The sequence below is a fragment of the Blautia sp. AF14-40 genome (assembly GCF_003479665.1).
In the GTDB taxonomy this organism is placed as follows: domain Bacteria; phylum Bacillota; class Clostridia; order Lachnospirales; family Lachnospiraceae; genus Fusicatenibacter; species Fusicatenibacter saccharivorans.
On sequence record NZ_QUHK01000008.1, the window covers coordinates 77824 to 135494 of the forward strand.

A 57671-nucleotide genomic window follows, 5' to 3' on the forward strand; every position below is an offset into this window, starting at 1 on the left:
GACGGTCGGCGGATGTTCCGGTGCGGGGACAGCAGCGCAGCCGGAGAGCAGTGAAAGTCAGACACAGCTGGCGTCTGTTTCGGAGTCTTCGAGCAGTTCTGACGCTTCGGAAGAGAATTCCACGCAGAAATCCGCATCATCCACAGCTTCTTCCGATGCCGCAGATGCATCGAGCAGCCGAGATATTTTTGCGATGGATACGTACATGACGGTCACTGCCTATGGTCCGAATGCAGAAACGGCGGTGGATCAGGCGCAGCAGGAGATTGAGCGGCTGGATGCACTTCTGTCGACCGGAGAGGAGACGAGTGAAGTAGCGCAGATCAATGCAAACGGCGGCGGAACCTTATCGGAGGATACCACCTATCTGCTGGAACGCTCGCTGGATCTGTATGACAGCACAAACGGCGTTTTCGACATCGCAATTTATCCGATCATGGACGCCTGGGGTTTTACAACCGGAAATTATACGATTCCTTCGGATGAGACGATCGAAAGCCTCCTTCCGCTGACCGATGCCAATGACATTCTTTACGACAAGGACAGCGCATCGATCAGCTTTGCCAAGGACGGCATGAAAATCGACTTCGGCGGAATCGCAAAGGGTTATACATCCGGCAGAATTGCGGATATTTACCGGGAATGCGGTGTGACGAGCGGGCTCATCAACCTCGGTGGAAACGTTCAGGTTGTCGGCACGAAAACGGATGGCAGCAAATGGCGTGTTGCTGTGCAGAGTCCGGAAGCGGAGGATGATTATCTCGGCATTCTCTCGACGGCCGACCGGGCAGTTATTACTTCTGGCGGCTATGAGCGGTATTTCGAACAGGACGGCATGAAATATCATCACATCATCGACCCATCGACCGGTCATCCGGCAAATAACGGTCTGGTGTCGGTGACGATCGTAAGTGCTGACGGAACACTGGCGGATGGCCTTTCGACTTCTCTTTTCATCATGGGAAAGGACAAGGCGGCCGAATACTGGCGTGCACACAGCGATGAATTTGACACCATTCTGGAGGATGAGGACGGCGTTCTGTATGTAACCGAAGGAATTGCTGACGATTTCACATCCGATCACGAGACAAACATTATCAGGAAAGACGGTGATACATAACCATGGGAAAATGGAAAAAACTGACAGCATTTGCACCGGCTCTCGCGGCAGTTATCGTAGCAGCCTGCGCCGGTATTTCGCTGAACGGCTACACTGCACCGGTTTACGCCGTAGAGCAGCCGGAGGCACTGGTGACACCGGAGCCGGAACAGGATACCGATGCAGCGGAAAAGAAAGATGATACCAAAAAGAAGGACGATACAAAAAAGACAACCGATACCGAAGCAGAACTTGTCGCAGCAGTCGGTTCCGGCAGCTTTGAGCTGGCGGACGGAACGTATGAAGGAAGCGGAACAGGTTTTGGCGGTACGATTACAGTCTCTGTCGTATTGAAAGACAAAACGATTCAGTCGATCTCGATTGTAAGCGCTCCCGGCGAGGACGCAACTTTCCTGAACCGTGCGAAGGGAGTTATCGACCGTATCATCGCATCCCAGAGTGTGGATGTGGACACGGTTTCCGGTGCAACTTTCAGTTCAAAAGGTATCCTTGCAGCCGTGAAAAATGCACTGACCGGTCAGGAGGACACTTCAGAACCGGCATCCGCATCAGGAGCGGCAGGCGGCGGAGCCTCTGCTGGCGGAACCGTTACAGTATCTAAAATCGAAGAACCGGCTGCCTACCGGGATGGAACGTATTACGGAACCGGAACAGGATTTGGCGGCACAATGAAAGTCTGCGTTGTTGTCAGCGGCGGAAAAATTGCTTCGATTGATATTGTGGAAAACAGCGATACGCCAAGCTACCTTTCCAGTGCTTCCTCTCTGATTTCGACGATTATCTCAACACAGAGTACGAATGTGGATACGGTCTCCGGCGCGACATACAGCTCCCGCGGTATTATTGAAGCTGTGCGGAGTGCCTTAAGTCAGGCGGCAGTGAACGGGTCTTCCAGTACAAACGGAGGAATCCAGAGCAATACAAACAACGGAAACAACAGCCAGAATAATAATCAGAACAATAACAATTCGTCTGCATCCAAGGGAAGTTTCCCTTATCAGGACGGAATTTATTACGGCACGGCCGCCGGTTTCCAGGGAGACATCAAAGTGGCGGTAGCCCTGCAGGATCAGACGATCAAAGCGGTACTGATTCTGGGAAACGAAGATGACGAGACATTCTTCAACCGTGCCAAAGTCGTAGCGGACCGCATCGTAGACGGACAGAAAACCGATGTGGATCTCGTATCCGGCGCAACGTACAGCTCCCGCGGCATCCAGAACGCAGTAAAACAGGCGCTGGAAAATGCGAAGAAGGCAACAAACGGCGAGACCGTTCCGGATAACGGAACGAGCAGCGGCGGAACCACAACGATTCCGGAAGGAAAATTCCCATACGAGGAAGGCATTTACTACGGAACCGGCGAGGGCTATCTGGGAGACATTACAACGGCAGTTGTCATTCAGGATGAGACGATCAAGGCAATTCTCGTGACCGAGAGTGAAGATGACGAAGCATTCTTAAAACGCGCAAAACAGACAGCAAAGGACGTTGTGAAAAACCAGACACTGGAAGTTGACACCGTTTCCGGCGCAACCTACAGCTCCAGGGGAATTCTTGCGGCAATCGAGGAAGCTTTAAAAGAGGCAGAACGCGTAACTGAGGAAAAGAAAAATCCAACCCCGACGCCAACGGTAACTCCGACACCGACCGAAACACCAACTCCGACCGAAACTCCGGAGCCAACTGAGACGCCAACACCAACCCCGACGGAAACTCCGGAACAAAAGATCTATCAGGACGGCGAATACACAGCGATTGCCGTCTGCGAGCCGGATGAAGATGAAGATTTTACCGCTTATCAGCTTTCCGTGACGGTAACAATTGAAAACGATAAAATCGTAGCGTTAAGCAACATCACCGGTGACGGAGACAGTCAGAATGCCTCCTACATCCGCCGCGCATCCGAAGGAACCTCCAAAATCAAAGGCGTTTCCGCTCAGATTCTGGAAACCGGAACGCTTGAAAACATCGACACCGTTTCCCGTGCAACCTGCTCCTCAAAAGCCATTCTTGAGGCATGCCGGAATGCGCTGGATGCTGCGAAAGTAACGCAATAAAGGGGAAAACAGATGAGACAATTGATTGTTCGTTTTTTGAATGTCGCTGTCATTGCTGCTGTTCTGATCGGCTACAATACCGTACTCGATAAAAGAGACAAAGAGGATCAGATCGCGCGGCTCTCGGCAGAGCTTGAGACGACCCAGCTTCAGAAGGAAAATCTGCAGGCCGCAGCAGCTGCATCCAACACGGCGGATACGGCCGCAAGTGAAGCAGCAGAAGCAGAAGGGCAGTACGTGGACGGTACGTATGACGGTGAAGCTGACGGCTTCGGTGGCACCATTGCAGTTGAAGTAACCGTAGAGGGCGGCCAGATTACCGATCTTGCCATCACATCCGCCGACGGCGAGGACAGTGCGTATCTGTCAAACGCGGAGGCGATCATTCCAAAGATTATTGAGGCACAGTCCGCCGATGTTGATACGATCAGCGGAGCAACATTCAGCTCCACCGGTATCAGAAATGCGGCGCAGGAAGCAATAGAAAAGGCGGAGAAATAACATGAAAAATTTAGATCTATCCACATTACCGGCAAAGAAGAGAAAACAGATCGTTTCCTGCCTGCGTGCCGGAATCCAGCTTTTATATTTCCTGTTTCTTCCGTCAGTATTTACCGCTGCATTTAACGGAGTGAAATACATTTTTACGCAGCTTGGACAGGGTGAAAAAATTGAGATGACCGCGTTTGTGTCGGCTCTGCTCCTTGTCTGTGCATTTACGATTGTTTTCGGCAGATTTTTCTGCGGTTTTGCATGCGCTTTTGGAAGTCTGGGGGATGCAATGCACGCAATTTATGGTATAATCTGTAAGAAACGTAAAAAGAAGCCCAGATGCATCAAACCGGAACTGGCAAAAAAACTGGCGCTGGTCAAATACGGCATTCTGCTTCTGATTGCTCTTTGCTGCTTTGCAGGAGTTTATCAGAAAGCAAGAGGAACAAGCCCGTGGGATGTCTTTTCCATGCTGCATGCGGGAAATTTCCGACTTTCCTCTTATATTCCAGGCATTGTTCTTCTGGTGCTGATCCTGGTCGGCATGTTCTTTGAGGAGCGCTTTTTCTGCCGTTTCCTGTGCCCAATGGGAGCTGTCTTTTCTCTGCTTCCGATCCTGCCGTTCTTTACTCTGCACCGGAAACGCGAAAACTGCATCCGCGGCTGCAGCGCCTGCACGAGACAGTGCCCGTCAGCGGTGGAACTGCCATCCGATGGATACGTGGAGATCTCCGGCGACTGTTTCCAGTGCCAGAAATGTATTGATACGTGTCCGAAAGGTAATATCCGCTGCGGGGTAAAGGAATTTCACGGAAATGAAATCCTCTTTACGCTGTTCCGTGCTGTATTCCTGCTGACACTGCTGTTATGGGCTGGCATCTGATTCAGAATAAGGAAAACTATATGAAGAAAAAAGATCTGATTCTGGCAGGCGCCGTTCTGCTCCTGGCTGGAATCCTTGCCCTGGCGCTTCGGCTGCCGAAAACGGAAAATGGAAATACCATGAAAGTCACGGTGGACGGCGAAGTCTACGGAACGTATTCACTCGCAGAAAATCAGACCGTGAAAATTCAGACGGGTCACGGAACGAATGTCCTGGTGATCGAAAACGGAAGTGTCCATATGGAAGAAGCTGACTGCCCGGACGGCTACTGCAAAAGACAGGGTACGATTTCCCGGGTAAATGAGACGATCGTGTGCCTGCCGCATAAGCTGGTTGCGGAGGTAGAAAGTGACGGATCCACAACGGACGACGCCGACGATGCGCCGGATGTGATTGTAAAATAATACCAGCTTAGAAGAAAGGAATTGGAATTTATGAGAGACAGCCGCACTGCAAGCAGAAAAATTGCCTTATGCGCCATGCTGATGGCACTTGCCATGATCTTCAGTTATGTGGAGGTACTGATCCCGATCAACCTCGGTGTTCCTGGAATCAAACTCGGCATTGCCAATCTGGTTGTAGTCGTCGGCCTCTTTTTCCTTCCGGCAGGGGAAGTCCTGATGATTTCCGTCGCCCGCATTCTTCTGATGGGGTATCTGTTCGGAAATGGAATGTCCATCCTTTACAGCCTTGCCGGCGGGCTTTTGAGCTTTCTTGTGATGCTTCTGCTGAAACACATCAAGGGCTTTAGTATCACCGGCGTAAGTATTGCAGGAGGCGTGACGCACAATGTCGCGCAGATCTGCGTGGCGGCTCTCGTGGTGCAGAACCGCAAACTGTTCTATTATCTGCCGGCGCTTCTCGTGGCCGGAGTCATCACCGGAATGCTGATCGGAATCCTTTCGGACCGCATTCTTTCTGCGGTAAAACGCGAGGGACGAAAGAGTTCTTCGCGGTGAAAACTCCATATCTACGGAATTTTTTCTGTGTGGGAACGAAAATCATCCCACAAACTTCACAGTATCGGATCATTAAATAGTAAAAATACTCAATAAGCAGAATCTGTGCCTCTTTTGAGAAAAAATAATCAGTTAAGAGTTAGACAAAACGATTAAAAATTAGTAGAATAATCTACGGTTAGTTAAAACAATTATTGATTAGTGAAAACTAATATAATAATGAAGGACAGTTTTGCCCCTGTTTTTCCTGCAAAACTGTGGAAAAGGAAAAAGGAGGAAGTTATGATCAAAAGAAAAGAACTTCAGAAAAAATCATTAGCAGCCGTAATGGCAGCTTCCATGACCATGAGCCTGCTCCCGGGAACCGCACTGGCGGATGCTACAAGTGGCGTGCTGGCAGATGGCACTTATGAGTCTACGGCTCATGTTACCAGAACTGCAGAAGACGATGAGGATGAGAATGCATGGGATGAATATGACGTTAATGTCAAAATCACAGTTGCAGACGGTAAGTTTTCTGATATTGCAGTAACACCTGGTTCTGGATACAATACAGAAAATGCTACATATTTTAAAAAAGCAGCTACAAACAGCAAAGGATTCAAAACGAAACTTCTTGGAAAAGATGCAACGATTGAAAACATTGAAGGATGGGATATTGTATCGGGTGCAACCAGAACTTCGAATGCAGTAAAAACCGCGGCTCTTGCAGCAACCCAAAAAGCAACCCCGACTCCAGAAGCAGTAGACACCACAGCACTTGAAAAAGCAATCGCAGATGCCGAAGCATTAAAGGAAGCTGACTACACCGCAGACTCCTGGAAAGCTGTCCAGACTGCTCTTACCGCAGCAAAATCTGCTCTTTCTGCAAAAGAATCCCAGAGCGCTGTTGATACCGCGAAAGATGCGCTGAATACTGCAGTAAAAGGCCTTGTTAAAGCACCGACTCCGACGGCGACCCCGACAGCAACGCCAACCGCAACCCCAACGGCGACCCCGACCGAGACTCCAACTGAGCAGGTGGCTTACGTTCTGATGAACATTCCGTATGATGAATTTTATGCTGCAGATGTAAACAACTCTGTTCCAGTGGATGTATTTTCTTCCGCAACGAAGAGCAAAACAAGAACAGCCACTCTTGCCGGTGGTTCTTATCATACCAATGCAGATGGAAGTGCAATCAATGGAATTACCTTCCCGGTTAAAGTAACAGGAGTGGATCTTTCCAAATTTAAGAAAGTAACAGATTCTGACTCTGTAAGTATTACAGTAACAAACCGTGGTCAGACATCTACACAGACATACACTGGAAAAGACGCCTTATTTGAAAACTCAGACTATGCATATTATGTATTAAGCGAAGTACCTTCTTACTACAAAGAAGCAACGGTAAATGCAGATGGCTCTCTTTCTTTTGGAAAAACAGTTGGAACTGCAATTGAACTGACCAATGTATCTCCGGAATTTATGACTGAATCAAAATATGGAGATTATCAGCTGGATCTCGACGGACTGGAGAACACGATTGATGTTGGAACCGATCAGATCTATGGTGTTATTGTCAGCACGAAAGAAGGCAATGACTATGGTATGCGTCATGTGGAAAATATCTGGCGCGGAACAGAGCTGGCATGGTCAACTGGATTTACAACACAGGTACATGGATGCCTGACTTCTTCTGCACATTACAAGAGCATGATGGGACAGCATATCAATAAGGTTACTTATTATACCAGCAAAGGAATCTACACGATTCCAGTGAATGATATTTTTGTTCCAACAAAATTTGAGGCAAGTGTATCCGTAGAAGACGCTTCTCTTTCCGCTGGAAAGACAACGATGACCGTAACCGGACTTCCGGCTGATTATGATGCAGAATATTCCGTAGATGGTCTGGATGGATTTGCAGTAGACGGAAATACCATTTCTTATTCCGCAAATGCGAAAAAAGGAATGTATACTCTGACGATTCATGATAAAAAAGGTGTTTATGCAGATCTGACACAGAGCTTTACTCTGTATACAGATGCAATGCCGGCTGCTTACAACGAAAAAGGAAGTGCTCCGGCGCTTGTAAAAGCAGAGAATGCATCAGAAGATGACTTTGCTGATTATATCAAGAACATCACTTCGGTAAAAGTAAATGGAAAAGAATATGCAGCAACTGGAAAACGGAAAACAATTCTGATCAAAGAAGACGGTACGCTTGATCTGACAGCTGCCGCTTTTGCAGAAGGAAATAAATTTGAAATCGAAGTAACTGCAACAGGTTACAAGACGCTTTCCTTTACTTATGAGAAGAAAGAAACAACATATAAATATGTATATGCAGGTCTTACCTGGGCTGAATATTGGGCAGCAGAAGGAGTTCAGGCGGCAGGAAGCGACGCTGGTTCGGATGAAACTGACAGTCGCGAAGAAAGTGATAAAGGCGCTTTTGATGTTGTAACCCGTGCGACTACAAACCATGGACTGCACAGAGGAAGCTTCCAGTGCGCAGCGACTATCTACATGAAAGATGGCACAACCTATGATGTAGCATATTATACCGCAGCAACCACGGCAGTTCTGACGAACGGCGAGACCGTAACTTACGATAAGAGCCAGATTGATCATTATGAAGTAAAAGGTCTGAAATATGTGCCTGTAAAAGTTTCGGAAGATGATTACGAAGATTTCTGCAAAAAGTATGTTGTGGTAGAAAACGGCGGAACACTTTCCGGTGGATTTTCTGAAAATAAACTGCAGAGCTATACAGGCCTGGTTGCAGATGTAACAGAAAACACAAACGGTCTGAAGATAGCAGTGAAAAATGCAGATGGAAGCTTCTCCTTCTCTGCAAGAACAACAGGAAGTGAATCCGGAATCAAAGATCAGGCGCTGAAGACAGCTCCGGATGCTGAGACCGTAGGACTGACCGTGAAAGAAGCCAATGGTTCTTATGGAGAATTCCTTCGCGTAGATTTAACGGGAGATTACGGCGATCTGGCTGCTAATCTGCAGACCGTAACCTGGACTTATTACGGTGATGATTCCACTTATACGAATGCAAAAGCAACGTATGGAACAAAATTCGCAGCAGATAACTGGATGCATAAAGTAATGGGAATCCAGCTTGGCCTTACCGATTCCCTGCGCTGCACTTTACCGGAGGGAACGGATGGAACCGGTTATTGGAAGATTACGATTCATGCACTTGGCTATGCAGATGCTTCCTACACTTTTGAAGCAACCAAAGCGAATATTGTAGGAGCTGATCCGGTAGAGAGCACAGCAGCACTGGAAGAGGCAATTGCAAAGGCAGATGCACTGAATAAAGATCTTTACACGGAAACTTCCTGGAATAATATGCAGACAGAACTGGCAGAAGCAAAAGAAGCATTGGAGAAAAAACAGAGCCAGGGAACCGTAGACGAAGCAACAGAGCATCTGAATGCAGCAATCGAAGCACTTCAGTCCCAGTATGTATTAATGAACATTCCGTATGCTGAGTTCTATCAGGCAGAGGTTCATAACGATATTCCAGTAGATGCATTTACTTCCGCAACCAAGAACAAAACAAGAACAGCCTCCCTTTCTGGCGGATCTTACCATGTGAATGCAGACGGAAGCGATATTACAGGTATCACCTTCCCAGTAAAAGTAACAGAGGGTATGGATCTGAGCAAATACACGAAAGTGACAGATGAGGATTCTGTAGAAATCACCGTTACCAACCGTGGACAGACATCCACCACAACGTATACCGGAAAAGATGCACTGTATGAGAATGCAAGCTATGCATATTACACTTTACATGAGGTTCCGTCTTATTACAAAGAAGCATCTGTAGATGCAGACGGCAATGTAACCTTTGGTGCTGTTCAGGGAACCGAGACAGCAAAGCTGGAAAATGTAACGGCAGAGCTCTCCACTAACAGCAAATACGGTGATTATCAGCTGGATCTGGATGGTCTTACTGATACCATCAAAGCAGGCGAAGATACCGTATATGGTGTTGTTGTCAGCACAAAAGAGGGCAACGATTACGGAATGCGTCATCTGGAGAATATCTGGAGAGTGTCTAAGCTGGCATGGAGCACTGGATTTACCACAAGCGTTCATAATTGCCCGACTTCTTCTGAACATTACAAGAGTATGATGGGACAGACCATCAACAAAATTACCTATTACACCAGCAAGGGAATTTACGAAGTCGACGCAGATGTATATGTACCGGTTAAGTTTGCATATGAATTTTCTGTAGAGAATGCGTCTGTCACATCTGGAAATGCTTCTGTTAAACTGGAAGGCCTGCCGGATGATTACGATGCTGTCTATACAGTAGAAGGTCTGACGGGAACCGTGTCCGGTGATACTCTGTACTTCAAGAATGCAGAGAAAGGTTCTTATACATTGACTGTCAGCGATAAGAATGGTAAATATGCAGATCTTTCCGCAGACTTTATCCTTTACACGGAAGAGATGCCGGCAGCATTTAACGAAGATACGACAACACCGGGTCTGCTTAAGAAAGGGGATGCAACAGATGAAGAGTTTGCAGATTATCTGAAGAACATTACCTCTGTTACTGTAAATGGAAAAGCATATGCAGCAAGCGGAAGAGGAGCTGTTGTACTGTTCAATGAGGATGGTTCCTTAAAGACAGATGCAGCACCGTTCGCAGAGGGCGATTCCTTTGAAATTACAGTTTCTTCACTGGGATATCAGGATCTTAGCTTCACCTGGAAGAAATCAGCAGAAGAGCCGACTCCTACTCCTACAGAGACCCCAACCGTAACCCCGACCGAGACTCCGACGGTTACCCCAACTGAGACTCCGACGGTTACACCTACAACAGCACCAACCACAACCCCGACGACTGCTCCTACCACAATACCTACGACGCAGCCGACGAAGACCCCGACAAGCACCCCGAAAGCAACATCTACTCCGCTTGCAAGTAATAAAGTATCCAATACCTCTACTTCCAAGAAGAGCGATAATGCAAAGACCGGTGATGCTACCAACATCTGGGGATGGGTAAGCATGGCAGTTGCATCTCTTGGCGCTGGCGGACTTGGATTCAAACTCCGCGGCAGAAAGAAAAAAGACGACGAAGAGTAATTCAGAACAAAATGACTGAGAAATTCTTCTGACATAAGAAATCACAGAAACCTCTGTTCCAGCTTTTCTGGCGGAGGTTTCTGCCGTTTCGAGGAGTAAAAAAGTGATTCTTTTCTTTTTGTAAAAAACAAAAAATTAAGTGTTCACACAATGCCCAATTCGTGCGATAATAATACTGTGTTTTTTGCACATGCAGCACAATGGAGGTGACTTAGAAAACATGACAGCAAAACTGTTGGAAAAACATATTACCGATACAATTCGGGAATGGCAGGTGAAGATCGGCTATGAGGGCGGTACGATGAAGCTCTACTACCCGGCGGAGTCCCTGCGCCGTTCCCTCTCTTTAGACGAAACAGAAGACCTGGCTAAAGCGCTTTCCGCGTTCTGTAAGAACGTACAGCCGCGCCTTGGAATGCTCGCTATTTCGGCAGTCAAAGACCGCTACTGTGTGGAAATCCCGGAGGAGGGATGCTCTTATATTGAGCGGGAAATCCCTGTTCCGGAGCTCCTGCAGAACCTTCTGCAGGTGATCACAACGCCTGGAAACACAATGGAACAGGTTCGAAACTGCTTTTCTTCCTATGCAGAGAAAATGCATACTACCGTGGAAGAAAACGCATCCGAGGAGCATGAGATGGGCCATGTATTTTCTTTTTCAGACCCGTCTGTAGATGAATACTGTTACTGTGTCGAAGAAAATGAATTCGGCCTGACGTATCACCGTTTTTCACGGGAAGATTACGAGGCTTTATAAATAAAAGGAGGATATACACCATGGAATTTACAAAACTGCTGGAAGAAAGAAGAAGCATCCGCGCGTTTGATCCGGAGAAACACGTAACCGCAGAGCAGATCCAGGAGATCGTACAGGCAGCGATTCAGGCACCATCCTGGAAAAACTCACAGACAACACGGTACTATGCCCTTGTAACACCGGAGAAAGTCGAAGAATTTTCCGCAAAATGCCTTCCAGAATTCAATCAGAAGAGTTCAAAGGGAGCCGCACTTGTCGTAACAGCATTCGTAAAAGACCGCTCCGGCTTCACGCAGGACGGAACACCGGACAATGAAGTCGGAAACGGCTGGGGCTATTACGATCTTGGCCTGCATGACGAAAACCTGATCCTGCGCGCAATAGAACTCGGCCTTGATACTCTGATTATGGGAATCCGTGATGAGAAAGCTATCCGTGAAGCCCTCTCCATTCCGGAGAATGAGCTCCTTGGTGCTGTCATTGCTGTCGGCTACCGTGCCATCAACCCGGACAAGCCGAAACGTAAAACCGTGGACGATATCTTAAAACTGTTCTAAATCCGGCGCATCCGTGTGAAGACGTGCGCGGTACTTTCCAGGTGGGAATCCAAAGAACCGGGAAAACTGCTTGCTGAACGCATAGACATCGCCATATCCGACAAGACCGGCAATTTCCTTCATCGGTACGCCGCCCTCGAGAAGAATACAGGCCTGCTCCATTTTCTTCCTAGTGCGGTACCGTGCAGGAGAGACGCCGGTCTGTTTTTTAAATACTTTTCGAAACGTCTCATAACCGATCTGGAGTGACCGGGCAAGCTCTTCGAGAGAAATTTCTTCATCAAGATTCTGCGAGAGCATATCGCAGGCGGCCTCGATCGGATCCCGCTGCAGATTCACCCGGTGCGCATGGTAGCCGTACATTCGCAGAATCTCTTTTTCCATCTCCGGAATCCGCAAAGGCAGCAGACTGTCCGGTGTGGCCTTTAACGACTGCAGAAGCTTCTGATACCGCTCGAGATCGCCGGGAAGCAGCTCTGCCTTTAGCACCGGCTCCCGGTTCAGAACCGAAAGCGAGCAGAAAGAATCAAAAAACGGTTTCCCAATCGAGATAAAAAATTCCAGCCATTTCCCATCGGGGTCTACGCGTGTGGAATGCGGCACACCCGGCAGACGCTGGACCAGGCTTCCCGCCTGCAGCGGATAGGAGGTGCCGTCCTCGGCAATATATTCCCCGCTCCCGCGCAGCAGCACGAAACAGCTGTAATACTCGTTCGAAAAATGATACTGCGAGCGGTCCGCCGTCTCTTTCCGCATAAAACCGCACGCCAGAATCCCGTTCTTCATTTCATTTCCAATACAGCGATAGATAACATCGCTCTTTTCTATTTTTGCAAGCAGATATTCCGGTATCATACGACTTCTCCTTTGCTTTCCCATTTTGGATAAAAGAAACACCAGATCAACTATTTCTCATCCACGTGCAGTGTTTTATACTGAATCATAAGATAACTGCATGAATCTTCTGAAAATCCACAGATGTATTATATCACAGGAAAGCAAAAAAGGAACACCAATCTGGATAAAAAGAAGAGAGACAGTCGGAAAATGCGAAAGCAAAGGCAAGGAGGGTTTCAAGAACATGAGACAGACAAGAGACTGGGAAAATCAGTATATAACGCAGAAAAATCGTTATCCGATGCATACGCCATACGGTGCGTATGAGACGGTAGAGCAGGCGCTCGCCGGAAATCGGAACGCGTCCCGCTTTGTAATGGATCTGAACGGAGACTGGAAATTCAAAATGTATCCGTCACCGGAAGCGGTGGAAGCATTTTATGAAGAGAATTTCGATCACGCAGCATGGGATGCGATTCCGGTGCCGTCCAACTGGGAACTGCAGGGATATGGAAAGCCGGTTTACACCAATATGCTGTATCCGTTCAAACGGGAGGCAAACGGCGAAGCATTTGAGATCGAGATTACCGAAGGCACCTACGAGCTGAATGCGCCGTACGTACCGGAGAAAAATCTGACTGGCTGCTATTTCAGAACCTTTGAGGTTCCAACAGACTATATCGGCCGACAGCTTCTCATCGATTTCGGCGGTGTGGAGTCCTGCTTCTATCTCTGGGTCAACGGAAAACAGGTGGGGTATTCCCAGGACAGCAAAGTGAACGCGGAATTTGACATCACTGAATATGTGCAGGAGGGAACGAACACCCTCGCCGTACAGGTAATGCGCTACTGTGACGGTACTTACCTGGAAGATCAGGATTACTGGCATCTGTCCGGTATCTACCGCGATGTCCGCCTCGTATCGAAACCGGTGCAGCACATCCTGGACTATAAGGCAGAGACACTGTTCACACACCCGGATTACACGAAAGCTACCCTCTCTGTCACGATCTGGCCGGACAACTCCAAACCGCTGTACGGCGAGTATCATGCCAAAGTGACGCTGTATGATGCAGAACAGAACAAAGTAACCGAGATGGATTCGAGACCGTTTGCTGAGTGCGGCTTCTATCTGATGCCGAAATTCATCGCAACCGTTACTGCTCCGGTAGAGAACCCGGCACTCTGGACTGCAGAGACTCCGACACTTTACACCCTCGTTGTCGAGCTACAGAACAAAGAGAATGAGACGGTTGATATCGAGAGCTGCAAGGTCGGCTTCCGTCAGGTGGAAATCAACAGCCGCGGTGTTCTGACCCTGAATGGCAAACGCCTTGTGATCCGAGGTGTTGACCGCCACGATTTTTGCGCCGAGACGGGACGTACCGTTTCTGAGGAGCAGATGCGAAAAGAAATTGCTGTGATGAAACGCCTGAATTTCAACGCTGTTCGTACCAGCCATTATCCGAATTCCGTGAAATGGTATGATCTGTGTGACGAGCTTGGCATTTACCTTGTCGATGAGACAAATCTTGAGACGCACGGTTACGGCGGACAGCTCAGTGCATCCGCTGAGTGGACAGCCGCTTATCTGGAGCGTGCAACCCGTATGGTACTGCGTGATAAAAACCATCCTTCCATCGTCTTGTGGTCCCTTGGAAATGAATCCGGTGCCGGGGCGAATCATGCTGCGATGCACGGCTGGATCCGCGAATACGACAAGACAAGATACGTTCAGTATGAGTCCGGCAACCCAAAGAGTAATATTTCCGACGTCATCTGCCCGATGTATCCGACGATGAGCTGGCTTACGGATGTGATGGCAGACGATTCTGATCTCCGCCCGTTCATCATGTGCGAATATGCGTATGCAAAGAGCAACAGCAACGGAAACTTCAAGGAGTTCTGGGACTATGTCAATAAATACCCGCGTTTCCAGGGCGGCTTTATCTGGGATTTCGCGGACAAGGCGATTGCGATCCACGAGGAGGACGGAAATATCAAATACGGCTACGGCGGAGCGTTCGGAGAGGATGTGACCGATCCGGTTCCGGATATGTGTCTGAATGGTGTTGTCTTTGCCGATCTTTCCTATAAACCGGGCGCCTATGAGGTGAGAAACGGCCAGTCCCCGGTTACGATTGAGCAGGTGAAAAATCCATATACCGGCGAAACTATATGGGTGCTGGCAAACCGCTACCATACCCTCGATCTTTCTCATCTGCAGGTGCGCTATGAAATTGTGCAGAACGGCGAAACGCTTGCAAAAGGCAGCTATCCGGCATTTTACACGGCAGCCGGAACAACAGAGACGCTTCCGCTTCCGGAGCTTCCGGAACAACTGCATGGCGAGGCGTATGTAAATTATTACGTTGAGCTTGCCCAAGATACCTTCTATGCCCCGGCGGGAACAGAACTATACCGCCGTCAGATTCCGGTTACTACAGGTGTTTATCTGGCAGACGAGAAAACGATTGTGGAGAAACCACTGACCGTAGCGGAGGATGAAAATCAGGTTCGCATCACCGGCGAAGAGACCGAAATTATCTTTGATAAAAAGACAGGTGAATTTACCAGATATCAGGCAAAGAGCGTTTCTTTTATGAACGGCGGAAAAGATGAATTTTATCGTGCCCCAACCGGTATTGATGAGGGAACCCATGAAAGTGATTACGATGATATCTGGCGCGCGGAAGGTCTGGATCGTCTGAAAAAGGAAGTACAGTCAGTATCGGCTGTCAGTGCCGGAAATCAGGTGCTTCTTGAAGTGCAGGCTTCCTATACCGCGGAGCCGGACAACGCAGTACTCTTTACCGCTCATACTCTGTATCGCATCGGCAGTGAGGGAATGGAGCTGAAAAACGAAGTAACAAACAACAGCGGCCTTGAGACCATCGCAAGAGTCGGACAGTCGTTCTGCCTTCCTGCAGCGTTTGATACGCTCAGCTGGTATGGAAAAGGTCCCTGGGAGACGTATGCAGACCGAAAAGACGCAGCACTGATTGGACTTTATACATCTTCTGTAGCAGAACAGCACGTTCCGTTTGTAGTACCTTGCGAATGCGGTGGCCATGAGGATACGCGGTTTGCCGTTCTTTCAGATGGAACACATACCGTTCAGATTGTAGGCAGTGATGATTTCCATTTCAGTGCGCTTCCATATTCTATGGCAGAATATCGAAAAGCCGCATATAAGGAAGAACTTCCGGAGCAGACGACAGGAACCTGGCTGATCCTGGATGCAGCACACGCAGGCCTTGGCGGAGATACCGGCTGGACGAAAAACATCCATCCGGAATATCGCGTATGCAAGGGAAGATATAGCTATACGTTCCGTTTCCATTTCGCATAAAAGAAAAAATCGGCCAACTGCCTATTGGATTCTTACGGAACAAATTACAGATTTCTCGTGAATGCTGCATATGATGAAAGGAAGAAAGCTATGAGGAAGCAGGATATTTGCCTGCTTTTTCATAGTTTTTTAAGTTAATCTTAAATTTAGCAAAAAATAACTTAAATTGAGTTGACAGTTATTTGCTATCATATTAACGTAATCTTAGATGTTAATAACGTCATAGAGGAACTAATAGATAAGTGACAGAAAGTAGGAAAGAACGTGGGACGAAGAAAGAAGGTCCGTCTGGAACAGATTGCAGTGCAGTGGAGAAAAGAAAATTCATACGGTAGATATAACAATTCTTCCGGAAGAGGTAACGGATACAACTCCATTTTATCTGATGTCATTAATTATTGCATAAGATTTTTGAAGGAGAGGCTTCCGGAGATTGAGACAGCAGCACTTGGAAATGAAGCTGGAATGATCGGTGCAGCAAGTTTACTGTAAAATATGGAGGAGATAAGATGAGAATTAATCCTGATAATAAAAAAATACGTTATAGCGGAAGGATTGACTGGGCGAATCCAAAAGAACCAATCTGGGTTTATCCATGTACATCTGTGGAATTTAAATTTACAGGAAAATATTTGAAAATTTTCCTGAGAAACAAAAATGAATACTGGCAGAATTATCTTGGATGTATTTTAGATGGAGTGCAGTCGTGTTATTATCTGGATAACGAGAAAGAGAATGAAATAGAGATTCGTGTTCCTGAGAATGAAAACGGAGAACATCATGTTCTTTTCTTTAAACGTCAGGATTCCTGCCATGAGATGCACATCCTTGGATTTGAAATTGAAGACGGAGCAAAATTATTGGAACTTCCGGATGCACAGACAAGAAAAATTGAAGTTTACGGAGATTCTGTATCAGCAGGAGAAGTGACAGAAGCAGTGGATTATACAGGAAAGACGGACCCTGAACATCAGGGAGGTTATTCTAACAGCTGGTATTCCTATGCATGGATGACAGCACGTATGCTGAATGCACAGATCCATGATATCGCACAGGGCGGAATTGCATTGCTGGATGGACAAGGCTGGTTCCATGAGCCGAATCAGATTGGAATGGAAAGTGCCTGGAATAAAATCCGCTTCAATAAAACATTTGGTGAACTGACAGAATGGGATTTTAATCAGTATACACCGCAGGTTGTTGTCGTGGCAATTGGCCAGAATGATAATCATCCGTTTGATTACATGTCAGAAGTCTATATGTGTGAGAAAGCAATTCTTTGGAGAGAACACTATACAGAATTTTTAAAAAAACTGCGTCAGGTATATCCGAAGGCATCGGTCATCTGCTGTACGACATTGCTTGAGCATGACAGTTCTTGGGACAAAGCAATTGACGATGTAGTGGTTTCTATGGGAGACAGTAAGATTTCCCATTGTATCTTTAAAAGAAACGGAGCAGCGACTCCAGGACATCTCAGAATTCCAGAAACCTATGAGATGGCGAGAGAACTTGCTGATTATATAGAGAATCTGGGAATCGAGGAATGGAAATAATTAGAATAGTAGAGTAATAAGAGGAAGATATCCTGGTGGTCTGATCCGGTTTTATTAGGACATTATCCGGATGAGGGATTGGTGCGTTATGAAAAATATCTTCCGAAAATCACAGAAGAAGATATGCGTCTGATCTCAGAACCGATCGATATCTATGGACAGAATATTTATAATGGAAGATGCGTCCGTATGGGGGAAGACGGAAAGCCACAGGAGGTTTGCCGATATGAAGGATTTCCTAAAACTGCGATCCAATGGCCGGTAACACCGGAATGTCTGCAGTGGGGACCGAAGTTTTTATATGAAAGATATCATAAGCCAATTTACATCACAGAGAACGGATTATCCTGCCATGATGTGATCTCATTAGATGGAAAAGTGCATGATCCAAACAGAATTGATTTTCTTGCAAGATATTTGCGAGAACTGAGAAAAGTAGCAGAGGAAGCGGATATCAGAGGATATTTCCAGTGGTCTTTGATGGATAATTTTGAATGGGCCAAAGGTTACTCATATCGATTTGGACTCGTATATGTGGACTACAGAAATCAGGAGAGAATTATGAAAGATTCCGCATTCCGGTATAAACACGTGATAGAAACAAACGGAGCAGAATTATAAATGGAAATAAAAGATCCCTTTTGGGGTTTATTTAGTAGCGTTAATAATAAATACTTGACAATTTATAAGGAGTGGTGTAGGGTAAAGGTGTCAAAGGAATTTCACCGGATCGGGTGTAATTCCGTTCACTATCCTATACGAAAAGAAGAGGTATTCATGATGAAAGAATTAAAGCCAATCAAAGAGGGTAAGGTACGCGAGATTTATGATAACGGCGACAGCCTGATCATGGTAGCAACCGACCGTATTAGCTGTTTTGATGTCATTCTGAACAATGTGGTAACAAAAAAAGGTACCGTTCTGACCCAGATGTCCAAATTCTGGTTCGATCTGACAGAAGACATCCTTCCGAATCATATGATCTCTGTAGACGTAAAAGACATGCCGGAATTTTTCCAGCAGGAGAAATTTGACGGAAACAGCATGATGTGCCGTAAGCTGGAAATGCTTCCTATCGAGTGCATTGTCCGCGGCTACATTACCGGAAGCGGCTGGGCAAGCTATCAGAAAACAGGAAAAGTATGTGGCATCGAGCTTCCGGAAGGATTAAAAGAATCTGACAAGCTTCCTGAGCCAATCTACACTCCGTCCACAAAGGCTGAAATCGGAGATCATGACGAAAATATCTCTTATGAGCAGAGCATCGCCCATCTGGAAAAATACTTCCCGGGAAAAGGAGCCGAGTATGCAGAGAAGCTTCGCGACTACACCATCGCTCTGTATAAAAAATGTGCCGATTATGCTTTAAGCAAAGGCATTATCATTGCAGACACAAAATTTGAGTTTGGTCTTGATGAAAACGGAAATATCGTAATCGGCGACGAGATGCTGACTCCGGACAGCTCCCGCTTCTGGCCTGCAGATGGTTATGAACCAGGCCATGGTCAGCCATCTTTTGACAAACAGTTCGCGCGCGACTGGCTCAAAGCCAACGATGGAAACCACGACTGGACTCTGCCGCAGGAAATCGTAGACAAGACGATCGAGAAATATCTTCAGGCATATGAGATGCTGACAGGAAAACCGCTGGCATAAAGAACATCATAGTGTTAAAAAGCTACAGGAGGCAGGTTCTGCCTCCTGTTTTTGCATATTTTGTGATAAGATCAGATGATAATCTGATACTCAAATGCGTGAAACATGTGATATAATGGGAAGAAAGACAGGATGCGAAGGAGGAAACACGATATGAAAATTGCTGCTGCAATTGAAAAAATGACAGATTTTTATAAGGGAAATATTCATGATATTTATCATTTTCTGAAGGTATGGGCCTTTGCAAAGAACATCGGCGAGGCGGAAGGACTGGATCCAAAAACACAGGAAACGCTGGAGATGGCAGCTGTTGTCCATGATATTGCCTGCCCGCTGTGTCGGGAAAAATACGGAAATACCAGCGGAAAGCATCAGGAAGAGGAAAGTGCGCCGCTCGTTGCAGAATTTTTCAAAGATGTACCGGCAGGAGAACTGGATGTCGAACGCATCACATGGCTGGTTACGCATCATCATACCTATACAAATGTAGAGGGAATGGATTACCAGATCCTGCTGGAAGCCGATTTTCTGGTCAATGCCGGCGAGAGCGAATATTCAAAACAGGCGATTGAAAATTTCTGCAGAAAAGTATTTCGGACGGAAGCGGGAACGCATCTGTTGAAGAGTATGTTTCCGGAGAAGGAATAAGGTCATGAAGTGTGACATCCTCCACCACCTCTACAGGTGGTGGAGGATGTCACTTTTACAGCAGGACAGCCGGGGGCATTTAACCTTTATGGCGGTCAACCGGGAGATCCCGAAGTATCTGGATGCTACCTTATGGAACAGGGGATTTGTGGATACAAACGGCAAATACTATGAGCTTTGGAATGCGCAGGCACAGTATTATACGGAGTAAAATTTTGGCAATCTGTCGGCAGAAGCCATTCACAGAGAGATTGACGGTACACTGAAACGGCTGGGAACAGATTATCTGGATCTGTATATCATTCACCGTTTTGACTACGAAACTCCGATTGAGGAAACAATGGAAGCCCTGAATGTATGACCGCACTGGCATGGCAATGGGCGAAGGGAGTCAGCTCCCCGATTATCGGTGCGACCAAGGCGGCAATTGTTTCGTAAAAAACTATGGCATGTAAAACGCCGTCAGACTTGTTGTAGTCTGACGGCGTTTTACGTTAGGAAGCTCTTTGAAGAAACATCTATATTATTTCGTTTCCTGTCCCGCTTTCTTCCGGAACAGTTCTTTTCCACAGCTGATGACAATGATGACACCAAGAACCATCAGCAGAATGGCGATGATGAGCTGCAGTCCCTCAACGAGGAAGACAGCGGTTCCTGCTCCATACGCTTTTACAAGTGCAATGACACGCTCTACCAGTGCGGTAAAGGTGACACAGAGCATGATGATGAGCGGCGGGAACAGGGTTCTGTTTTCACGGCCGGTGACTTTCAGGAAGACACAGAGCGTGATCAGAACGAGTGCACTCAGCATCTGGTTTGCACTTCCGAACAGCGGCCAGATATTGGCATATCCGATCTGGGTCAGGATGTAGCCGCAGAGCAGAGTAACAATGGTAGAGAAATATTTATTGCAGAGCAGCTTTCTCCATCCGGCAGCATGTTCCATATCATCGACAGTGAACAGTTCCTGGAAGGACATACGGCCGATTCGTGCAACGGAGTCAAGACTGGTAAGTGCCAGCGCCGATACACACATCGTCATGAAGCACTGTGCTCCGTATACCGGGATGCCGAACATTTCCAGAAATCCGGCAACACCGGAAGAAAAGATCGCAAATGGCGTTCCGACAGCAGCCGTACCGTCTGCAGAAGCAGCAGCACCGGCAACGCAGAGGGCGAGGACGGCAAGCAGGCTCTCCAGAACCATAGCTCCGTATCCGACTTTCTGCATATCTTTTTCATTCGCAATGGTTTTCGAAGAGGTTCCAGACGATACCAGGCTGTGGAATCCGGAAACAGCACCACAGGCAACGGTGACAAACAGGATCGGGAACAGATCTCCGGATGCCGCATTGTGGAAACCGGTGTACATTGGAAGATTCATTTTCGGGTGTGCAACAACAAGTCCGACAACAGCGCCAAGGATCATGCCGGCAAACATAAAGGTTGTCATAAAGTCACGCGGCTGCATCAGAAGCCACATCGGAAGGACAGCGGCAAGAAAGATGTAGGCAAATACCAGATAAGTCCAGGTTGCTTTGCTTGTTACAAGCGGTACATTCATGCCGATTGCAAAAGCTGCAACGGTGCATGCAAGGCCGAGTACCATTTCTTTCCAGCCTTTCCACTGCAGTTTTTTCTGGAGCAGTCCGAAGACAACAGCAAAAGCGATAAACAGAAGGGAGATGCTTCCGGCAGCGCCGTTTACAGTTGCCTGGGCAGAAAGCTTTGTGACGCCGTCAACCGTTTCGTAAGCATTAAATGTTCCGGCAACCATATCTGCAAAGGCGGCGATAACGATCAGTGTAAAGAGCCAGCAGAAGAGAAGAAACAGTTTTTTTCCTGTTTTGCCGATGTATTTCTCAATGAGAAGTCCCATGGATTTTCCTTCGTTTTTGACACTCGCATACAGCGCACCGAAATCGGTAACAGCACCAAAGAAGATACCGCCGATCAGGATCCATAAAAGGACGGGAACCCATCCAAAGACAGCGGCCTGAATGGCACCGGTGACAGGGCCTGCACCTGCGATTGAAGAAAACTGATGGGCGAATACGGTCCATCCATCGGTAGGGACGTAATCCTGACCGTCATTTTTTGCAACGGCAGGTGTTTTTGCTTTGGGATCGATGCCCCATTTCTTTGCCAGCCAGCTTCCGTAGAAGGTATAACCTGCTATCAGACATACAGCGGCGATCAGTACAATAACCAACGTGTTCATAATAAAATTCCTCCTCGTTCAAAAATGATATTTCCAGTTTACATGGATTTCAAATGGAAAAAGAAAAGGGAAAAGGCAATTGTGTTGGTATGCTTGGAAACAAAAAAAGCTTCGTCTCCCTGACTTATGCAAGAAGACGAAGCTTTCAAAAAACGCTCCGCGTTACCACTTCTAATTATCGGCTGTTTCTTTTGGTCGATCACTCAGACAAGATCCCCGAAACCATTTGATACACTTTCCGGTGAATCTCTTCTCTGCTAACGGTGAGAGGCCGGTCCGGACTACTTTCCATTTCTGGTTTCGTCTGTACAGCTCACAGGGGATTGTTCTTTGGGATACCTGCCATCTCGCACCAGCCGATGGTTCTCTGCAAAGGCTCACCCGAAAAATGTTGTCCTGCTCATTGCTTTTTTCTGATCCCTTTTTTCTTTTGAACACTTTGCATTATAGTCTCATTTTTCGGTTTGTCAAGCAATTTTAAAAAAAATATCATGTTTTTTCCCTGAAAATAGTAAAAATCTATTTCTTGACACAGAAAACCAGAATTTTTATAATAGAAGAAAAAGCGCAGAACCAGAAGGCTTCTGCGGAAAGGTGGTATTTTTGTATGGGGTATTATGACAAAGAACGTGTAAGGGGATTTTTGCACAATCAGGACGGTATTATGGCGAATGATTTCGGATGTTTCTTCTGACGGAAGAGTTTATGAGAAGATACAAAGACCGCTGGATCATCGGCGCATATGACTGTATCAACGAGCCGATCTCCATGACGCCGCGCCGCGAGGAGCTGACACCGAAGCTGGTCTATTTCTACGAGGAAATTGTGCAGACAAAGAGGTGAAGGTACAGGCAGCTATTCAGGGAGAGACTCTTTTTGAAGGGGTAATGCCTCCTGCCGGTGAGAAAGTAACTTCGGATGTTCATCCATATTTTGCATATGAAACAGCACCGAACACACTCGAACGGTTCACACTCGGTACCGTTACAGGAGAAGGCATTCTGAAAATAGAGGTTCTGGACGGATGTGCACGGTTCGGACAGATTGTGATTCGGAAAAGTGAAAAATAGCAGAACATAACGTTTCTTTATGAGAAATAAATAACAGATCTATCTGCCCGCAGGAATCAAAAAAATCCGACGGGCAGATTTTTTGATTTTTTTCAGTTTTCCATTGACAATTGCATCACTGGTGCTATAATAAAAACAAACATATGAATAAATGTTCATATGAACAGTGAAAATGAAAAAGGAGATCAAAAGCGATGAAGAAAACGTATAAGATCGATGTTGACTGCGCAAACTGTGCAAACAAAATGGAAGAGGCTGCAAAAAACACAGCAGGTGTAAAGGATGCTACCGTAAACTTTATGATGCTCAAAATGATCGTTGAGTTCGAAGACGGACAGGATCCAAAGAGCGTTATGCAGGATGTTCTGAAAAACTGCAAAAAAGTTGAGGATGACTGCGAGATCTTCCTCTAAAATAAAAAACTTTCATCGGCGGATGGAAGAAAAAGCTGGAGCAGAATAGATTCTAAAACCTGTCTGCGGTTCAGCTCGAGAAAAATCCAGTATTTTCTCTCTGGAGCAGCGGATTTGGATCTGTAAATCTCTGGGATGAAATGCTGGATTTTTTCATCCGGCGGTAAGAACAAAGGAGGCATATGTATGAATAAGAAACAGAAAAAGGTTCTCATCCGCGTCATTGTTGCATCGGTTCTTCTGATTCTCTGCGCGGTACTGCCGACAACCGGCTATGTGCGATTTGCAACCTTTATGGTTCCTTATCTGGTCATCGGATACGATATCCTGAAAAAGGCCTGGAAGGGAATCCTGAACAAACAGGTATTTGATGAAAACTTTCTGATGGCTGTTGCAACGGTCGGTGCCATTCTGCTTGGCGAGTATCCGGAGGGCGTAGCCGTTATGCTGTTTTACCAGATCGGCGAACTGTTCCAGAGCTATGCTGTCGGAAAGAGCCGCCGGAACATCAGCGAACTGATGGATATCCGCCCGGATTATGCAAATATCGAGGTAGACGGAAAACTCGAGCAGGTTGATCCGGATGAAGTTGAGGTTGGCACAATCATCGTTGTACAGCCTGGTGAAAAGATTCCGATCGATGGTGTGATCGAAGAAGGAAACACCACACTGAATACCAGTGCCCTGACCGGAGAGAGTGTTCCGCGTGACGCCCGGGAGGGAGACGAAGTCATCAGCGGATGTATCAATATGTCCGGTCTGATTAAAGTAAAAACAACGAAAGAGTTTGGAGAGTCCACCGTATCCAAAATTCTGGACCTTGTGGAAAACTCCAGCTCCAAGAAATCAAGATCCGAGAACTTTATTTCCAAATTTGCGAAATACTATACACCGGCAGTCTGCTACGGTGCGCTGGCGCTGGCAATCCTGCCGCCGCTGGTACGGATGCTGTTTTTAAGTGCCGCTCCTGAGTGGAGCGTATGGATTTACCGTGCGCTGACCTTCCTGGTTATCAGCTGCCCTTGTGCACTGGTCATCAGTATTCCGCTCAGCTTCTTCGCCGGTATCGGCGGCGCAAGCCATGAAGGTGTCCTGGTGAAAGGTTCCAACTATCTGGAAACACTTTCCCAGACCAAATACGTTGTATTCGATAAAACCGGTACCATGACACAGGGTGTCTTTGAAGTAGCCGGTATTCACCACAATACGATCAGTCAGGAAGATGTTCTGGAATACGCAGCACTTGCTGAGTGTGCTTCGAGCCATCCGATCAGCAAGAGTCTGCAGAGAGCATATGGAAAACTGATCGACCGAAGCCGTGTCACGGACATCGAAGAGATCAGCGGAAACGGTGTAACAGCAAAGGTAGACGGTAAAAATGTCGCTGCCGGAAATGCAAAACTGATGGAGCGCCTTGGCGTTGATTATATCGACTGCCACAGCGTCGGCACCATCGTCCATGTTGCTGTAGACGGCAAGTATGCCGGACATATCCTGATCTGTGATATGATCAAACCGCATGCGAAAGAGGCGATTCAGGCGCTGCGGAAATCCGGTATTAAAAAGACGATTATGCTGACCGGAGACTCCAGGCGGATAGCCGATCAGGTAGCTGCAGATCTTGGAATTGATGAAGTTTACAGCGAACTGCTTCCTGGTGACAAAGTAAGTAAAGTGGAAGAGCTGCTTGCTGCAAAGACAGAAAAAGAAAAACTTGCCTTCGTAGGTGACGGCATCAACGATGCACCGGTACTGTCCCGTGCCGATATCGGTATTGCGATGGGAGCACTTGGTTCCGACGCAGCAATTGAAGCAGCTGATATCGTTCTGATGGACGACGATCCGCTCAAGATTTCCAAAGCAATTCACATTTCCAGAAAATGTATTCACATTGTTTATGAGAATATTTATTTTGCAATTGGTATCAAAGTATTGTTCCTGCTTCTGGGAGCCATCGGTATCGCTAACATGTGGATGGCAATTTTCGCAGATGTCGGAGTTATGATTCTGGCGGTTCTGAATGCAATTCGTGCTCTGTTTGTGAAAAATCTATAGAAAGACGAGGACACAAAATGGCAAAAATCAATCCGGATGAAGCTGATCTGTGCTGTGACTCCTGTGAGGTTCATGAAAATCTGGTAAAGATTGTCAATGAGACCATGCCGGATGAAACAGAGCTTTACGATCTGGCAGAGCTTTTCAAGGTATTTGGTGATTCCACGCGGATCCAGATTCTGTTTGTCCTGTTTGAGGCAGAGGTATGCGTCTGCGACCTGGCAGAAGCACTGCACATGACACAGTCCGCAATTTCCCACCAGCTTCGCATTCTGAAGCAGAATAAGCTGGTAAAGAGCAGACGAGAAGGAAAATCGGTGTTCTACTCTCTTGCAGATGGTCATGTACGGACAATCATCGCACAGGGACAGGAGCATATTGAAGAGGATTAAAAAAAGCATACGATAGCAGAAACGTCCCGCAAATGAAATTTCTCATCTGCGGGACGTTTCTGCTTTTCACATTCATTCTTTATTTGGTAAACCATGCTTCCCGAACATGCTGTTTTAGAAGGTTCCGTGCATTTTGGAAGCTGTTTTTTTACTTTGTTTACATAACCGAATTATGTAAAGTATTTCTTGGATTTCATGATTTATACTCCTCGGAGTAATACGGAATGCAGAGATACATACCGTCCGTGATCTGGTTGGAACTCAGGTGATTGATCTCACGGACCTCGGCAATGTAACTGGAAATATCGGAGTATTCTTCTGTACGGTATTCTTTGGCGATGTCCCACAGTGTATCGCCGGAAGAAACGCGGATACTGGTGTAGTATTTGTAGGTTGGAGCTTTCGGCTCACTGTCTGCCTGCGTATTCTGCGGCGTGAAGTGGAAGATTAAAAGAAATGTGACGGCAACCAGAGACAGGAGAGCGGCGGCTGCGCGGATCTGCAGTTTTCTTCTCTGGATTTTTCGTCTTTCTCTCAGTGATTTTCTTTTCTTTGCATTGGTACTCATGTAAAATTCCCCCTTGATTTGTGATAGAAGAGTAGTTGTGCTACGTGAACATTTGTTCTTTCGAATATATGTTCATTATAATAAAAGAACGTATGTTTGTCAATACGAAATACGAACAAATTTTCGAAACTTTTGTTTGCGTTCCGGTGGGATTTATGGTAAAATTTATTTGGTATATTTTAAGCAAATATCGTATAGAAAGAGGGGACTACCCTAATTCATATAAAAAACGAAACGACAGGAGGAACATACGATGGCTGGAGACAAAAATAAACTGACAGAGAAACAGAGACAGATTCTCGAATATTTAAAACAGGAAATTTTGCAGAGAGGATTCCCGCCGTCTGTGCGTGAGATCTGCGAAGCGGTTTCCCTTCGTTCTACATCCTCGGTACATGCACATCTGGAAACACTGGAGCGGAAAGGCTATATCAAACGAGATGCAACAAAACCGAGAGCCATTGAAATCTGCGATGAAGGATTCCATACCGGCCGCCTTGGTGCAATCCAGGGAATTGCATCGGAAGACACCGCATCCCAGAGTGAGGTTGCACAGATTCCGCTGATCGGCAAAGTAGCTGCCGGAGAACCGATTCTTGCGGTAGAGAATATTGAAGGATATTTCCCTATGCCGGTAGACCGTCTGCCAAACGCAGAAACGTTCCTTTTAAAGGTACAGGGCGAAAGCATGGTAAATGCAGGTATTTTAGACGGTGACCTTGTTCTTGTGGAACAACAGGCAACTGCGGAAAATGGAGAAAAAATTGTCGCTCTGGTCAATGATTCCGCTACAGTAAAAACATTCTACAAGGAAGACGGTTATTTCCGCCTGCAGCCGGAAAACGATGAGATGGATCCGATCCTTGTGAATGATCTGCAGATCGTAGGAAAGGTAATCGGAGTATTAAGATTTTTATCCTGAAAAATAAAAGAAGAAAATAAAAAATGTTGTGAAAAAACGAACAAGAAATCGGCCTGTAAAATTCGGCGGTTTCAGAGGAAAAACCGGTGATTTCTGAAAGTAACTCTCCAACTATTCGAAAAACCTGCGTTTCCCGAATAGTTATATAGAAGAAATACTTCTTTTATTTTCCCGGTTTTTCTGTTTAGAAAGGCTCATTTGCAGTTATGAAATCAAAAATTACGTATCACGAACAAACCGATATGGAAAATACACTGAAGCTCCGCGAGGTTCTGAAGACGCTTCCCTCTTTTACTTCCGAATTTTTCCGCGGCATCAGCACAACGACATCGACCAGCACACGAATCAAATATGCATATGACCTTCGGATCTTTTTTCAGTATCTGCAGAAAGAAAATCCGGAACTTGCCAAAATTCCCATGGATCAGATGTCCGTTGATGTGCTTGACCAGGTCACTGCACTTGATCTTGAGGAATACACAGAATATTTAAAGGCTTATATCGGTTCCCAGGAATCTTATACCACCAACGGGGAAAAAGGCCTGAAACGAAAATTGTCGGCACTTCGGACGTTCTATTCCTATTATTTCAAAAAGGAACTGATTGAGACAAATCCTACGCTGCTTATCGATATGCCGAAGCTCCACGAAAAAGAAATTATCCGTCTGGAGCCAAATGAGGTTGCGGAGCTTCTCGATTTTATTGAATCCTGCGGCGACGGGCTGAGCAATCATCAGCGGGCCTACTATGAAAAAACAAAGGAACGTGATTTTGCAATCATTACTCTTCTGCTTGGCACGGGAATCCGTGTGTCGGAATGTGTCGGGTTAGATATTGAGGATGTCGATTTTAAAAACAATGGCATCAAAGTGCTTCGAAAAGGTGGAAATGAAATGTTTGTCTACTTTGGAGATGAAGTTGCCGAGGCACTGAAAAAGTATATCGAAGTCCGCGCAGGTATTACACCTGTGGCAGGACACGAACACGCACTCTTCTATTCGGCGCAGAGAAAACGGATCAACGTCAAGACGGTGGAAAATCTGGTGAAGAAATATGCGTCCCAGGTGACGACAACGAAGAAAATTACGCCGCATAAACTGCGTAGTACGTACGGTACGACGCTGTATCAGGAAACAGGCGATATTTATCTTGTTGCAGATGTTCTCGGCCATAAGGATGTCAATACGACGAAGAAACATTATGCTGCCATGGACGATGCAAGGCGCCGTCAGGCTGCCACAGCGGTACGGCTGCGGGAGTCCATGCCGGAGCATGAGGAATAAAAACATATCAGAAACCAAAAGAGGAATCAACAGGGATTATATCCCATTCGTTGATTCCTCTTTTTTATGGAGACGACTTCTCTCCTGCTTTTTTTTAAGTTACTCCGCCTTAATTGCCCAGCGCATTTTCGTTGAACTTGCACGGCTGTTGCGGATGCATTCTTCTTTGGAAGGACGAATGACTTCTTTTGAATATTCGGAATAAATACCGATCTGATACAGTCCCTTCATGGACTTTTTCACAAGCCGGTCTTCGCCGGAATGGAACGTCAGAATTGCCGCTCTGCCGCCCGGAGCAAGAGCATCCGGAAGTTTTTCCATGAATGCTTCCAGAACCTCATATTCGTTGTTTACATCGATCCGCAGTGCCTGGAAGGTGCGGGCGCAGGATTTTTTGATGGCTTCTTTTTTCTCGTCTTTCGGAAGAAAATCCAGTGCTTCAGCGATCAGATCACGCAGTGCAAACGTAGTGTCAATTTTCTTTCCTTTCCGAAGTGCCCGCGTAACAACCTGGGAAATTTCTTTTGCATACGGTTCATCGGCATTTTCAATGAGCATGCCTTCCAGTTCATCGCGTGCAACCGTGCGCAGACGCTCGGCCGCGGAAATTCCTGCCTCCGGATTCAGGCGAAGATCCAGCGGTCCATCATATTTGTAGGAAAAGCCGCGCTCCGGATTATCAATCTGCATGGAGGAAACACCAAGATCCGCCAGAATGAAGTCAAAGGGGCCGTATTTGGCAGCAACCTGATCAATATTGGCAAAATTCTGATGAAGAATCGTTAAAATCTCAGGGCCGTACCCCTGCGCGGCCAGTCGTTCTTTTGTTTTTGCCATCTCGATCGGATCGACATCCAGCGCACAGAGATGCCCTTTTCCCTGCAGGCATGCAAGCATACGGGAGCTGTGGCCGCCGTATCCGAGTGTTGCATCAAGTCCGTTCTGTCCCGGCTCGATCTTGAGAAAATCGAGGATTTCATCTACGAGAATCGGGATATGCATGCCGGCCGGTGTGCTTCCCTTTTGGATCACATGCTCAATGGTCCCCTGATATTTCTCCGGATTCAGTTCTTTGTATTTCTCATTGTAATTCCGCGGATGTGTGCCTTTGTAGCGGACGCGGCGTTTGTGTTCTTTCTGTTCTTCCATAAAATGTTCTCCTTATACTTCAAATATATTTAATCGAACATGTGCGTTCGAATATTTTCCAGATCAATTGGTTCTCCTGTCATCGGCTGCAGAAAGTGCAGTTTCCAGGCATGGAGCGCGGCACGGGTACCGCCGTCGCGGACTCCGTAGAGCGGATCTCCGAAAAGTGGATGTCCAATAGATGCCATGTGAAGACGGATCTGATGCGTGCGGCCGGTTTCCAGACGGCAGCACACGACGGCCCAGAAAGGATCCTGAAGGACAGCCTCGTAGTGTGTAGTAGCCCACAGGCCGTTCCCTTCTTTACAGATACGCATTTTAGTGATACGTTTCCCAGACGGATCGAAAGAATCAGGGTCATCTCCTGGAATTTGCTCCATGGAAAGACGAATGGTTTCTTTTTGCGTTTCTTCGGAAAAGGGATGGTGTACCAGAGCCAGGTATTCTTTTTTCAGCGCGCCGCTCTCCCGCTGCCGGGACAGTCTGGCAGCAGCCAGCTGATTCTTTGCAAATAGTACCAGACCCGATGTATCTTTGTCAAGACGGCCGATGCAGCGGAGTTCAGAAGGCGCTGTCGGTGTTTTTAACAGGGATGCGGCAGCATGTGTCAGGGAATCGGAATAATGGCCGTGGGAAGCGTGGCAGACCATACCGGATGGCTTGTCTGCGACACAGAGATCACTGTCCTCATAGAGAATCCGTACGCCGGCAGAATCACCTGATACCGGCAGAACCTGATCTTCGGAAAGGTGGGGACACTTCTGCTCATATCGAAAAGTGATTGTATCTCCAGTCTGAACGACTGCATTCGTGCGGCAGGAAACACCGTTTTTCTGAATTCCATCCGGAATATATTTGGCATGGCGGATTTCACGTGGTGTCAGGTACAGAAAACGTTTTAGAATTGTTTCCACCGACAGTCCCCCCTGTTCCGGAAGGACAAAGTGACACAGCTGCTGATAGTCAAATTGCGGCATAAAAGATTTTCTCCTCTTCACAAGTTCACATAATCATTTTATGTAAACTATATAAATACAAACAATTCAGTACGATGATGGTACACTATCTCTAGACAAAAACAGGTTTCACAGATCTCGCAAACCACGTTCTGTTTTACCGATTCGGCAAACAAAAAAATTTTATTTACAGATCCTCTAAGATCACCGTAAACGGCCCATCATTCACCAGTGATACTTCCATCTCAGCCCCGAACACTCCCGTTTCGACAACAGGAACCTGTTCCCGTGCTTTCGCGACCATATATTCATACAGTTCTTCTGCTCTGTGCGGCTCGCCTGCTTCCGTGAAGCTTGGACGGTTTCCTTTTTTACAGTTGGCATACAGGGTAAACTGTGAAACCATCAGAAGCTGTCCATCCACATCTGCCAGGGACTTGTTCGTCTTTCCATTTTCATCTTCAAAAATACGCAGTCCCAGCAGTTTTTTCATATACTTGTCTGCTGTTGCTTCATCGTCCCCCTGGCCGACACCGATCAGAACCAGAAAACCTTTCTGAATCGATCCAACAACCTTCTCTTCCACCGAAACACTTGCTCTTTTTACACGTTGTATAACAATTCTCATCTTTAAAATCCTTTCATAAAATGACCCTCCTCTTATTTTTAAGAGGAGGGTCGTTTCTCCTATGTTCTGTTTTGATCAGATGCTGAAAATCTTGCGGATTCCCGCTTCTTTAACTTCAATTGCCTGTTTGATCATATCTACGGTTCCATCGATACCGAATACACTGCTGTTCAGGCACAGGTCGTAGCTGTCTACCTCGCCCCAGCGTTTGCTGGTGTAGTAATTGTAGTAGCTTGCACGCTGTTTGTCGATCTTTGTGATCTTGTCTTTTGCTTTTGCATCAGAAAGATCATACAGCTTTGCGATACGGCGGATGCGATCCTGCATATCTGCTTTAATAAAGATGCTCAGCACGTTCGGATTTTCCTCCAGTGCATAATCTGCACAGCGGCCTACGATGACACACGGACCGTCCTGCGAAATCTTCTTGATGGCATCAAACTGCGCCAGAAATACCTTCTGGTTCAGCGGCATATCCATCATGGTAGATCCATAGCCGAAGGAGTAACTGTCCATAACCAGAGAGTATAAAAAGCTGTTGGTTGGTTTTTCATCGTGGTTTTCGAACAATTCCTGGCATAATCCGCTGTCCTTTGCTGCTCTCTCCAGCAGCTCTTTGTCATAGTACTTGATTCCCAGGCCATCCGCTAAAATCTTACCAATGGAATGTCCGGCGCTTCCGTACTGACGTCCAATCGTTATGATAGTTTTCATATAATCCGCTCCTTTCCATTCCGTCACAATAATCTGCTTTCACAGATGTAGTAACTCGCGTTTTTTCGTTACATCTAGTATACTACAGAATTCACAGAAAGTACAGAACATTTTGATAAAACTTATACAAATTAACTATATACTTTTTGAAATATCATTCTTTTTAAGCAGTTTCAGACATTTTTTCGAAACTGCAGCAACAGATTGGAAAAATATTCCGGAAGCGGCGCCTCAAACTCCATATAGGCACCGGTCCGTGGATGGATAAATCCAAGTACCATCGCATGCAGCGTCTGTCCCTGCAGGTTTTTCACCGGGCATTTCTTCGGGCCATAAACCGCATCGCCAAGCAGCGGATGCCCGATACTTGCCATATGGACACGAATCTGATGCGTCCGGCCGGTTTCCAGCTGGCATTCAATATACGTATAATTTCCAAAGCGTTCCAGCACACGGTAATGTGTGACCGCCGGTTTTCCGTTCCGTTCATTAATCGCCATCTTTTTCCGGTCTGTCGGATGGCGGCCGATTGCACCGCGCACGGTTCCCTCGTCCTCTTTCAGATTCCCATGGACAATTGCCCGGTACTTTCGGGTAATGGAATGTACAGAGAGCTGTTCTGCGAGGCTCTGGTGGGCGAAATCGCTCTTACAGATAACCAGGGCACCCGTTGTGTCCATATCGATTCTGTGGACGATTCCGGGGCGCAGAACGCCGTTGATGCCGGAGAGATTTCCGCGGCAGTGATACAGAACCGCATTGACCAGTGTTCCGCTGCTGTGGCCTGCCGCCGGATGTACGACCATCCCCTTTGGCTTATTGACGACCAGAAGATCATCATCCTCGTACAGAATATCAAGCGGAATGTTTTCTGGCTCCACGTTCAGTTCTTCCGGTTCCGGCAGAAGCACCAGAACGGCATCACCGGCGGCAACCTTGCTGCTTGCTTTCTGCGTTTTTCCGTTGATCGAAACCTTTCCGTCTTTTAAAAGCTTCTGCAGAAAAGAACGGGAACAGTCCGAAAAAGATGCGGCCAGGCACTGATCAATCCGTTTTCCGTCAAAATCCGGTGTAACTTCCAAAATCCGTTCTTCTTCAGCCATCGGACTCCTCCTTTTTGGCGTTTTTATGCAGAAATGCGAAGTCTTCGTCCTTGTAGTACAACAGATACAGCAGTAAAAAGACAGCGACCGATACGGTGACATAAATATCAGCTACGTTAAAAACCGGAAAGTTGATCAGCGAAACGTAGATGAAATCAACGACATAGTGATTCAGAAAACGATCGTAAAAATTTCCGACCGCACCAGCCGTCAGAACAGTCAGCACGGCAAAAAGCGGTAAAAAGCGGCGTGTCTTTGGAAGCTTGTAAAAGACAATCACCATGACGATCAGAAACAATACCGTCATCATAGCAAACAGCCAGTACTGATCCTGCAGAAGTCCGAATGCCATACCGCGGTTTTCCAGATAAAACAGCTCCAAAACCCCTGGAATGAGCTCGATCGACGGCTGGTCCTTCAGATACTGCACTGCCAGTGATTTTGTATACTGATCTGCTGCAAGCAGAAGGACAATCGCTGCCGCGCAAACCAGATAAACGGCCAGCGGAGAAAGTTTTTTACTCTTCATCGATCAGATCTCCATTAATAGAATTGATAGCTTCCAGCATTTCTTCATCTGTAACCGTGCGGTCCACCACAGCATGGCCGACAGACTCCAGAAGGATGAATTTGATCGTACCCTGTTCCATTTTCTTGTCCGATTTTGTTGCAGCCAGAATATCTTCCGATTTCAGGCCGTCCACGGTGATTGGCAGATAGAAACCGACGTTCATATCACGAATCTCGTAAAACTCTTCATCGGAGAGATAACTTCTCTTGTAGGAAATATAGGCAGCAGCAACGGTTCCAAGTGCAACGCACTGGCCATGGAGCAGTTCGAAGTTTTTGAGCTTTTCAATGGCATGACCGATCGTATGGCCAAGATTTAAAACGGCACGCTCTCCCTGTTCTGTTGGGTCATTTTCTACAACCTGGCGTTTGATATCGCAGCATTTCTGGATCATTTTCGTTAATACCGGCTCAATCCGCTCTTCGATCTCAGACATGTGATTGATGGTCCAGATGTAGAATTTTTCATCGCGGATCAGACCTGTTTTCAGGACTTCTCCCATACCGCAGGCAAACTGTTCGCCGTTCAGGGATTTTAAGGTTGCCATATTCATATAGACAAGACGTGGATGATGGAATGCACCGACCATATTTTTGTACTGGTCGAAATCGACGCCCGTTTTTCCTCCGACGCTGGAATCTACCTGTGCAAGCAGTGTCGTCGGAAGCTGGATGAAATCAATGCCGCGCAGATACGTTGCCGCCGCATAGCCGGTCAGATCCCCAACGACACCGCCGCCGAGTGCGAATAAAATGTCTTTTCTCTCAAAGTGGTTTTCAATCAGATGCGTGTACAGATCTTTGACGGTATCCAGATTTTTGCTTGCTTCACCAGCTGGGAAAACAAATGCGGTTACGGTCTCAAACAGCGGGGACAGTACATTTTTTACCTCTTCCAGATACAGTTCTGAAACCGTGCTGTCTGTGACAATGCAGGCCTTTTTTGCAGGGAGTTTTAAGTTCTCCACACAGCCGGCGAGGCGTTCGTAGCTGCCGTCCCAGACAATTTCATAAGAAAATTCAGTAGATGTGCCTTCTCTTTTAACGGTAAGTGTTTTCATAAATTATGCCTCCTGTATGTTCTTTCATGAAAAAAGCATCAGAATCCTGCATCTGATGCTTTTCCTTTGTTACTAAGTAAATCAATAATTGATCCAGTAGATCCATTTTAATTTACTGCAAAGATAATTTTCTTTAATAATCGGTACGGATATTTGGAAGATCAAAAGCTCCGCTTAAGATATCCTGGATGTCGCCGGAAATTTCTACACTGGACGGTGTCAGGATGAAAATATAGCTGGAAACTTTCTGCAGACTTCCGCTCATGCAGTAGCATGCACCACAGCAGAAATCAATGATTCTCTGGGCAATATCCACATCAATGCCTTCTAAGTTAAGGACAACGGTACATCCGGCCAGAAGCGTATCCGCGATTTCACGGGTATCCTCCATGGAAGCCGGTTTGATGACGCATACTTCCATATTTAATGCACCTGCTTTCTTTCTCATTGGAGTAACTTTCGAGGAAACCGGAGCAGCTGGCTTTGGAGCTCGTGCAGCAGCAGCCTGGCTTGAAGCGGTGGTCTTTGGCGCCGGCTGTTTACGCGGTGCAGTGTGAACCGGTTTCGCCTGCGGCTCTTCCTCTTCGTCCTCATCCTCGTTCTCCAGTTTACGGAAGAAACGTTTCTTTGGTTTTTCTTCTATATCATCGTCTTCTTCATCGAAGAAGCTATCCGAATCAGCATCCTCTTCCTCGTAATCGTCGTTCAGCCGGATGGCATCCAGAAATTTGTCTAAAACACTCATTCTTATACTCTCCTATTTTTAGTCCTGTGGCATTTGGCCAGACAGCCGTGCAGAATGCGCGGGGTCACTCTTCTTGGAAAGACTTCCTGTTATCTTTTACTGTAATCCCGTTCGCCAAAGACTCCGGTTCCAACCCGTACTAAAGTGGCGCCTTCTTCTACTGCTACTTCGTAATCGCCGGTCATGCCCATGCTCAAAATGGCCATACGTACATTATTAATGTTTTTGGCGGCAATGTCAACACTTAATTCCTTTAATTTGCGAAAAACCGGACGATTTTCTTCTGGATCTTCCACATACGGTGCAATGGTCATAAGTCCCTCCACATGAATTGCCGGAAGTTTTGCGATTTCTTCAATCAATGGAAGGGTTTCCTCTACGGAGACACCAAACTTGCTTTCCTCGCCGGCAACGTTTACCTCGATCAGGATCGGGATTTCGCAGTTGTGCTTTACCGCTTCCTCACTGATCGTTTTTGCCAGACGAAGAGAATCGACAGAATGAATCAGGGCAACTTTTCCTGCAATGTATTTTACTTTATTCCGCTGCAGATGACCGATCATGTGCCAGTGGATATCCTTTGGCAGCACTTCCTCTTTTTCTGTCAGCTCCTGCACTTTGTTTTCACCGAAATTGCGTTCGCCAAGATCATAGATTTCGGAAAGCATTTCGACCGGTTTTGTCTTGCTGACCGCAATCAGGGTAACTTCCTCCCGGTTCCGTCCGGCTCTTTTGCAGGCTTCTGTAATTTTCTTCTGGACTTCTTCATAGTTCTCTTTCAGCATATCTTTCTAACCTCCAGTATTTAATGCACAATATCTTCTTCACTGACGGTGGATGCATTTTCCACAATATAATCATACTGCGAAATGCCGTATTGCGTTTGTTTTTTTATGATAGAATACTCCGCATTCTGATCGATGATCTGAATTTTGCGGAATACAGCATATCCTTTGTTGATGCAGTAAACACCCTGCAGCGGAACCGTTTCTCCAATCTGATACGTTGTGGCGGAATCCTGTGCACGAAGGATATCTCCATCATTAAAAGCGGCCATGTCGACGTAATATTCGACCGGATTATCATTTTCATCATTGACCTGCTCATAGATCGTGGCGTTTACAAATTCTGTCACCGGCTGTCCGTTATCATCCAGCATGACATTTCCTTTTTTATCGGTCTTTTCCCGCAGGAAACCGGAAGAATTGCTGTCTCCGCCCTGTACGAGCATCTGCGCCGGGATTTTATAGAAATCTTTTTCCGTGATGGCAGTATTTGGAATTTTCAGTCCGCTTCCAGTGTTTGTGACCAGCTCTATTGAAAGAAAACGGTCTTCCGCATAACGGATCATCCCGCTTGTAAACGAAATGACAGCATAGTTCTGATCGTTAATGGACTTTAGATTCAGTGTTCCCGTCTGTGTTTTTCCGTCTTTCAGAAATTTAACTTTTATCGTACTGAAATTGGAAAGTGTAACGACCTGCTTATTCGTCACCGGAACGGCAATTTCCCACTGCTCATCTGTCACCAGACGGTATACTGCATTTCCAGTCTCCGTCTGCGCGCCGGAATCAAAGGAAACCACAGAGGCTTTCGTAGAGAAAAGCTCCGGCGTAAGGCTGTCCTCCGTATAGCTTTCATATCCATCACTGCCGTAGACGACAACACCGTCCTGATCTGCATAAAATATCGTCTGTGATGAGGAATCTCCGTTTTCAGCGGCAGCGGCAAGCAGCTTTGCGGAAAGTTCTGTTTTCAGCTGATAAATGCCGGAAAAGGAACTGGAATCATAATCAGAAGAAAAACGTGCGAGCGAGGAACGAAGCGACGTTCTCGTTGCCGCATCTGCCGAAATACCAGAGGTATCGGCATTTTCTGTTGCGGAAATCCCATAAACAGCGCTTCCGCGGCTGATTTTCGATGCATTTGGGGTATAGAACTGAACATATCCGCTGCCGGAGGAAAGCTGCACACTCTCTGTCCGCATGGCGAATGCGGTATAGGTATCATTCCGGGATAAAGTTCCCTGCACAACCTGAAAAGATTTGATATGATCGGCGGTCAGGTAAAAGAAAAGTGAAACTGCCATATAGAAAAAAAGGGCTCCAAAGATGATATTTCCAATATTCAACGCTGGAAAAGGGAAACGGATTCTCGAATGCCGGCGGCTGTTCTTTTTCTGCTTAGACAAAATGTATGCTCCTTTTATTGTTTAATCCATGCGCTAAAAGGACGGTGCCGTAAGCGCCGTCCTTTGGTTTTGTCGCTATGCAATTATTATAATACAGTTTTGGTTACAGTGCAACGATAATCTTATCCTGCATGCCTTCCGGAAGCTCTTCTTTATCCATGGAGACACTTAATACGAAGGTAATGTTATACTGCTTGCCAATGCCTTCCAGCTGTTCAACACAATCTGTGATGTCCTCGCCTTCCAGTTTTGCTACTTTCAGGAAGCTGTCGAGATAAACGCTTGCGAGATCGTGGTCCTGAGAAACGATACCGCAGATAAATCCGATAAATTCATCACTGTTTTTCAGAGGATAGTCGGTTGCGGAAATCAGACGTACTTTGTTGTTTAATTCAAACATGTGCTTTGTGCTCTTGTCAATATACACGATATTTCCGTTTGCGGTTTTTACCTCTGCATTTACTTTGTCTAACAGCTGTTTTGTTTTGCCTTTTCCCTTCTTGCCTACAATTAATTGAACCATAGCAGTTTCCTCCTTAGATTAGAATAAGATATTTTCACCAAAAACCTTTAAGTTCATGGTTTAATTATAGTACAATTCACCAACGTTTTCAATGGTAAAATGAAAAAATTCTGAAAAATCTTCTAATTTGCGGGGAAAGGAGCTCTGTTTTTCTAAACGGATACGACAATCTCCCGGAGAGGCAGAAAAAACGCCGTCCGGGGGATTGCAAAAAGATTACGTCAGGAGTTGATATTGGAAAGAAGAGTGTTCATGTCCTCGTACAGTTCCACTTTTGTTGATGCATGAAGAATGACTGAGATAAACGGTTCTCCGTATGCATTCTGGGATACCAGTGCCAGGCAGGAACCGGCCTCATCGGTCGTTCCGGTTTTTCCGCCGAGCACCGTCACGTTTTCCGGTGCGTTTTTCTCTCCGGTCAGATATTTGTCCGTGGAGCTTAAATAGATCGTTCCCGCCATACCGTCCGCATGCGTCATGTTCAGCGTGTAGGAAGACATTGACATCGTATTCTGGAATTCCGTATGCTGATAGGCAGCATACAGCATCAGATAAACATCATATGCAGTAGTGTAATGATTCTCATTGTGAAGACCGTGCGGGTTTGCAAAATGCGTACCGGTCATGGCAAGGGAAGCTGCCTTATCGTTCATCATCTGAACGAAATTCTCTACACTTCCGCCTACCTGGCGGGCAATCGCCATAGCAGCATCGTTGGCAGAATAAATCAACAATGCATGGAAAAGCTGATCCATCGTTACCGTATCGCCCACGGCCAGTCCACTCATCTGGGATCCATCTTCCAGCGCAAGATCCTCTTCTGTGATCGTTACCTGCGTATCCGGCTGGTTGTATTCCATGGCAAGGAGAGCCGTCATGATCTTCGTGATGCTGGCTGGGTAGACCTGATCATACATATTCTGCGCGAACAATACTTTTTTGTGATCCAGATCAAACAGTCCGGCCTTTACCTGTGAAGAAAACGAGATATCATTCAGCGGTACGCTCGTCTCACCGACACAGAGATCGGCAGAGAGCGTTTCAGCCTGAAACCGTTTTTCTGCCGAAAGCGGATCGGAGGCGAGCACCATACTTCGCGCAAACGGCTCTGTAATGTCCATCTGGCGGTCCTGACGGTACAGTTTCACACCGATCAGAACCGCAATAACAGCAACACAGACACCCGCGCCGATGATCAGGCGGTTTAAAATATGTTCGGTTTTTTCCGGAGCAGTCCCGTTTTTCTCCGTTACAGGCAGTTTCTGTTCTTTTTCTGTAGTATTAGTCGTTTCTCCGGTAGATTTCACGCCAGTCCATTTCTCCTCTGTCTAATGATTTGATCAGCATTTCTGCCGTTGCAAGATTGGTGGCAAGCGGAATGCTGTGTACGTCGCAGAGACGGATAATCCGATGGACATCCGGCTCATGCTGTTTCGGCTGTTCCGGATCCCGCAGGAAAATCACAAGATCCAGATCATTCTGTTCAATCTGAGAACCCATCTGCTGAACGCCTCCAACGTGTCCAGCCAGATATTTGCGGACGTTAAGTCCGGTTGCCTCTTCTACCAGACGGCCGGAAGTTCCGGTTGCGTAAAGAGTATGCTTGGCAAGTACCGAGCGGTAGGCGATACACAAGTTCTGAAGCAGCGTTTTTTTTGCATCATGCGCGATCAATCCGATGTTCATTGATGGTTTTCCTCCTTAGTAATTCATAGTTTCTGGTTACAAAATCCCGGTTCTGCAGTCCGACATTCAGGACAAGCCCCATTCCGATGTAAAGTGTTACAAGGGAGGTCAGTCCATAGCTGACGAACGGAAGCGGTGTACCGGTGTTCGGCAGGATTCCGGTTGCAACACTGATATTCAGAAAGCTCTGAAAGGCAATGAGTCCTGCCATACCGCAGCAGATCAACGTTCCTGACAGATCTTTTGCTTTCCGGGAAGTCCGGATGCATTCGACGAGAATCAGGAACAGGAGCAGGATGATTCCGCAGCATCCAAAGAAACCAAGTTCCTCTCCTGCCACTGCAAAAATAAAGTCATTATGGTTCTGGGAAACGAAATTTCCCTTATTTGCGGAAGAAACTTTATTGTTGTTGAGTCCTTTTCCGGTCAGCTTTCCGGAACCGATGGCTGTAATGGAATTCTGCTGCTGGAGACGGCCGTCGGCGTTGTCGGCATCATCGCTTAACCAGTCCTGAATTCGCCCAAGCTGATAACCAATCGTCTTGTCAAGAGCCGCCGGAAGCTGGAAATTCACCTGCGTAATGACAAGCAGAAGCGCAAGTACCAGTGCTGAACCGGAAACCAGAACAACGGCGATAACTTTGTAGCTTAAGCCCGCCACATACATCATAAAGCAGAACAGAACCATGACCGTAATCGTATTTTTCAAATCCGGCTGACGGTAAATCATAACGAGCGGCGGAATCAGAAGCCCGATCGCGGTAAAAATGGTTTTCGCCGTATTCAGATCTTCTTCATGCTTCATCAGAAACATCGCAAAAAACATGATCAGAAAGATTTTTGACAGCTCGGTCGGCTGAAACTGAAAGCTTCCGATCTGAATCCAACGGGTCGCACCAAACGTGTTTTTTGCGGTAGAACCGCCGAGATAAAGAACGCCAAGCATCATCAGATTTCCGATGTAAAGAACCCAGTAAAAATTCAGAAGCCAGCTATAGTCAAGCAAAGAGACAATAATCATGATGACTACGCCCAATACGACTCCGATGGCCTGTTTTTTCTGGTCTGCACTGTCTGCACTTCCGATCAGAAGCACACCAATGATGCTGATGGCAATCAGAAGAATGACCAGCCGGAAATTATAATTTTTCAGCTTATATCGTCTTAACATGATACTCCTCGTTTCTTTTCAATGGTATTTTCGCTGTCAGTATGACAGGGGTTGTTTGTGTAATGGTGACGGAAATTTCATCCGCCTCAACGGTAAGGTATTTTCCTGCAGCAGCAGAAAGATCATTTTTCAGCATCTGAAGCGATGCCGGAGAACAGTTCAGACGTTCTGCCATTAAAAGATTGGACAGACGTTCTTTTGCAACGAGGCCGGAGTGCGGCTTTCTGCCTGAAAATAAACCCATACCAGTTCCCTCCTATCGCCCGAATACACGGCGGAAAAATCCCTTTTTGCTGTCAAGATCCAAGTAGGGAACACTCTCCCCGAGGATCCTGTGGCTGATATTCGTAAAGGCTTCTCCTGCCTTGGAACCGCTTCCAGCGATCGCTTCGCCCTGGTTGGTGGCGATTACTACCTGCTCATCATCGGGCAGAATGCCGAGCAGCGGAACAGCAAGAATTTCCTGTACATCATCCACCGACATCATTTCACCGCGTTTTACCATATCCGGCCGGATACGATTGATGACAAGAGAGATATCCCTCAGATCCTGCGCCTCCAGAAGGCCGATGATGCGGTCCGCGTCCCGGATGGCCGAAACCTCCGGCGTAGTCACAACAATTGCCTTATTGGCACCGGCAACTGCATTTGCAAATCCCTGCTCAATGCCTGCCGGACAGTCAAGAAGAACAAAATCAAAGCTCTGTTTTAATTCATCGCAGAGTTTTTTCATCTGCTCGGGCGTTACGCTTGTCTTGTCCCTCGTCTGGGCAGACGGGAGAAGGTAGAGCTGCTCGTACCGTTTGTCGCGGATTAGCGCCTGCTTCATCCGGCAGTTGCCCTCCACAACATCCACAAGATTGTAGACAATCCGGTTTTCAAGGCCGAGCACGACATCCAGGTTTCGAAGACCGATGTCGGTATCTACCATCACAACTTTCTTTCCAAGCTGTGCCAGCCCGATTCCGATATTTGCTGCGGTTGTCGTCTTTCCGACGCCGCCTTTTCCTGATGTAATTACAATGACTTCACTCATCTGGAACCTCCTTGTTGAAAACTGTTCTGCATTTTCATGCCGCAGGATGCGTCCAAACCTTTGTTTAAAAACACATCCTTTCTCTTTTGCAGCTTTCTTCCCAGGCTTCGTTTCCGCCGGAAAAATTCCTTAGTCTGCTCTCACGCTTGCAACACCGTTGGAATTTGCCTGACCGGACAGAATATCGTCTGAGAGGCCATAGTAATAATCTAAGATATCCTTAGCTACCAACTCTGCGTTCATAGAAGAATATCCAAACGGAATGCGGACGGCAAGAGCAATATCGTCTCTGCTCTCATAGTGAGAGAAGCCCATAAACAGTCCATGGTTTGCACGTGTATGGTCTTCCTCCGCGGTACCGGTTTTTCCGGAAAGCTCTACCGGCCAGGATTCCGGGAAAATGGTCGCATTGGATACGCTGATTACTTTTCGCATGCCTTCGTGTACCAGATCCCAGATGCTGGAATCAACATCCATTTCTGAATTTACCGTCGGGCCGAAATCTGCGCCCATATCGATGTCATTGCCATCCGAATCCGTTGCTTTCTGCAGAAGGGAAAGATTATAAACCGTACCGGAATTTGCAATCGTTGTGACATAGCGTGCAAGCTGTGTCGTCGTATAGTTGTTGGTACCCTGACCAATCGAGGAAGGGATCGGAAGGGAATCGGTTACATTCGGATCGGTTTCCGAAATTTCGATTCCAGTCTTTTCATCCAGCTTAAACATATCGGCATATTTCTGGATCATTTCCAGAGAGCGCTTCTGTGTAAAGGTGCCGTTCTCATCGAGTCCCAGACGATATCCAAGCGTACAGAAGAACACGTTGCAGGAGTTCTGGATGGCACCGACAATGTTCAGATCTCCGTGGCCGCTCAACTGATGGCAGTGGACATAGTCAGATTCGTTGACAAGTCCTTCCCCGAACAGACCGTTGCAGTTGATGATACTGGTCGGAGTAATTATGCCTTCGCTTAATCCGGCAACCGCTATCAGTGGTTTAAAGGTGGAACCAGGAGCCGTCTTCTGCTGGGTTGCTTTGTTGTACAGCGGGCTGGATTCATCGGTATTCAATTTTGCCCAGTATGCGGTATCCATCTGGTTTGCCAGGCGGTTGTTGTCATAGCCAGGATAGGAAACACAGGCTAAAATAGCACCGGTATTCGGGTCCGTAATGACAGCAGAACCGGAACACGGATCGAGTGCAAGCTGTGCCGGGGTGATTTCCAGTTTGGCGATTTTATCGGACAGAAGCTGGAACGGTGTCATATTTCCTGCAACATAAGCGGCATAATCGTCATCCTCTTTCGTCAGAAGGTTCTGATCATACATCAGATTGCAGATATCATAGCCATCGAGCATATCCTGCAGCAGCATATAGTGATACATCTTTTTTGCAAATGTTGTATTGTTTGCCAGACGGTCCAGAATAACCTCCGTCAGCTTCTGATAAACCTCCTGAGAATCCAGGTAGGCATCATCCTGCGTCAGTGCTGAGACATCAATCCAGTTCTGGCTTGCCGCATACGTCAGGTAATCACGAAGAGAAATCGTTCCGTCATTCCATGCCTGATAGGTGGCGTCTTTCTCATCAATTGCTGTTGAAGAAAGAATACCCATCGTACTGGAAAGCAGCTTATCCACGATGAAGGTCTCATATTCCTGCATTTCATCGCTGAGGTCGTTGTAAACGGTTGCTGTTTCAACGGTCAGTTCCTGCGTAATCTCGGCAAGCACCTGCTGGAGCTTCTGCTGGAACAGTGCATAGATCCGCTGCTCACGCTCCGTGGCATCCGCCGCCGAGAAATGGGAAATATCAATCGTGCTGTTTTCGATCAGTGCATTGTATACATCGTAAATTGGAATCGGAACGGCATCCGTATTGGCAAGTGTTGAGGTATCAACGGATTTTACATCACTCAGATACTGTTTCAGAATGCCGGCAATTCTCTGTTCCAGAATTTTATATACCGCAATCTGCAGGTCATAATCAATCGAAAGATAGACGTTATTTCCCTGTTTTGGCTCAACCAGGGATCCCTCTACCGTTTCCAGCTCTTTTCCGACGTTATTAACGATAATCTCTTCTGATCCGTCGGTTCCCTGAAGGATTGTCTCCATATACTGTTCCAGACCAGATTTTCCGACGATGGATTCCGTGGAATACGTTTCTTCTTTTCCCTGGCTCTTCAGCTCTTCATTCAGTTCTGTCAGCTCGTCTGAGGACGCCTGGCCCGTATAACCGATCAGAGAAGAAAAATACTTTCCGTCATAATATACACGCTCGGAATCTTCCGAAATGCTGACACCCTGCAGAACATCTTCATTCTCCGCAATCGATGCAGTTGTATTGCTGCTGACGCCGGAAGCAACTGTCACGCGGACATACTTCTGATAATTCGTCTGTTTCATCTTATAGCGGATCACCAGAATTTCCAGACGCTCCTGATTGGAAAGAGAAAGGACCGCATTTCCGGATTCGTCTGTCTGGTATGGAAGACCATACTCTTCAAAATCTTTGGCAGAATATGCGTATTTTTCATCGTCAGAATAGGCATCCAGGCCAAAGCCGTCCGGTCCGGCAAGAAATGTCATCAGCGTTTCGGCACTGGAACTCTTCTGTTCTGCCGTCATATCGTCGATTTTCTTCTGTCCATAAATGTCTGCACGGAAACGGTCGCGGGTCGTTCCCTCTTCACCTGTAAAAACAAACGCACCGTTCTCATCCACTTCAATCGGGAAGGTGCTGGTGTCAATCGAGTCTCCGTTTGCACGAATCAGCTTACAGAGACGATAGAGTTCTGCGTTCAGAGAGAGAATACGTTCTTTTGTCGTGTTGTACGTTCCGTTATCCTCGATGGTTACGGAGTAGGAAACCTTATTTCCAGCGATCAGTTTTCCGTTCCGGTCATAAATATTTCCTCTTGTACTCTCAAGGGTTCTGGTTTTTGTGATTTGCAGTTCAAAATTATCCGCATACTCTTCTCCATGCACTACCTGCAGGATAAAAAGTCTTCCGATCAGGACGGCAAACATAGCAAGGAAAACCACACCAAGCAATAGGGTGCGGTTTTCACCGAGTCTGCGGAAAAATTTTCTTATCTTCTTAGCCATGGCGACTGTTGTCCTTCCATTTCATTTTCGGTCAGTTTACGGTTGATGATAAATAAAAGCCGGTAAAGCAGAATGGAGAGCACTACCGTGTATACCATTTCCGGCAGAATAATATGCGCCAGATAATCGAAAAAGTGCAGGCGCACGCGCAGCAGGAACTGCAGCACATACATCAGCAGACTGTAGACAAGATCGCTGGCAGCAACCAGTACAATGTGTACCTTAATATCATCGTCATAGAAGACTTTGCAGAAAAAGCCGTTCAGATAACCGATATACATGTAGAGCAGTGCGTAAAATCCAAACAGGCTGCCGTAGAACAGATCAATCATCAGACCGCTGAAAAATCCGACCATCAGTCCCTCTTTTTTTCCGCGCATCAGCCCAAAGGCGGACGTCAGAATCAGAAGAAGGTTCGGCGTTACGGACGCGATCTGAAAATACTGAAATACAGTTGTCTGTAACAGGAAAGCTGCCAGAATCAGAAAGGCAAGCGTGATTTTTCTGCGCATTTACTCTCCTCCCTGCTGTTTTAATTCTTTGATCACGAGAACTTCCTGAATATGTTGAAAATCCACAACAGGAATGATGTATCCCTTTTTCGTCAGGTGATTGGAGTCCTCGGTGATTTCACTGACATAGCCGATCAGAATACCGCGGAGGTATTTATCACTGATGTTCGATGTCACAATCTTTTCGCCCTCAGCTACCGTGTCGGTTGTATTCAGCTTGGAAAAGGCAAGCTTTCCGTCGCTGATCAGGCGCAGATCACCCGATACAATACACGTATCCGAGGTAGATGCTGTCATGGCGCTCACGGAACTGGAGTCATCAATGATAGAGCGGACAGTAGCGGAATTGGAACTTACCTCCTCAACAAGTCCAACAAGGCCGCCGTCTGCAATAACGTTCATATCTTTCTGAATCCCGTCATTTGATCCTTTGTTGATGACAAAGGTATCATACCAGTTGCCCGGATCCTTTGAGATGACCTGTGCTGCTACTTTTTCATATTCCGAGTAGGACTGGTCCAGCTGATACAGCTCCTGAAGACGCTGCAGCTCCTGCTGCTCCTGTACAAGCTGATTGTTTTCCTCAGTCAGATCCGTGACCTTCTGTTCAAGCTCCTCTTTCTCGGCAGACAGTTTTTTGACGTTCTGGAAACCGGTCAGACAGTCTGTCAAATACTCACCGATCTGGTTAATTCCGTTCTGAAACGGGATGATCACAAAGCCTGCGGCTTCCCGGATCGGCGTGACCGGCATTTTGTCTGCTGCACTGCCTAAAATGCCGGAGAGACACAGGAACGTCATGATGAAAAGTAAATGTTTGCTTTTTAGCTGAAATTTTTTCTTCTTATTCATAGCGGGTCCTTTTTGATAGATTTACTTCTTTTTATTTACCGTGTAAGCCCAGCGATGCAGCGCATCGTGCGTGATCAGTTCCTTGAGCCCACAGATGGTACAGAGGTCATAATACTGGGAAAGCTGCACCGGACAGCCGAGCTGTCTCGAAAGATAGCGGTCAATGTTCGGAATCCTTGTGCTTCCGCCGGTGATGTAAATACCCTCTTTCTGGATATGATCGTGGATCTGCGGCGGTGTACGCTCCAGCGCATGCTTGATTTCCTCGCCGATCTCATTAACACCGGAAAGGAGTGCTTCGTTTACGAGGGAAGAAGTAATGATCCCTTCCATTGGAAGACCGGATGCACCATCTACGCCGCGCACCTTCCGCGCCTTTTTTTTGTCTGTTCCAAGATCCGCCAGCGCAATCTTGACACGTTTGGCTGTTTTGGAGCCAATCTGGAAATTGTTTTTGCGGCGGTTCAGATTGCATATCGATTCGTTGAACTGTTTTCCGCCTACCGGGATGATTCTGGAAAAAATAACCCTCGCGTTGGCGATAACAGAAATCTCTGTGCTCTGCGCTCCGATGTTGACAATCATGGAACCCTTCGTGCGGTTGATCGGAATGCCAAGTGCCAGCGCATCCGCGATTGGTTTATCCACAAGATACATGCGGCAGTTTTTTAAGGCTCCCTTATGTGCAATCGTATAATAAGAACGCCGTTCAATCTCTGTCATATCGCAGGGAACTGAAAAATACAGCTCCGGGCGGTATCCCATGTGGCGCGTACAGCGGTGGAGAAGCGTGTGCAAAACGGCTTCTACCATCAATACATTCGCAATGCGTCCGTTGCTCATGGGGGTAATTACCTCGATATTGGAAGGCGTTCTCTCGTGCATTTCATATGCGTAATTTCCAACGGCAATCACCTGTTCGCGGTTGCGTATGGCAATCATATTTTTTTCTTTTGTGATTGTGTCTTTCTTCAGGTCATAGATTTTGACGGTACTGGTGCCAAGGTCTATGCCGTATACATTTCGAATCTGCATCGTGCTCCTTTAACTTGTTCCCTTCCTTTGGGCATTTCTGCCTCGGATTTTCGGGATCAGATTCCCTGTTCCAGCATACTGGTATAACAGTGATCCCCGATAATAATGTGATCCAGCAGGGTAATGCCGAGCATTTCACCCGCCCGCCGGATCTGCCGTGTCACGGTAATGTCGTCACCGCTTGGTTCCGGGATTCCGCTTGGATGGTTGTGAACCAGCAGAATATGAACCGCACGGAACTGCAGTGCCGCAAGAAAAAGCTCCCGCGGCGAAATCATCGTCGCATTGACCGTCCCTCTTGTGATTTCCTTTTCTCCGAGAAGCTGATTTTTTGTGTCCAGCATCATGCAGAGAAGAACCTCCTGATCCTCGTGGCGGAGACGTTCCATGTAATAATCCGCAATGGAAGCCGGATCATGAAAGCAGAGACCTTTTCTTGCTCCGGCCGCGGCCATTCGTTTGGAAAGCTCACCGATGCACTGGAGCTGGATCGCTTTTACTTCCCCGACTCCGCGGATCTGCAGAAGTTCCTGTCTTGTACAGTGATAGAGTCCTAACAGGCCCTCCTCTTTTCCGGGAAGGGAAAGAATTTCTCTTGCGAGCTCCAGGGATGTTTTTCCCCTTGCCCCGCATCGTAAAATGACAGCCAGAAGCTCCGCGTCGGAAAGGCTTTCCGGGCCGTTTTCCAGGCATTTTTCATATGGCTGTTCCATCGTCGGCAGGTTTCGTAATCCATTTTTTCTCATGTATTCCTCCCACCACTCTTCCGGGAATTTTCATGGAATACATTGGTTTGAATCACCCATCATTCTAGCACAACTTTCCGCAGATGTATAGGAATTATGAAAAATTCATATATTTTTTTGCAATTTCCTCTGCCGTTTTTAATCCGTCCATGGCTGCGGAAGTGATGCCTCCCGCATAGCCTGCGCCCTCTCCGCACGGGTAAAGACCGGTAAGCGACGAACTTTCGAGCGTTTCATTTCTTACAATGCGGACCGGTGACGAGGTACGCGCTTCCACGCCGGAAAGAACGGCGTCCGGACGGGAAAAGCCGTGGATTTTCCGCTCAGATGCACGAATGCCTTCCACAAGGGAGTCTCCGATAAACGTCGGAAGAACTTCCCGCAGATTGGCGAAAGTCCATTCTCCGCAGATGGAAGGGGTTACCTCTCCAAGTGCTGTAGAAACTCTGTTTTCACAGAAATCACCAAAAAGCTGCACCGGAACTTTGCCTTTTCCGGCTTCCCACGCAGCGTGTTCAAGCGCTCTCTGGAATGCCACACCATCGAGTACGTCCGGCGTTCCCTCTACATGGTATGGGCGGTAGTCTTCCGGTGTTACGGTGACAATCATAGCGCTGTTCGCATTTTTACCTTCCCGGTCAGAATAACTCATACCGTTGACGCAGGTGCGTTCCGCTTCCGAGGATGCGTTGACAACATAGCCGCCGGGACACATGCAGAATGAGTACACGCCTCTTCCGTTTTCACACTGATTGGTGAGCTTATACGGTGCTGCCCCAAGAAAATCCGGTGCCTCCGGTCCGTACTGATCCTCCGTGATCATCTTCTGCGGATGCTCAATGCGGACGCCGACAGCGAAGGATTTTGCTTCCATGGAGATCTTATTTTCGCAGAGTTTAAAGAAGGTATCGCGTGCAGAGTGGCCGATCGCAAGGACTGCCGTCTCCGCGGCAATCTTCTCGGTTTCATTGACGGTTACAGAAGTGAGTCTGCCGTTTTCAATCCCAAAGTCCGTCACTTTTGCTCCGAAACGGACTTCTCCGCCGCATGCCTCGATCTTTTTCCGCATCGTTGTCACAATTCCGATGAGCTGATCTGTGCCAAGGTGCGGTTTCTGATCGTACAGAATTTCTTCCGGTGCCCCGCATTCCGTGAAGATCCGGAGTACCTCACGGTTTCTGCCGGATGGATCCTTCACCGAAGTGTTTAATTTTCCATCCGAAAACGTACCGGCGCCGCCCTCTCCGAACTGTACGTTCGATTCCGGGTTCAGAACGCCGGTTTTCCAGAACGCATCGACACTTTTCTTTCTCTGTTCTGCAGATTCGCCGCGCTCCAGAACGAGTGGACGGTAGCCATGCTTTGCGAGAACATAGGCACAAAAAAGCCCTGCCGGACCGCTTCCGATAATAACCGGCCGGTGAACAAGAGTCTGTTCTCCGGATTTTGGGAACACATATGGCTTTTTCTCCGCTTTTACGATCTGGTTATTTTTCGCCTTCCGCAGTACGGCGTTCTCATCTTTTACTTTTACATCAAGCTGATAAACGTATTTTAATTCGGATTTCTTTCTGGCATCAATTGAGCGGCGTAAGAGCTCAATTTCCTGCAGATCGTGTTTTCCGATTTTCAGTGTTTTTTTTATTTTCTGTTCCAGTTCCTCCTGTGTGTGGGTGACTGGAAGCTTTAATTGCTGTATCCGAATCATGCATGTTCTCCTGCTGCAGCTCTTCCGGCTGCACTTCCGCTGGACCAGGCCCACTGGAGATTGTAGCCGCCGCAGACGCCGTCGACGTCCAGGGCTTCTCCCGCAAAGAAAATACCAGGGTGCTGTACCGATTCCAGAGAATCCGTAAGCTGGTCGAGCGTGATGCCGCCCGCACACACCTGGGCTTTTCCAAAGTCGGTCTGGCCGGTGATCTGTAAACGATATGATTTGATGGCGCCTGCCATTTCTTCCGGAGTCTTTTTCTTTCCGATCAGAACCGGAATGAGTTTTTCCGGAAGAAGACCGATCAGAAGCTCTTTTGGCGCTTTATACGGGCAGATTTCCTGCCGTCTGACAAGTTCTGCAGTAAGCTCCGATTCCGTCAGTTCCGGAAAGAAGTCTACGAGAAGTTCAGCGCGTTTTTTCTGCATGCAGGCGCGCACAGCGAACCGGGAAATCTGGAATACCGGGATGCCGGAGACACCGTAGTCGGTAAGCTGCAGCTCTCCCTGTTCCGTCAGAATCTCCTGATTTTCAACCAGAAGCGTAATCTTCGCGCGCACCCGAACACCCGCCCAGGAGGAAAACTGGTTTCCTTTGCAGCGGAGCGGGCAGAGGGCCGGGAAAAACGGAATCGAAGCGAGCTGAAGCTGATCGGCAAATCGAAGTGTATCTCCGTCGGAACCGGCGATCTGGGAAGCACAGCTTCCGCAGCAGATGATGACGCTGTCAGCCGGGTACTGCCATCCTTCGGTGCGCACCAGATAACCATTTTCGGCTTTTTCCACTGCAACAGCCGTTTCCCGTGTCTTGATTTTTACCTTTCGGAATCTGGCTTCCAAAATCAGCAGCTCAAGAACGGACTGTGCCTGCTCGCTGGCCGGATAAAGCCAGCCTTCACGGCTCCGGATGCGGATGCCGAGCTGTTCAAAAAACTGTTCGGTGTCCTGTTCGGTAAACTGTTCGAGAACCCGTGATGCACGCTCCTGATTTCCCGTGCGGTAGCACGATGCATCCTGATAACGATTGGTAAAATTACACCGTCCGTTTCCGGTCGCAAGAAGCTTTCTGCCCGGTTTATCGTTCTTTTCCAGAACGGTGACCGCGGCACCGAGACGTGAGGCCCAAATTGCCGCCATCAGTCCGCTCGCGCCACCGCCGATAATTACCACATTTTTTGCCATTATAATGTCACCATACCGGCATCGACGAGTTTCTGAAGACTCATCAGAATACCGAATTTTGCGTGCTGCCACGTAAGCCCACCCTGAAAATAGACAGCGTACGGCGGTTTGATCGGTCCATCGGCAGAAAGTTCAATGGAAGAGCCCTGCACGAAAGCGCCAGCTGCCATGATAACTGGGCTGTCGTAACCTGGCATATCCCAAGGTTCCGGGGAAACGAAGCTGTCGACCGGGGCAGCTGCCTGGATACCCTGGCAGAATGCGATGACGCCTTCCGGTTTTCCAAAGGTTACCGCCTGAATGATGTCGTGACGGCTCTCGGTTCCGTTTGGAACAACGGCAAATCCCAGTTTCTCATAAACATTTGCAGCAAAGACAGCACCTTTTAATGCCGCTGCGGTAACGGTCGGTGCCAGGAAGAATCCCTGGTAGAAGGAACCGTTCACACCGAGTGTTGCGCCAACCTCTTTTCCAAGTCCCGGGGAGAGCAGACGGTATGCTGCATTTTCCACGTACTTTTTCTTTCCAACAATGTAACCGCCGGCCGGAGCCAGTCCGCCGCCCGGGTTTTTGATCAGGGATCCGACCATCAAATCTGCACCGACATTGGTCGGTTCGATCGTCTCCACGAACTCGCCGTAGCAGTTATCGACCATACAGATGACATCTGGTTTGATATTTTTAATAAATGCAATCAGTTCACCTATGCGGGTAACAGAAAGCGTCGGTCTGGTCTGATATCCTTTCGACCTCTGAATCGTCACCATCTTTGTCTTTTTGTTGATGGCATTTTTGATTCCTTCGTAATCGAAAGAGCCGTCCTCTTTTAAATCTACCTGGCGGTAAGTTACGCCATATTCCGCAAGAGATCCGACGGACGGGCGGATGCCGATCACTTCCTCAAGGGTGTCGTATGGTTTTCCAACAGGAGAAAGCAGTTCGTCGCCCGGGCGGAGATTTCCGGAAAGCGCCGTTGCAAGCGCATGGGTTCCGCAGGCGATCTGCGGGCGTACCAGTGCATCCTCAGTGCCGAAGCACGTTGCATAGACCTGCTCCAGCGTATCACGTCCCAGGTCATTGTATCCGTATCCTGTGGTTCCATATAAGCATGCCTCGCTGACCTTGCTTGCCTGCATGGCGTGGATGACCTTTAACTGGTTGTATTCTGCGATTTCATCAATTTTTGCAAAACGCTCTTTTAATTCTTCCTCAATTTTCGTTCCAAATGCGAAAACCTCTTTGGAAATGCCAAGTGTGCTGTACATAGCAGCTTTTTCTGTCAACATGATTGTTCTGCCACTCAAAATATGATCAAATATACTCATATCGAGATATTGTAGTTCTCACGAATCCTACTTACTGTTTCAAACGTGTATGCTTTTGACCAGCCGGAGCTGTATCTACTCACAAGTTCTGGTACACTCCACAGTCGTTAATTCCCGAAATGGCCTTCGGTACATATGTATCTCTGCGTTTCTTACGCACTCTGATAAGTTTTCACATCTCTCAGGTTTAATGCCGCATTCAGATCCCTGTCCTCGCAATACCCACAGCTGCACTGGTAAACCCGATTCGAAAGTTTTAAATCTTTTCGAATCTGTCCACAATTATGGCAGCGTCTGGAGGACGGATACCAGCGGTCTGCTATTCTCAGTTCGATTCCTTTTTCTGCACATTTTCCCTGCAGTCTTGTGCGGAACTCATAGAATTTCTGCGATGCTGTTGCTTTCGAAAGATGCCGGTTCTTCATCATACCTTTTACATTCAGATCTTCAATCGTAACAAAGGATGGCTTGGTTTTCACAATCCCTGCAATTGTTTTCTTAATATAATCGGTGCGGATATTGTCAATCCGCTGATAAAGCCGCTGTACCTTTAACTTTTGTTTTTGTATATTCGCTCTTTGAGTGGACACTCCTTTCTTTAAATTTTCATATTTACGGGAAAGACTTCTCTGTTCCCGTCTTAACTGTTTTTCCAGTTTCTTTATTTTTGCTGACTTGTTGATGTTTTGATAAACAGTTCCATCAGAAAGCACAGCAAAACTTTTGATTCCTAAATCAATTCCAATCCCCTCATTCCGGTTTTCTTCTTTTGGTGGATCAGGTACTTCCACCAGAACAGAAACGTAATATCTTCCGGCACGCATGGAAACCGTGCCGCTTTTAATTACATATCCGTCTTTCGTTGTCGGAAGATATCCTTTTTCCTTGATCCGTACCCATCCCAGGGTGGGAATATTGACCCGGTGCCGTTCGCAGAAACAATCCGTACGGTTGTTTTTTACAAAGTACATTTTGACGTTGGATTTATTTTTCTTTTTGTATCTTGGAAAATGACTCTGCCCTTTGAAAAATCTTGAAAATGCCGTACATGCATTTTCAAGAGAACGTTTTACCGATTTGGAACTGACCTCTTTGATCCAGGCATACTCCGGATTTTGGGGCAGATACTCATTATTCAGCCAGACGCTGAAGGATTTTCCGCTCATAAACTTTTCACCCTTCTCGTAACGTTTTCTGTTCTGGTCCAGATAAAAGTTATAAACATACCGGCATGTCCCGATCGTCCGGCGGATTTTCAGCTTTTGCTCATCCGTCGGATTAATTTCCGTCTTGAAGCTCTTCTGCAATTTCCTCATCTCTTTCTATCTGTTTCTTATACTTGCGCAGTCCGTATAATCTACACGAAAATACATGAAGAATGGAAATAATATCCTGCACCAGCTCTTCCTGCGGTGACAGGGATTCATTATTCACAACGATGATTGTTGTATGAAACTTCATACAGAACTTTTCAAACCATTCATAGCCAAACCGGATAAAACGGTCCTTATGTGTAATCACAATGGTTTTTACTTTCTGTTCCATAACATCATCCAGCAGTCGGTTCCACTTCGGCCGGTTATAATTTAAACCGCTTCCATACTCTTCGATACACTGGCCGACAATCATTCCTTTTGCGTTACAGTACTGGCGCAGAAATGCTGTCTGGTTCTGTAAATCATCTTTTTGATTTCGGGTCGATACCCTGGCGTAAAGAACTACCTGCCGCTCATCCTCTTCTGTATGAATTCCTTTAAATTGAAGGTACTGATCATAAGTGTAATAGCGTCTGTCTGTTGGAGTACGGTTGGCTTTTAAAATTCCTTCCCGGTCCCATCGCTGCAGCGTTTTGACGGAAACCCCTAATAATTCAGCAAAATCTTTTGGTTTATAATTTCTGATATTTGACGTGTTCATCGTACACCTCCATAGGTATATTTAAACACTTATTATATCTTTTGTCAACTTAGTTAATCACTTAACACTTCCTCCTTCTTCCTTTGCATCGGCCGAAACGGTTTCGTTCCAGCAATCCAGCATATAGGATAATATTTTTTCTTCGTCGTAAGCAAAATCCGGCTTGTTCAGCCAGATTACATCTTTTTCCCGTCGGAACCAGGTGAGCTGCCGTTTGGCAAAATGACGGGTGTCCCGCTTGATGATATAAATGGCCTCTTCCAGTGAACATTCCCCTGCAAGATACGGGAACAGCTCTTTGTAGCCCAGACCCTGCATGGAGACAAGTTCTCTCGTGTATCCCATTTCTTTCAAACGGGAAACTTCATCAACCAGTCCGTCGTGGATCATCTGATCCACCCGCCGGTCGATCCGGTCGTACAGAATCGAACGTTCATCGTTCAGCACAAAATAAGCAGAACAGTACGGGGATTCCTTCTGTTTCTGCTCCTCGTTGTGCTCCGAGATTTTCTGTCCCGTTTCATAATAATATTCCAGCGCCCGAATCACACGTTTGACATTGTTCGGATGAATCGTCTCCGCGGATGCAGGGTCAACTTCCGATAATTTCTGATACAGCTCTGCTGCACCGTACACTGTCGCCGCCTTTTCTTCCAGTTCTTTCCGGATTGGAAGCTCGCCGTGTGATTCCGTGAAATCAACTTCTTTTAGCAGTGCCTGAATATAAAATCCGGTGCCGCCCGTCACGATCGGAATCTGTCCGGCGGCGTATATTTTTTCCATCGCTTCATGCGCCAGTTCCACAAACTTCACGACGTGAAACTCTTCGGAAGGATCGAGCACATCGATCAGATAATGCGGAACGCCGCGCATCTCCTCCGGGCGGATTTTGGCAGATCCGATATCCATATGGCGGTAGACCTGCATGGAATCCGCGGAGATAATGGCCCCATTCACCGCTTTGGCAAGCGAAATCGACAGCTTCGTCTTGCCGACAGCGGTCGGACCGGTCAGGATAATCAAAGGTTTTTTCAAAAAAATCACCTACACAATTCTCTTAAATTTCTTTTCCAGTTCCCGCTTCGAGAGGGAAATGATCGTCGGGCGGCCGTGCGGGCAGTGGTACGGATCTTCGAGCGTCAAAAGCTCGGCAATCAGCTGTTCCGCCTCCGCATAGGAAAGATGGTTGTTCCCCTTGACAGCGGCCTTGCACGACATGGTCGCCAGACGGTCTTTTAAGATCTCCAGCGGCTTTTCGCGGACCTCCTCGAGATTGTCAAGAATCTCGATAAACAGTTCTTCTGTCGCAATGCCGTACAGATTGTGCGGCACAGCGTTGATCGCATAGTCCTTTCCGCCGAACGGGGAAATTTCATAGCCGAAGGACTGGAAGACATCCATGTAACGGGTCACAAGATCTGCTTCCTGCGGCGTTAAGGAGACGATCAACGGAGGACTCACCATCTGGGATGTGACGTTCTTTTCCCGGTAATTCTTCATCATCCGTTCAAACAGCACCTTCTCGTGTGCGGCATGCTGATCGATGATGTAGAGATTCTCGCCGTACTGAATCAGCCAGTACGTATCGAAAACCTGGCCGATAATGCGGTGCGATTTCTCTGCCTCCGGGGTAAGAAACTGCTCATCAAAGAGCTGCATCTGGCCTTCCGGCTCAGACGAAGCGGATGCAGATGAACGTTCTTCCGGCATGGAAGGCGTCTGCGGAACCGTCTCTGGCTCCTGCGGATGCTGTATTGCTTCCACGCTTGAGCTGCCTGCTGGATTTGTAACTTCCTGCTCCGCATTGCTGCTCTCCTGCTGATCCCACGCTTTTACATCCTTATTCCGCGCTGCTGCCTGCTGTGATTCAGCCATACGATTCGGTGTCTCTGTTTGTTTCAGAAACGTCTGAGAGGTCTGCGGCAAAGCAGTCTCCTTTTGCATTGGCATTTCTGCTGCAGTTTCAGCTGAACTCAGAACCGCCGTTTTTTCTGTCTGCACAGAATGATCTGCCGTCTTTGGCACGTTTCCTGCACCCGGCTCAAACAGTTCTTCCTCTTCCCGCGTCATTCCCGTCATCTGCTGAACCGGCACATACGTTTTCGCTGCGCGGTATCCATTTCGTTCCACCTCCGGGAAAATCGGCATTCTTCTGCTCTGGCTGGAAACCGGCTCCACCGGAAGGGACTGCCGTGCAAAGCCTTCTTTTACCTGCCGTTTCTGCTCGAACGGTTCCGGAACAACAATCTGTTCTTTCCGTGCCGCTTTTTCCTCTGCTTTCCGTTCCCTGTCGGAAGAAAGCGAAACCTTCACAATCTGCTCCCTGTGATTCAGGGCATCCGAGATCATATCACGCATCTGGCGGTAAATCTCCTCCTGATGGGAAAATCGCAGTTCCATCTTCGTCGGATGCACATTGACGTCGACTGCTTCTCCATCCATCTGGACATAGAACAGCGTAAACGGATATTTATGCTGCATCATCGATGTCTGATATCCGTCCTCGATCGCGCGGGCCAGCAGCTTGCTCCGCACATACCGTCCATTCACGTAATAATTTTCAAAATTCCGGTTTCCCCTTGAAATCACCGGTTTTCCGATAAAGCCGTCGATCGTCATCAGCGGGCTTTCCGAGTGAATCTCGATCAGCTCCCTCGCGATGTCGCGGCCGTAGATATTATAGACCAGTTCTTTTAAATTCCGGTTGCCGCTCGTATGGAGCTTCACCTGTGAATTCACCATATATTTAAACGAAATCCCCGGGTGCGACAGCGCAAGCTGCTCCACAACGGAAGTCACCGCATTCGCCTCCGTAACCGGCGTTTTTAAGAATTTCTG

General features: G+C 47.1%; 54 protein-coding genes and 1 pseudogene (1 of these 55 running past the window's edge). 24 read left to right on the forward strand and 31 right to left on the reverse strand.

The window, feature by feature from the left end; genetic code table 11:
* Positions 1-67: 67 nt before the first annotated feature.
* The 9 genes from DWW13_RS08145 to DWW13_RS08190 all read left to right on the forward strand — a co-directional run bounded on the left by DWW13_RS08145 (position 68) and on the right by DWW13_RS08190 (position 11934).
* Positions 68-1120: an FAD:protein FMN transferase gene (locus tag DWW13_RS08145; protein WP_243026071.1), complete on the forward strand. Its 1053-nt coding sequence runs from the start codon at positions 68-70 to the stop codon at positions 1118-1120.
* A 2-nt stretch (positions 1121-1122) separates the two neighbouring features.
* The gene (locus DWW13_RS08150) at positions 1123-3180 is read left to right on the forward strand and encodes an FMN-binding protein (protein WP_118719807.1); all 2058 of its coding nucleotides are present in this window, start codon (positions 1123-1125) and stop codon (positions 3178-3180) included.
* A 12-nt stretch (positions 3181-3192) separates the two neighbouring features.
* Positions 3193-3681 (forward strand): FMN-binding protein, encoded by a 489-nt coding sequence (locus DWW13_RS08155; RefSeq protein WP_055228158.1) that lies wholly within the window; start codon positions 3193-3195, stop codon positions 3679-3681.
* A gap of 1 nt (position 3682) precedes the next feature.
* Positions 3683-4555: a 4Fe-4S binding protein gene (locus DWW13_RS08160; RefSeq protein WP_117761496.1), complete on the forward strand. Its 873-nt coding sequence runs from the start codon at positions 3683-3685 to the stop codon at positions 4553-4555.
* 20 nt (positions 4556-4575) lie between these two features.
* Positions 4576-4959, forward strand: a complete 384-nt coding sequence (locus tag DWW13_RS08165; RefSeq protein WP_055266101.1) for a NusG domain II-containing protein — start codon at positions 4576-4578, stop codon at positions 4957-4959.
* A gap of 30 nt (positions 4960-4989) precedes the next feature.
* Positions 4990-5514 (forward strand): Gx transporter family protein, encoded by a 525-nt coding sequence (locus tag DWW13_RS08170; RefSeq protein WP_117508942.1) that lies wholly within the window; start codon positions 4990-4992, stop codon positions 5512-5514.
* 282 nt (positions 5515-5796) lie between these two features.
* A complete protein-coding gene (locus DWW13_RS08175) occupies positions 5797-10620 on the forward strand; it encodes a penicillin-binding Tp47 domain C-containing protein (RefSeq protein ID WP_158568305.1) in 4824 nt (1607 codons plus the stop codon).
* Positions 10621-10840: 220 nt separating this feature from the next.
* Positions 10841-11377, forward strand: a complete 537-nt coding sequence (locus DWW13_RS08185) for a DUF3877 family protein (protein ID WP_158576323.1) — start codon at positions 10841-10843, stop codon at positions 11375-11377.
* 20 nt (positions 11378-11397) lie between these two features.
* On the forward strand, positions 11398-11934 hold the full coding sequence (locus DWW13_RS08190) for a nitroreductase family protein (RefSeq protein WP_118719809.1): 537 nt from the start codon (positions 11398-11400) through the stop codon (positions 11932-11934).
* Here DWW13_RS08190 and DWW13_RS08195 read toward each other — a convergent pair.
* The gene (locus DWW13_RS08195) at positions 11920-12789 is read right to left on the reverse strand and encodes a helix-turn-helix domain-containing protein (RefSeq protein ID WP_158576321.1); all 870 of its coding nucleotides are present in this window, start codon (positions 12787-12789) and stop codon (positions 11920-11922) included. The two genes, DWW13_RS08190 and DWW13_RS08195, sit on opposite strands and share 15 nt — an antisense overlap.
* A gap of 226 nt (positions 12790-13015) precedes the next feature.
* On the opposite strand from DWW13_RS08195, the gene DWW13_RS08200 reads away from it, so the two are divergent.
* From DWW13_RS08200 to DWW13_RS08230, 8 genes and pseudogenes are all read left to right on the forward strand, one after another.
* On the forward strand, positions 13016-16123 hold the full coding sequence (locus tag DWW13_RS08200) for a glycoside hydrolase family 2 TIM barrel-domain containing protein (protein ID WP_158579762.1): 3108 nt from the start codon (positions 13016-13018) through the stop codon (positions 16121-16123).
* Positions 16124-16387: 264 nt separating this feature from the next.
* Positions 16388-16615 (forward strand): hypothetical protein, encoded by a 228-nt coding sequence (locus DWW13_RS08205; protein WP_117812784.1) that lies wholly within the window; start codon positions 16388-16390, stop codon positions 16613-16615.
* 17 nt (positions 16616-16632) lie between these two features.
* Positions 16633-17679 (forward strand): GDSL-type esterase/lipase family protein, encoded by a 1047-nt coding sequence (locus DWW13_RS08210; RefSeq protein ID WP_118719815.1) that lies wholly within the window; start codon positions 16633-16635, stop codon positions 17677-17679.
* A 27-nt stretch (positions 17680-17706) separates the two neighbouring features.
* Complete coding sequence (locus DWW13_RS08215) at positions 17707-18300, forward strand: family 1 glycosylhydrolase (protein WP_118719817.1); 594 nt, start codon at positions 17707-17709, stop codon at positions 18298-18300.
* Positions 18301-18459: 159 nt separating this feature from the next.
* Positions 18460-19335: a phosphoribosylaminoimidazolesuccinocarboxamide synthase gene (locus tag DWW13_RS08220; protein WP_055217859.1), complete on the forward strand. Its 876-nt coding sequence runs from the start codon at positions 18460-18462 to the stop codon at positions 19333-19335.
* Between the two features lie 153 nt (positions 19336-19488).
* Positions 19489-19983 (forward strand): HD domain-containing protein, encoded by a 495-nt coding sequence (locus DWW13_RS08225; protein WP_117508936.1) that lies wholly within the window; start codon positions 19489-19491, stop codon positions 19981-19983.
* Between the two features lie 46 nt (positions 19984-20029).
* Positions 20030-20194, forward strand: coding sequence for a hypothetical protein (locus tag DWW13_RS18825; protein ID WP_022462877.1), 165 nt, complete (start codon positions 20030-20032; stop codon positions 20192-20194).
* A pseudogene (locus DWW13_RS08230) lies at positions 20195-20338 on the forward strand (aldo/keto reductase); the annotation flags it as partial.
* Positions 20339-20506: 168 nt separating this feature from the next.
* Here the strand turns inward: DWW13_RS08230 and DWW13_RS08235 are convergent.
* Positions 20507-22204, reverse strand: a complete 1698-nt coding sequence (locus tag DWW13_RS08235; protein ID WP_022462875.1) for a carbon starvation CstA family protein — start codon at positions 22202-22204, stop codon at positions 20507-20509.
* A 705-nt stretch (positions 22205-22909) separates the two neighbouring features.
* Between DWW13_RS08235 and DWW13_RS18830 the strand changes: the two genes are divergently transcribed.
* From DWW13_RS18830 to DWW13_RS08260, 5 genes are all read left to right on the forward strand, one after another.
* Positions 22910-23047, forward strand: a complete 138-nt coding sequence (locus DWW13_RS18830; protein WP_158579763.1) for a hypothetical protein — start codon at positions 22910-22912, stop codon at positions 23045-23047.
* A complete protein-coding gene (locus DWW13_RS08240) occupies positions 23044-23274 on the forward strand; it encodes a hypothetical protein (protein ID WP_118719819.1) in 231 nt (76 codons plus the stop codon). The genes DWW13_RS18830 and DWW13_RS08240 overlap by 4 nt, the downstream gene beginning before the upstream one ends.
* A gap of 194 nt (positions 23275-23468) precedes the next feature.
* Positions 23469-23687, forward strand: coding sequence for a cation transporter (locus DWW13_RS08245; RefSeq protein WP_055266075.1), 219 nt, complete (start codon positions 23469-23471; stop codon positions 23685-23687).
* 186 nt (positions 23688-23873) lie between these two features.
* The gene (locus DWW13_RS08255; RefSeq protein WP_117801148.1) at positions 23874-25742 is read left to right on the forward strand and encodes a heavy metal translocating P-type ATPase; all 1869 of its coding nucleotides are present in this window, start codon (positions 23874-23876) and stop codon (positions 25740-25742) included.
* Positions 25743-25759: 17 nt separating this feature from the next.
* The gene (locus DWW13_RS08260) at positions 25760-26134 is read left to right on the forward strand and encodes an ArsR/SmtB family transcription factor (RefSeq protein WP_022462871.1); all 375 of its coding nucleotides are present in this window, start codon (positions 25760-25762) and stop codon (positions 26132-26134) included.
* Positions 26135-26327: 193 nt separating this feature from the next.
* Here DWW13_RS08260 and DWW13_RS08265 read toward each other — a convergent pair whose 3' ends face one another.
* Entirely contained in the window at positions 26328-26702 is a 375-nt protein-coding gene (locus tag DWW13_RS08265) for a LysM peptidoglycan-binding domain-containing protein (RefSeq protein ID WP_022462870.1), read from the reverse strand.
* Between the two features lie 253 nt (positions 26703-26955).
* On the opposite strand from DWW13_RS08265, the gene lexA reads away from it, so the two are divergent.
* Both lexA and DWW13_RS08275 read left to right on the forward strand, forming a co-directional pair.
* On the forward strand, positions 26956-27624 hold the full coding sequence (gene lexA, locus DWW13_RS08270; protein WP_055217843.1) for a transcriptional repressor LexA: 669 nt from the start codon (positions 26956-26958) through the stop codon (positions 27622-27624).
* Between the two features lie 206 nt (positions 27625-27830).
* Complete coding sequence (locus DWW13_RS08275) at positions 27831-28907, forward strand: tyrosine-type recombinase/integrase (RefSeq protein ID WP_022462868.1); 1077 nt, start codon at positions 27831-27833, stop codon at positions 28905-28907.
* 99 nt (positions 28908-29006) lie between these two features.
* Here the strand turns inward: DWW13_RS08275 and rsmH are convergent, their stop codons facing one another.
* The 28 genes from rsmH to mutL form a co-directional block, all read right to left on the reverse strand.
* Positions 29007-30056: a 16S rRNA (cytosine(1402)-N(4))-methyltransferase RsmH gene (gene rsmH, locus DWW13_RS08280; protein WP_022462867.1), complete on the reverse strand. Its 1050-nt coding sequence runs from the start codon at positions 30054-30056 to the stop codon at positions 29007-29009.
* A gap of 29 nt (positions 30057-30085) precedes the next feature.
* The gene (locus DWW13_RS08285; protein WP_118719821.1) at positions 30086-31033 is read right to left on the reverse strand and encodes an RluA family pseudouridine synthase; all 948 of its coding nucleotides are present in this window, start codon (positions 31031-31033) and stop codon (positions 30086-30088) included.
* A 166-nt stretch (positions 31034-31199) separates the two neighbouring features.
* Positions 31200-31640, reverse strand: a complete 441-nt coding sequence (gene dtd / locus DWW13_RS08290) for a D-aminoacyl-tRNA deacylase (RefSeq protein WP_022462865.1) — start codon at positions 31638-31640, stop codon at positions 31200-31202.
* A 75-nt stretch (positions 31641-31715) separates the two neighbouring features.
* On the reverse strand, positions 31716-32354 hold the full coding sequence (locus DWW13_RS08295) for a cytidylate kinase-like family protein (protein ID WP_118600972.1): 639 nt from the start codon (positions 32352-32354) through the stop codon (positions 31716-31718).
* A 173-nt stretch (positions 32355-32527) separates the two neighbouring features.
* Positions 32528-33457 carry an RluA family pseudouridine synthase gene (locus DWW13_RS08300; protein ID WP_055228144.1) on the reverse strand — a complete coding sequence of 310 codons (930 nt, stop codon included), beginning with the start codon at positions 33455-33457 and terminating at the stop codon, positions 32528-32530.
* Positions 33450-33986 carry a signal peptidase II gene (gene lspA / locus DWW13_RS08305; RefSeq protein WP_022462862.1) on the reverse strand — a complete coding sequence of 179 codons (537 nt, stop codon included), beginning with the start codon at positions 33984-33986 and terminating at the stop codon, positions 33450-33452. Before lspA ends, DWW13_RS08300 begins: the two co-directional genes overlap by 8 nt.
* Positions 33976-35088, reverse strand: coding sequence for a 3-dehydroquinate synthase (gene aroB / locus DWW13_RS08310; protein WP_055217839.1), 1113 nt, complete (start codon positions 35086-35088; stop codon positions 33976-33978). The genes lspA and aroB overlap by 11 nt, the downstream gene beginning before the upstream one ends.
* A gap of 133 nt (positions 35089-35221) precedes the next feature.
* Entirely contained in the window at positions 35222-35833 is a 612-nt protein-coding gene (locus DWW13_RS08315) for a cell division protein SepF (protein WP_055217838.1), read from the reverse strand.
* Positions 35834-35922: 89 nt separating this feature from the next.
* Positions 35923-36618 carry a YggS family pyridoxal phosphate-dependent enzyme gene (locus tag DWW13_RS08320; protein WP_022462859.1) on the reverse strand — a complete coding sequence of 232 codons (696 nt, stop codon included), beginning with the start codon at positions 36616-36618 and terminating at the stop codon, positions 35923-35925.
* 20 nt (positions 36619-36638) lie between these two features.
* Complete coding sequence (locus DWW13_RS08325; RefSeq protein ID WP_147345099.1) at positions 36639-37922, reverse strand: HlyD family efflux transporter periplasmic adaptor subunit; 1284 nt, start codon at positions 37920-37922, stop codon at positions 36639-36641.
* Positions 37923-38127: 205 nt separating this feature from the next.
* Positions 38128-38547, reverse strand: coding sequence for a hypothetical protein (locus tag DWW13_RS08330; protein WP_022462857.1), 420 nt, complete (start codon positions 38545-38547; stop codon positions 38128-38130).
* Positions 38548-38768: 221 nt separating this feature from the next.
* Positions 38769-39854, reverse strand: coding sequence for a D-alanyl-D-alanine carboxypeptidase family protein (locus DWW13_RS08335; RefSeq protein WP_243004573.1), 1086 nt, complete (start codon positions 39852-39854; stop codon positions 38769-38771).
* A complete protein-coding gene (mgsA, locus tag DWW13_RS08340; RefSeq protein ID WP_022462855.1) occupies positions 39829-40233 on the reverse strand; it encodes a methylglyoxal synthase in 405 nt (134 codons plus the stop codon). The genes DWW13_RS08335 and mgsA overlap by 26 nt, the downstream gene beginning before the upstream one ends.
* Positions 40208-41404, reverse strand: a complete 1197-nt coding sequence (locus DWW13_RS08345) for an FtsW/RodA/SpoVE family cell cycle protein (protein ID WP_022462854.1) — start codon at positions 41402-41404, stop codon at positions 40208-40210. Before DWW13_RS08345 ends, mgsA begins: the two co-directional genes overlap by 26 nt.
* Entirely contained in the window at positions 41388-41648 is a 261-nt protein-coding gene (locus DWW13_RS08350) for a cell division topological specificity factor MinE (RefSeq protein WP_022462853.1), read from the reverse strand. Before DWW13_RS08350 ends, DWW13_RS08345 begins: the two co-directional genes overlap by 17 nt.
* Before the next feature lie 12 nt (positions 41649-41660).
* Positions 41661-42440: a septum site-determining protein MinD gene (gene minD / locus DWW13_RS08355; protein WP_022462852.1), complete on the reverse strand. Its 780-nt coding sequence runs from the start codon at positions 42438-42440 to the stop codon at positions 41661-41663.
* A gap of 129 nt (positions 42441-42569) precedes the next feature.
* Positions 42570-45554, reverse strand: a complete 2985-nt coding sequence (locus DWW13_RS08360; RefSeq protein WP_118719823.1) for a penicillin-binding transpeptidase domain-containing protein — start codon at positions 45552-45554, stop codon at positions 42570-42572.
* Positions 45539-46066, reverse strand: coding sequence for a rod shape-determining protein MreD (gene mreD / locus DWW13_RS08365; protein WP_022462850.1), 528 nt, complete (start codon positions 46064-46066; stop codon positions 45539-45541). The genes DWW13_RS08360 and mreD overlap by 16 nt, the downstream gene beginning before the upstream one ends.
* On the reverse strand, positions 46067-46918 hold the full coding sequence (mreC, locus tag DWW13_RS08370) for a rod shape-determining protein MreC (protein ID WP_118719825.1): 852 nt from the start codon (positions 46916-46918) through the stop codon (positions 46067-46069).
* A gap of 21 nt (positions 46919-46939) precedes the next feature.
* Positions 46940-47953 (reverse strand): rod shape-determining protein, encoded by a 1014-nt coding sequence (locus tag DWW13_RS08375; protein ID WP_118719827.1) that lies wholly within the window; start codon positions 47951-47953, stop codon positions 46940-46942.
* A 56-nt stretch (positions 47954-48009) separates the two neighbouring features.
* Positions 48010-48699 carry a RadC family protein gene (gene radC, locus DWW13_RS08380; protein WP_022462847.1) on the reverse strand — a complete coding sequence of 230 codons (690 nt, stop codon included), beginning with the start codon at positions 48697-48699 and terminating at the stop codon, positions 48010-48012.
* A 94-nt stretch (positions 48700-48793) separates the two neighbouring features.
* Positions 48794-50407 (reverse strand): NAD(P)/FAD-dependent oxidoreductase, encoded by a 1614-nt coding sequence (locus tag DWW13_RS08385; protein WP_118719829.1) that lies wholly within the window; start codon positions 50405-50407, stop codon positions 48794-48796.
* On the reverse strand, positions 50404-51591 hold the full coding sequence (locus DWW13_RS08390) for an NAD(P)/FAD-dependent oxidoreductase (RefSeq protein WP_199674841.1): 1188 nt from the start codon (positions 51589-51591) through the stop codon (positions 50404-50406). Before DWW13_RS08390 ends, DWW13_RS08385 begins: the two co-directional genes overlap by 4 nt.
* Positions 51591-52877 (reverse strand): methionine gamma-lyase family protein, encoded by a 1287-nt coding sequence (locus DWW13_RS08395; RefSeq protein WP_055228136.1) that lies wholly within the window; start codon positions 52875-52877, stop codon positions 51591-51593. The genes DWW13_RS08390 and DWW13_RS08395 overlap by 1 nt, the downstream gene beginning before the upstream one ends.
* Before the next feature lie 191 nt (positions 52878-53068).
* Positions 53069-54232, reverse strand: a complete 1164-nt coding sequence (locus DWW13_RS08400) for an RNA-guided endonuclease InsQ/TnpB family protein (RefSeq protein ID WP_118719831.1) — start codon at positions 54230-54232, stop codon at positions 53069-53071.
* Complete coding sequence (locus tag DWW13_RS08405; protein WP_173815434.1) at positions 54195-54818, reverse strand: IS607 family transposase; 624 nt, start codon at positions 54816-54818, stop codon at positions 54195-54197. Before DWW13_RS08405 ends, DWW13_RS08400 begins: the two co-directional genes overlap by 38 nt.
* Before the next feature lie 72 nt (positions 54819-54890).
* Positions 54891-55868, reverse strand: coding sequence for a tRNA (adenosine(37)-N6)-dimethylallyltransferase MiaA (gene miaA, locus DWW13_RS08410; protein ID WP_117812849.1), 978 nt, complete (start codon positions 55866-55868; stop codon positions 54891-54893).
* Positions 55869-55877: 9 nt separating this feature from the next.
* Positions 55878-57671, reverse strand: partial view of a DNA mismatch repair endonuclease MutL gene (gene mutL / locus DWW13_RS08415; protein ID WP_118719833.1) — the 3' portion only. The gene runs 471 nt beyond the window's last position; the window shows 1794 of its 2265 coding nt (coding positions 472-2265); its start codon lies beyond the right edge, outside the window; its stop codon occupies positions 55878-55880.

Bases quoted from the DNA above. Each gene is read 5' to 3' on its own strand.
- DWW13_RS08150 (WP_118719807.1), top strand. From the start codon at position 1,123: ATGGGAAAATGGAAAAAACTGACAGCATTTGCACCGGCTCTCGCGGCA.
- DWW13_RS08155 (WP_055228158.1), top strand. From the start codon at position 3,193: ATGAGACAATTGATTGTTCGTTTTTTGAATGTCGCTGTCATTGCTGCT.
- DWW13_RS08160 (WP_117761496.1), top strand. From the start codon at position 3,683: ATGAAAAATTTAGATCTATCCACATTACCGGCAAAGAAGAGAAAACAG.
- DWW13_RS08165 (WP_055266101.1), top strand. From the start codon at position 4,576: ATGAAGAAAAAAGATCTGATTCTGGCAGGCGCCGTTCTGCTCCTGGCT.
- DWW13_RS08170 (WP_117508942.1), top strand. From the start codon at position 4,990: ATGAGAGACAGCCGCACTGCAAGCAGAAAAATTGCCTTATGCGCCATG.
- DWW13_RS08175 (WP_158568305.1), top strand. From the start codon at position 5,797: ATGATCAAAAGAAAAGAACTTCAGAAAAAATCATTAGCAGCCGTAATG.
- DWW13_RS08185 (WP_158576323.1), top strand. From the start codon at position 10,841: ATGACAGCAAAACTGTTGGAAAAACATATTACCGATACAATTCGGGAA.
- DWW13_RS08190 (WP_118719809.1), top strand. From the start codon at position 11,398: ATGGAATTTACAAAACTGCTGGAAGAAAGAAGAAGCATCCGCGCGTTT.
- DWW13_RS08195 (WP_158576321.1), bottom strand. From the start codon at position 12,789: ATGATACCGGAATATCTGCTTGCAAAAATAGAAAAGAGCGATGTTATC.
- DWW13_RS08200 (WP_158579762.1), top strand. From the start codon at position 13,016: ATGAGACAGACAAGAGACTGGGAAAATCAGTATATAACGCAGAAAAAT.
- DWW13_RS08210 (WP_118719815.1), top strand. From the start codon at position 16,633: ATGAGAATTAATCCTGATAATAAAAAAATACGTTATAGCGGAAGGATT.
- DWW13_RS08220 (WP_055217859.1), top strand. From the start codon at position 18,460: ATGAAAGAATTAAAGCCAATCAAAGAGGGTAAGGTACGCGAGATTTAT.
- DWW13_RS08225 (WP_117508936.1), top strand. From the start codon at position 19,489: ATGAAAATTGCTGCTGCAATTGAAAAAATGACAGATTTTTATAAGGGA.
- DWW13_RS18825 (WP_022462877.1), top strand. From the start codon at position 20,030: ATGTCACTTTTACAGCAGGACAGCCGGGGGCATTTAACCTTTATGGCG.
- DWW13_RS08235 (WP_022462875.1), bottom strand. From the start codon at position 22,204: ATGAACACGTTGGTTATTGTACTGATCGCCGCTGTATGTCTGATAGCA.
- DWW13_RS18830 (WP_158579763.1), top strand. From the start codon at position 22,910: ATGAGAAGATACAAAGACCGCTGGATCATCGGCGCATATGACTGTATC.
- DWW13_RS08245 (WP_055266075.1), top strand. From the start codon at position 23,469: ATGAAGAAAACGTATAAGATCGATGTTGACTGCGCAAACTGTGCAAAC.
- DWW13_RS08255 (WP_117801148.1), top strand. From the start codon at position 23,874: ATGAATAAGAAACAGAAAAAGGTTCTCATCCGCGTCATTGTTGCATCG.
- DWW13_RS08260 (WP_022462871.1), top strand. From the start codon at position 25,760: ATGGCAAAAATCAATCCGGATGAAGCTGATCTGTGCTGTGACTCCTGT.
- DWW13_RS08265 (WP_022462870.1), bottom strand. From the start codon at position 26,702: ATGAGTACCAATGCAAAGAAAAGAAAATCACTGAGAGAAAGACGAAAA.
- lexA (WP_055217843.1), top strand. From the start codon at position 26,956: ATGGCTGGAGACAAAAATAAACTGACAGAGAAACAGAGACAGATTCTC.
- DWW13_RS08275 (WP_022462868.1), top strand. From the start codon at position 27,831: ATGAAATCAAAAATTACGTATCACGAACAAACCGATATGGAAAATACA.
- rsmH (WP_022462867.1), bottom strand. From the start codon at position 30,056: ATGGAAGAACAGAAAGAACACAAACGCCGCGTCCGCTACAAAGGCACA.
- DWW13_RS08285 (WP_118719821.1), bottom strand. From the start codon at position 31,033: ATGCCGCAATTTGACTATCAGCAGCTGTGTCACTTTGTCCTTCCGGAA.
- dtd (WP_022462865.1), bottom strand. From the start codon at position 31,640: ATGAGAATTGTTATACAACGTGTAAAAAGAGCAAGTGTTTCGGTGGAA.
- DWW13_RS08295 (WP_118600972.1), bottom strand. From the start codon at position 32,354: ATGAAAACTATCATAACGATTGGACGTCAGTACGGAAGCGCCGGACAT.
- DWW13_RS08300 (WP_055228144.1), bottom strand. From the start codon at position 33,457: ATGGCTGAAGAAGAACGGATTTTGGAAGTTACACCGGATTTTGACGGA.
- lspA (WP_022462862.1), bottom strand. From the start codon at position 33,986: ATGAAGAGTAAAAAACTTTCTCCGCTGGCCGTTTATCTGGTTTGCGCG.
- aroB (WP_055217839.1), bottom strand. From the start codon at position 35,088: ATGAAAACACTTACCGTTAAAAGAGAAGGCACATCTACTGAATTTTCT.
- DWW13_RS08315 (WP_055217838.1), bottom strand. From the start codon at position 35,833: ATGAGTGTTTTAGACAAATTTCTGGATGCCATCCGGCTGAACGACGAT.
- DWW13_RS08320 (WP_022462859.1), bottom strand. From the start codon at position 36,618: ATGCTGAAAGAGAACTATGAAGAAGTCCAGAAGAAAATTACAGAAGCC.
- DWW13_RS08325 (WP_147345099.1), bottom strand. From the start codon at position 37,922: ATGGCAGTTTCACTTTTCTTTTACCTGACCGCCGATCATATCAAATCT.
- DWW13_RS08330 (WP_022462857.1), bottom strand. From the start codon at position 38,547: ATGGTTCAATTAATTGTAGGCAAGAAGGGAAAAGGCAAAACAAAACAG.
- mgsA (WP_022462855.1), bottom strand. From the start codon at position 40,233: ATGAACATCGGATTGATCGCGCATGATGCAAAAAAAACGCTGCTTCAG.
- DWW13_RS08345 (WP_022462854.1), bottom strand. From the start codon at position 41,404: ATGTTAAGACGATATAAGCTGAAAAATTATAATTTCCGGCTGGTCATT.
- DWW13_RS08350 (WP_022462853.1), bottom strand. From the start codon at position 41,648: ATGGGTTTATTTTCAGGCAGAAAGCCGCACTCCGGCCTCGTTGCAAAA.
- minD (WP_022462852.1), bottom strand. From the start codon at position 42,440: ATGAGTGAAGTCATTGTAATTACATCAGGAAAAGGCGGCGTCGGAAAG.
- DWW13_RS08360 (WP_118719823.1), bottom strand. From the start codon at position 45,554: ATGGCTAAGAAGATAAGAAAATTTTTCCGCAGACTCGGTGAAAACCGC.
- mreD (WP_022462850.1), bottom strand. From the start codon at position 46,066: ATGCGCAGAAAAATCACGCTTGCCTTTCTGATTCTGGCAGCTTTCCTG.
- mreC (WP_118719825.1), bottom strand. From the start codon at position 46,918: ATGAATAAGAAGAAAAAATTTCAGCTAAAAAGCAAACATTTACTTTTC.
- DWW13_RS08375 (WP_118719827.1), bottom strand. From the start codon at position 47,953: ATGCAGATTCGAAATGTATACGGCATAGACCTTGGCACCAGTACCGTC.
- radC (WP_022462847.1), bottom strand. From the start codon at position 48,699: ATGAGAAAAAATGGATTACGAAACCTGCCGACGATGGAACAGCCATAT.
- DWW13_RS08385 (WP_118719829.1), bottom strand. From the start codon at position 50,407: ATGATTCGGATACAGCAATTAAAGCTTCCAGTCACCCACACACAGGAG.
- DWW13_RS08390 (WP_199674841.1), bottom strand. From the start codon at position 51,591: ATGGCAAAAAATGTGGTAATTATCGGCGGTGGCGCGAGCGGACTGATG.
- DWW13_RS08395 (WP_055228136.1), bottom strand. From the start codon at position 52,877: ATGTTGACAGAAAAAGCTGCTATGTACAGCACACTTGGCATTTCCAAA.
- DWW13_RS08400 (WP_118719831.1), bottom strand. From the start codon at position 54,232: ATGAGGAAATTGCAGAAGAGCTTCAAGACGGAAATTAATCCGACGGAT.